Annotated in this window: 54 protein-coding genes and 2 tRNA genes (1 of these 56 running past the window's edge); 28 read left to right on the forward strand and 28 right to left on the reverse strand. The window is 52.7% G+C overall.

What is annotated here, in order from left to right:
• Positions 1–60 precede the first annotated feature (60 nt).
• The 8 genes from F4Z13_04440 to F4Z13_04475 all read right to left on the reverse strand — a co-directional run bounded on the left by F4Z13_04440 (position 61) and on the right by F4Z13_04475 (position 9,197).
• On the reverse strand, positions 61–2,820 hold the full coding sequence (locus tag F4Z13_04440; GenBank protein MXZ48486.1) for an ATP-binding protein: 2,760 nt from the start codon (positions 2,818–2,820) through the stop codon (positions 61–63).
• Positions 2,817–4,028, reverse strand: a complete 1,212-nt coding sequence (locus tag F4Z13_04445) for a hypothetical protein (protein ID MXZ48487.1) — start codon at positions 4,026–4,028, stop codon at positions 2,817–2,819. Before F4Z13_04445 ends, F4Z13_04440 begins: the two co-directional genes overlap by 4 nt.
• Before the next feature lie 379 nt (positions 4,029–4,407).
• Positions 4,408–4,590, reverse strand: a complete 183-nt coding sequence (locus tag F4Z13_04450) for a hypothetical protein (protein MXZ48488.1) — start codon at positions 4,588–4,590, stop codon at positions 4,408–4,410.
• Between the two features lie 165 nt (positions 4,591–4,755).
• Entirely contained in the window at positions 4,756–5,874 is a 1,119-nt protein-coding gene (locus F4Z13_04455) for an MBL fold metallo-hydrolase (GenBank protein ID MXZ48489.1), read from the reverse strand.
• A complete protein-coding gene (locus F4Z13_04460; protein ID MXZ48490.1) occupies positions 5,847–6,452 on the reverse strand; it encodes a hypothetical protein in 606 nt (201 codons plus the stop codon). Before F4Z13_04460 ends, F4Z13_04455 begins: the two co-directional genes overlap by 28 nt.
• Positions 6,449–7,171 carry a hypothetical protein gene (locus F4Z13_04465; protein MXZ48491.1) on the reverse strand — a complete coding sequence of 241 codons (723 nt, stop codon included), beginning with the start codon at positions 7,169–7,171 and terminating at the stop codon, positions 6,449–6,451. The genes F4Z13_04460 and F4Z13_04465 overlap by 4 nt, the downstream gene beginning before the upstream one ends.
• A gap of 323 nt (positions 7,172–7,494) precedes the next feature.
• Entirely contained in the window at positions 7,495–8,376 is an 882-nt protein-coding gene (locus F4Z13_04470) for a hypothetical protein (protein MXZ48492.1), read from the reverse strand.
• 56 nt (positions 8,377–8,432) lie between these two features.
• A complete protein-coding gene (locus tag F4Z13_04475) occupies positions 8,433–9,197 on the reverse strand; it encodes a glucose 1-dehydrogenase (GenBank protein ID MXZ48493.1) in 765 nt (254 codons plus the stop codon).
• Positions 9,198–9,386: 189 nt separating this feature from the next.
• Here F4Z13_04475 and F4Z13_04480 point away from each other — a divergent pair, with 189 nt between their 5' ends.
• The 3 genes from F4Z13_04480 to F4Z13_04490 all read left to right on the forward strand — a co-directional run bounded on the left by F4Z13_04480 (position 9,387) and on the right by F4Z13_04490 (position 11,115).
• Positions 9,387–9,809: a nucleotidyltransferase gene (locus F4Z13_04480; GenBank protein ID MXZ48494.1), complete on the forward strand. Its 423-nt coding sequence runs from the start codon at positions 9,387–9,389 to the stop codon at positions 9,807–9,809.
• Positions 9,797–10,114, forward strand: a complete 318-nt coding sequence (locus F4Z13_04485) for a nucleotidyltransferase domain-containing protein (GenBank protein ID MXZ48495.1) — start codon at positions 9,797–9,799, stop codon at positions 10,112–10,114. Before F4Z13_04480 ends, F4Z13_04485 begins: the two co-directional genes overlap by 13 nt.
• Positions 10,115–10,209: 95 nt before the next feature.
• Complete coding sequence (locus tag F4Z13_04490; GenBank protein ID MXZ48496.1) at positions 10,210–11,115, forward strand: carbon-nitrogen hydrolase family protein; 906 nt, start codon at positions 10,210–10,212, stop codon at positions 11,113–11,115.
• 246 nt (positions 11,116–11,361) lie between these two features.
• Here the strand turns inward: F4Z13_04490 and F4Z13_04495 are convergent, their stop codons facing one another.
• From F4Z13_04495 to F4Z13_04505, 3 genes are all read right to left on the reverse strand, one after another.
• Positions 11,362–11,958, reverse strand: coding sequence for a mobile mystery protein B (locus F4Z13_04495; protein MXZ48497.1), 597 nt, complete (start codon positions 11,956–11,958; stop codon positions 11,362–11,364).
• A gap of 1 nt (position 11,959) precedes the next feature.
• Positions 11,960–12,409: a mobile mystery protein A gene (locus tag F4Z13_04500; GenBank protein ID MXZ48498.1), complete on the reverse strand. Its 450-nt coding sequence runs from the start codon at positions 12,407–12,409 to the stop codon at positions 11,960–11,962.
• Between the two features lie 231 nt (positions 12,410–12,640).
• Positions 12,641–12,714 (reverse strand) — tRNA-Gln (locus F4Z13_04505).
• Between the two features lie 148 nt (positions 12,715–12,862).
• Here F4Z13_04505 and queF point away from each other — a divergent pair.
• The 3 genes from queF to F4Z13_04520 are packed head-to-tail and all read left to right on the forward strand — an operon-like array spanning position 12,863 to position 16,092.
• Positions 12,863–13,222 carry an NADPH-dependent 7-cyano-7-deazaguanine reductase QueF gene (gene queF / locus F4Z13_04510; protein MXZ48499.1) on the forward strand — a complete coding sequence of 120 codons (360 nt, stop codon included), beginning with the start codon at positions 12,863–12,865 and terminating at the stop codon, positions 13,220–13,222.
• A 21-nt stretch (positions 13,223–13,243) separates the two neighbouring features.
• Positions 13,244–14,053 (forward strand): ABC transporter permease, encoded by an 810-nt coding sequence (locus F4Z13_04515; GenBank protein ID MXZ48500.1) that lies wholly within the window; start codon positions 13,244–13,246, stop codon positions 14,051–14,053.
• Positions 14,053–16,092 carry a transglycosylase SLT domain-containing protein gene (locus F4Z13_04520; protein MXZ48501.1) on the forward strand — a complete coding sequence of 680 codons (2,040 nt, stop codon included), beginning with the start codon at positions 14,053–14,055 and terminating at the stop codon, positions 16,090–16,092. Before F4Z13_04515 ends, F4Z13_04520 begins: the two co-directional genes overlap by 1 nt.
• Here F4Z13_04520 and hisH read toward each other — a convergent pair.
• The 4 genes from hisH to F4Z13_04540 form a co-directional block, all read right to left on the reverse strand.
• Complete coding sequence (hisH, locus tag F4Z13_04525) at positions 16,023–16,661, reverse strand: imidazole glycerol phosphate synthase subunit HisH (protein ID MXZ48502.1); 639 nt, start codon at positions 16,659–16,661, stop codon at positions 16,023–16,025. The two genes, F4Z13_04520 and hisH, sit on opposite strands and share 70 nt — an antisense overlap.
• The gene (hisB, locus tag F4Z13_04530; protein ID MXZ48503.1) at positions 16,661–17,248 is read right to left on the reverse strand and encodes an imidazoleglycerol-phosphate dehydratase HisB; all 588 of its coding nucleotides are present in this window, start codon (positions 17,246–17,248) and stop codon (positions 16,661–16,663) included. The genes hisH and hisB overlap by 1 nt, the downstream gene beginning before the upstream one ends.
• Positions 17,249–17,368: 120 nt before the next feature.
• A complete protein-coding gene (locus tag F4Z13_04535; GenBank protein MXZ48504.1) occupies positions 17,369–17,692 on the reverse strand; it encodes a HigA family addiction module antidote protein in 324 nt (107 codons plus the stop codon).
• A gap of 31 nt (positions 17,693–17,723) precedes the next feature.
• Entirely contained in the window at positions 17,724–18,002 is a 279-nt protein-coding gene (locus F4Z13_04540; GenBank protein MXZ48505.1) for a hypothetical protein, read from the reverse strand.
• A 112-nt stretch (positions 18,003–18,114) separates the two neighbouring features.
• On the opposite strand from F4Z13_04540, the gene cofC reads away from it, so the two are divergent.
• Entirely contained in the window at positions 18,115–18,819 is a 705-nt protein-coding gene (gene cofC / locus F4Z13_04545) for a 2-phospho-L-lactate guanylyltransferase (GenBank protein ID MXZ48506.1), read from the forward strand.
• A gap of 112 nt (positions 18,820–18,931) precedes the next feature.
• Positions 18,932–19,003, forward strand: a tRNA-Met gene (locus tag F4Z13_04550).
• An 8-nt stretch (positions 19,004–19,011) separates the two neighbouring features.
• On the opposite strand, the gene msrB is transcribed toward F4Z13_04550, so the two are convergent.
• The 9 genes from msrB to dnaA form a co-directional block, all read right to left on the reverse strand.
• On the reverse strand, positions 19,012–19,407 hold the full coding sequence (msrB, locus tag F4Z13_04555; protein ID MXZ48507.1) for a peptide-methionine (R)-S-oxide reductase MsrB: 396 nt from the start codon (positions 19,405–19,407) through the stop codon (positions 19,012–19,014).
• A gap of 7 nt (positions 19,408–19,414) precedes the next feature.
• On the reverse strand, positions 19,415–20,269 hold the full coding sequence (locus F4Z13_04560) for a prephenate dehydrogenase/arogenate dehydrogenase family protein (protein MXZ48508.1): 855 nt from the start codon (positions 20,267–20,269) through the stop codon (positions 19,415–19,417).
• Complete coding sequence (locus tag F4Z13_04565; protein MXZ48509.1) at positions 20,266–21,351, reverse strand: histidinol-phosphate transaminase; 1,086 nt, start codon at positions 21,349–21,351, stop codon at positions 20,266–20,268. Before F4Z13_04565 ends, F4Z13_04560 begins: the two co-directional genes overlap by 4 nt.
• Positions 21,352–21,377: 26 nt before the next feature.
• A complete protein-coding gene (gene pheA / locus F4Z13_04570; GenBank protein MXZ48510.1) occupies positions 21,378–22,463 on the reverse strand; it encodes a prephenate dehydratase in 1,086 nt (361 codons plus the stop codon).
• A gap of 89 nt (positions 22,464–22,552) precedes the next feature.
• A complete protein-coding gene (gene gspN, locus F4Z13_04575; GenBank protein ID MXZ48511.1) occupies positions 22,553–23,458 on the reverse strand; it encodes a type II secretion system protein GspN in 906 nt (301 codons plus the stop codon).
• Positions 23,459–23,469: 11 nt separating this feature from the next.
• On the reverse strand, positions 23,470–24,102 hold the full coding sequence (locus tag F4Z13_04580; GenBank protein MXZ48512.1) for a hypothetical protein: 633 nt from the start codon (positions 24,100–24,102) through the stop codon (positions 23,470–23,472).
• A gap of 2 nt (positions 24,103–24,104) precedes the next feature.
• Entirely contained in the window at positions 24,105–25,571 is a 1,467-nt protein-coding gene (locus tag F4Z13_04585) for a hypothetical protein (protein ID MXZ48513.1), read from the reverse strand.
• A gap of 16 nt (positions 25,572–25,587) precedes the next feature.
• Positions 25,588–26,751, reverse strand: a complete 1,164-nt coding sequence (gene dnaN / locus F4Z13_04590) for a DNA polymerase III subunit beta (GenBank protein ID MXZ48514.1) — start codon at positions 26,749–26,751, stop codon at positions 25,588–25,590.
• 381 nt (positions 26,752–27,132) lie between these two features.
• The gene (gene dnaA, locus F4Z13_04595) at positions 27,133–28,653 is read right to left on the reverse strand and encodes a chromosomal replication initiator protein DnaA (protein MXZ48515.1); all 1,521 of its coding nucleotides are present in this window, start codon (positions 28,651–28,653) and stop codon (positions 27,133–27,135) included.
• 143 nt (positions 28,654–28,796) lie between these two features.
• Between dnaA and thiL the strand changes: the two genes are divergently transcribed.
• From thiL to F4Z13_04610, 3 genes are read left to right on the forward strand one after another with little or no spacing between them, the layout of a single operon-like run.
• Positions 28,797–29,774 carry a thiamine-phosphate kinase gene (gene thiL, locus F4Z13_04600; protein MXZ48516.1) on the forward strand — a complete coding sequence of 326 codons (978 nt, stop codon included), beginning with the start codon at positions 28,797–28,799 and terminating at the stop codon, positions 29,772–29,774.
• A 23-nt stretch (positions 29,775–29,797) separates the two neighbouring features.
• Positions 29,798–31,138, forward strand: coding sequence for an HlyC/CorC family transporter (locus F4Z13_04605; GenBank protein ID MXZ48517.1), 1,341 nt, complete (start codon positions 29,798–29,800; stop codon positions 31,136–31,138).
• Complete coding sequence (locus F4Z13_04610) at positions 31,128–32,354, forward strand: HlyC/CorC family transporter (GenBank protein MXZ48518.1); 1,227 nt, start codon at positions 31,128–31,130, stop codon at positions 32,352–32,354. The genes F4Z13_04605 and F4Z13_04610 overlap by 11 nt, the downstream gene beginning before the upstream one ends.
• A 33-nt stretch (positions 32,355–32,387) precedes the next feature.
• Here F4Z13_04610 and F4Z13_04615 read toward each other — a convergent pair whose 3' ends face one another.
• Together F4Z13_04615 and F4Z13_04620 are read right to left on the reverse strand one after the other, a co-directional pair.
• The gene (locus F4Z13_04615) at positions 32,388–33,005 is read right to left on the reverse strand and encodes a thioredoxin domain-containing protein (GenBank protein MXZ48519.1); all 618 of its coding nucleotides are present in this window, start codon (positions 33,003–33,005) and stop codon (positions 32,388–32,390) included.
• A gap of 90 nt (positions 33,006–33,095) precedes the next feature.
• Complete coding sequence (locus tag F4Z13_04620; protein ID MXZ48520.1) at positions 33,096–35,624, reverse strand: TonB-dependent receptor; 2,529 nt, start codon at positions 35,622–35,624, stop codon at positions 33,096–33,098.
• Between the two features lie 177 nt (positions 35,625–35,801).
• Here F4Z13_04620 and F4Z13_04625 point away from each other — a divergent pair, with 177 nt between their 5' ends.
• From F4Z13_04625 to tilS, 15 genes are all read left to right on the forward strand, one after another.
• Positions 35,802–37,157, forward strand: a complete 1,356-nt coding sequence (locus tag F4Z13_04625; GenBank protein MXZ48521.1) for a hypothetical protein — start codon at positions 35,802–35,804, stop codon at positions 37,155–37,157.
• Positions 37,158–37,440: 283 nt separating this feature from the next.
• Entirely contained in the window at positions 37,441–39,441 is a 2,001-nt protein-coding gene (locus F4Z13_04630; protein MXZ48522.1) for a (Fe-S)-binding protein, read from the forward strand.
• 49 nt (positions 39,442–39,490) lie between these two features.
• Positions 39,491–40,714, forward strand: a complete 1,224-nt coding sequence (pabB, locus tag F4Z13_04635; protein MXZ48523.1) for an aminodeoxychorismate synthase component I — start codon at positions 39,491–39,493, stop codon at positions 40,712–40,714.
• A 9-nt stretch (positions 40,715–40,723) separates the two neighbouring features.
• Positions 40,724–41,533 (forward strand): hypothetical protein, encoded by an 810-nt coding sequence (locus F4Z13_04640; protein MXZ48524.1) that lies wholly within the window; start codon positions 40,724–40,726, stop codon positions 41,531–41,533.
• A 63-nt stretch (positions 41,534–41,596) separates the two neighbouring features.
• On the forward strand, positions 41,597–41,935 hold the full coding sequence (locus tag F4Z13_04645; GenBank protein MXZ48525.1) for a nucleotide pyrophosphohydrolase: 339 nt from the start codon (positions 41,597–41,599) through the stop codon (positions 41,933–41,935).
• Positions 41,936–42,062: 127 nt separating this feature from the next.
• Positions 42,063–42,893 carry a GTP cyclohydrolase I FolE2 gene (locus F4Z13_04650; GenBank protein MXZ48526.1) on the forward strand — a complete coding sequence of 277 codons (831 nt, stop codon included), beginning with the start codon at positions 42,063–42,065 and terminating at the stop codon, positions 42,891–42,893.
• 420 nt (positions 42,894–43,313) lie between these two features.
• Complete coding sequence (locus F4Z13_04655; GenBank protein ID MXZ48527.1) at positions 43,314–44,471, forward strand: hypothetical protein; 1,158 nt, start codon at positions 43,314–43,316, stop codon at positions 44,469–44,471.
• A 74-nt stretch (positions 44,472–44,545) separates the two neighbouring features.
• The gene (locus F4Z13_04660; protein MXZ48528.1) at positions 44,546–45,175 is read left to right on the forward strand and encodes a TetR/AcrR family transcriptional regulator; all 630 of its coding nucleotides are present in this window, start codon (positions 44,546–44,548) and stop codon (positions 45,173–45,175) included.
• A gap of 170 nt (positions 45,176–45,345) precedes the next feature.
• Positions 45,346–46,029: a hypothetical protein gene (locus F4Z13_04665; protein ID MXZ48529.1), complete on the forward strand. Its 684-nt coding sequence runs from the start codon at positions 45,346–45,348 to the stop codon at positions 46,027–46,029.
• A 123-nt stretch (positions 46,030–46,152) separates the two neighbouring features.
• On the forward strand, positions 46,153–47,547 hold the full coding sequence (gene mnmE, locus F4Z13_04670; protein ID MXZ48530.1) for a tRNA uridine-5-carboxymethylaminomethyl(34) synthesis GTPase MnmE: 1,395 nt from the start codon (positions 46,153–46,155) through the stop codon (positions 47,545–47,547).
• A 216-nt stretch (positions 47,548–47,763) separates the two neighbouring features.
• Positions 47,764–48,834, forward strand: coding sequence for a hypothetical protein (locus F4Z13_04675; protein MXZ48531.1), 1,071 nt, complete (start codon positions 47,764–47,766; stop codon positions 48,832–48,834).
• A gap of 538 nt (positions 48,835–49,372) precedes the next feature.
• A complete protein-coding gene (locus tag F4Z13_04680) occupies positions 49,373–51,787 on the forward strand; it encodes a phenylalanine--tRNA ligase subunit beta (protein MXZ48532.1) in 2,415 nt (804 codons plus the stop codon).
• A 14-nt stretch (positions 51,788–51,801) separates the two neighbouring features.
• Entirely contained in the window at positions 51,802–52,089 is a 288-nt protein-coding gene (locus F4Z13_04685; GenBank protein ID MXZ48533.1) for an integration host factor subunit alpha, read from the forward strand.
• Positions 52,067–52,768, forward strand: coding sequence for a DUF502 domain-containing protein (locus tag F4Z13_04690; GenBank protein ID MXZ48534.1), 702 nt, complete (start codon positions 52,067–52,069; stop codon positions 52,766–52,768). Before F4Z13_04685 ends, F4Z13_04690 begins: the two co-directional genes overlap by 23 nt.
• Positions 52,737–54,149, forward strand: coding sequence for a tRNA lysidine(34) synthetase TilS (gene tilS / locus F4Z13_04695; protein MXZ48535.1), 1,413 nt, complete (start codon positions 52,737–52,739; stop codon positions 54,147–54,149). Before F4Z13_04690 ends, tilS begins: the two co-directional genes overlap by 32 nt.
• On the opposite strand, the gene F4Z13_04700 is transcribed toward tilS, so the two are convergent.
• Positions 54,146–55,090 carry an ROK family protein gene (locus F4Z13_04700; GenBank protein ID MXZ48536.1) on the reverse strand — a complete coding sequence of 315 codons (945 nt, stop codon included), beginning with the start codon at positions 55,088–55,090 and terminating at the stop codon, positions 54,146–54,148. The genes tilS and F4Z13_04700 overlap by 4 nt on opposite strands.
• Positions 55,091–55,306: 216 nt before the next feature.
• Between F4Z13_04700 and F4Z13_04705 the strand changes: the two genes are divergently transcribed.
• On the forward strand, positions 55,307–56,599 hold the full coding sequence (locus F4Z13_04705) for a transglycosylase (protein MXZ48537.1): 1,293 nt from the start codon (positions 55,307–55,309) through the stop codon (positions 56,597–56,599).
• 1 nt (position 56,600) lies between these two features.
• Entirely contained in the window at positions 56,601–57,503 is a 903-nt protein-coding gene (locus tag F4Z13_04710) for a hypothetical protein (protein ID MXZ48538.1), read from the forward strand.
• A 42-nt stretch (positions 57,504–57,545) separates the two neighbouring features.
• Here the strand turns inward: F4Z13_04710 and F4Z13_04715 are convergent, their stop codons facing one another.
• On the reverse strand, positions 57,546–57,671 hold the final stretch of the coding sequence (locus tag F4Z13_04715) for a 2-phospho-L-lactate transferase (protein ID MXZ48539.1). It continues 828 nt past the right edge of the window; the window shows 126 of its 954 coding nt (coding positions 829–954); the start codon falls outside the window, past its right edge; its stop codon occupies positions 57,546–57,548.

The following is a 57,671-nucleotide window of genomic DNA, read 5'->3' on the forward strand; positions in this document are numbered from 1 at the left end:
TGGTGGCGCACATAAGGCAGAACTTCCGCAAGTGCGAGTGCAGGAAGTAGGGAGAATTTGTCAGATTGATAGCGGCGTTGTTTTCGGCAACATCTTTTTTTTCTCCGAGAACCTTTTCCTTATATCAATTACGGCTTGGGTGATCTCTGCGGGCAGGGATTCGAGTTCCTCTCCCGTTTCCGCCCGCACCGCGTGCCAGAGCGGTTCCATGGTTTCAGTCAGGGCAGGATGGCTTTCCATTATCTGCATGACCTGTTGGCTCCAGCCGGCCGCCGTGAGATTGATTAGGGATTCCGTCAGATCATGCGTGTTCCAGTATCGTTGGCCGACGGCGACGGAAAGCGCTCGGTCAAGTTTTTCAAGAGCTGCCATCCAGTTCCCGCAGCGGGCCAGTACATCGGAGACCGTATGAAACGCGGCAGGTTCCTCCGGCATCAGTTCCGCCGCGCGGCAAGCGTAGCGTTTCGCTTCTTCCAGGCGCGCAACGTCGTCACTCCTGAGAATCGCCTCCGCCCTGACGCGCCAGGCCTCGCCACACTCGGGGTCGAGTTCTGCTGCCTTTTTGCAACCTGATTCCGAGTTGTCATAACATCCCAGCAAGTTGGCAATATTGCTCCTAGTGGCCAGCAGCTTAGCGAATTTCTGACGCGTATCTACCGGATCTTTCATATAAATATATTCTGAAAACCGGCCGTGGGAAGTGATCCAGTCTTCAAACCGCCCCAGTTCCAAATATGCGGTGTCCAGAGCAAACAACGCTAGACTGGCACCGTAACGTAATGTTGCCGAGTCATCGGTACGAACATATTGAGTGAAGCTTTCCAAAATGGAGACAACTTCATCATAACGCTTTTGTGCGACAAGGACGTTTCCTTTCTCGGCGAGCGTCTTGATAAGCGCCAGGCGCAACCATTCCGGATCGTCCGGGCGGACATATTGCGAAGCTTGTCGCCAGGTCGCGAGAGCTTCTTCGTGATGATCCTTTTCCGAGAAAAATTCGCCAAGAAGCCGAAGCCATTCAGTGGCTGCATAGCGTAGAGGGTGCGGGTCGTCCTGATTTACAAGCTCCGGAATTTTCCCTATAACGTTTGAGGCATCGCCAGAATTTTCCAGAGTGAAAAGAATTCCGGCCTCTGCAATCAGAGCTCCAAGTGCGTAAATCCGCAACTGTGCGGCATCATCGGGACTGACAGCCTCGGTTACATGCCTGAACGCATCGAGGGCATCCTCAAAATGCTTTCTTCCTCCTAAGGCGAAACCAAGAAGAAACCGAGCAAAAAGATTCTCCGGTTCTTGCCTGATTGTCTCTCTGCACTCGGTTTCCGCCTCCACGAAGCGCTCAGACTGGAGTAGCTCGATGCCGCGACAGACCTTATCCGAAAAACAATCCAAATCTAACTGGTACTGCCGGGAGATATCCCGCACTATTTCGCCAAATGCTGACACGTTCGCGCCGTTCGTGCCGATAGAATTGATTATCAGGTTAAAGGCATTGTTCAGCCAGTCTTCGCGTTCCGTGAAACCACTGTCGTTCGCCGCATAGGGGATCAGGGCTCCAAGCAGTTCAGGCGCCTCTTCATCCTTAGAGACCCCGCTGCTTAACTTCTCAAGAGTCGCCAGATACATCGACCGCATCGGAACCGGGCCGAACAGATCGTTGAGGAAGTCTACCAGCAGCTTCAGGCGTCGATATCCCCGCCGCGAGAAACGCAGCAGGAAGTAGATGTTGTAGAACCGGTCGGCAACCTCGTACCGGATACGCTTTTCCCTCTCTGGCCGCGCTTCCCTGGCGTATCCCTTGTCCACCAGCTGCTTGAGCTGGGCGCTTGTGTGAGATGAGGAAAGCCTGGCCGCGGCGGATACTTCCTTCGCGAGCATGGGACTCCATCCCTCCGCAAGGCAATGAAACACCTTTCGGGACTGTGTCGGCAGCTCCTCAATGCGGGACTTGAAGTACGGAGTCTGTTCGTCGATTAGCTGTTCCAAGTCCTTGAACGCGGAACCGAGCGGCGACTCAACCAGAATTCCGTAGGTCAGCACCAGCAGCCGCGGGTTTCCTCCGGTCAGGCGGCGCATGGTCTCGATTCGCCCGCGTTCGCGGCTCAGTGTCTCGGTGACCTCAGTTTTGCCTTCACGTTCCGCGAGGGCTCGGAAGATCTGAAGATACTCTTCGCACCCAAGACCTTCTAGAAGAAAAACCCGGAAAAACTCGTAAAACGGTTCGCCGCGGTGCCGTATGGCCTCGAAGACGGCGTTTGCGGAACCGATCAGCAGTATCTCCGGATGTTCGATCAACGAAGCCCGCAAAGCGTGGACTTCGCGCTCATCACCCAGTTGTGAGAAAACGATGTCAAGATTTTCGACAAACAGAATCAGCCTCTTTCCGCTTCCTCGGGAGAAATCAATAAGAACCGAGAGCGCGTACGCGGCAAGGCGCTGCGGATCCTTCTCGTCGGCCGAAAGCGCTTCTGCCTTGTCCTCCCATCGGGAATCCCGAGTGGCGCGGGTCAGGTGATGCAGGGCCGTAAGCCAGAAATCCGCCAGGTCGGTCACCTGATAGCTTTCCTCGTGAAACGCCACGGGCTGCCATGCTTCTGCAAGATCGGGCGTTTCGCGTACCGCTTGGAGAAACCGCAGACCGAGGGTGGTTTTGCCCATCCCCCGCGAACCGACAAGCAGCATGTGCTGGCACGGTCGGTCGGTTTTCTGCTCGTCCAGGAGGCGAAGCATCTCAGTGAGGGTCTCCTGACGGGCGACGAAGGAAGCCTTGAGTTCTTCCGGGGAGAGTTGGGCCGGGTTGTAGATACGTCTTTGCTTCATGGCTCCATCCCCCCTGACCGGTTTTTCCGCCACCACTCCCTAAGCAGGTTCGATCTGAAACACACATGGGAGCCGTCCCGCCGCACGTACCCGTCCGATTCCAGATTGCGAAGCGCCGAGAGAAGCTCGCTTTCGCCCTGCCGGGTCAGTTTCTCAATATCCGAGATGCGCGCACCGTCTCTCCGCCGACAGGCGTGATTGAGTATGTCGTGCGCCGCTTCCTGCTCGTCTGCGTCAAGCATGATTTCCAAGCGGGCTGCGTAATGGTCAAGATGAGGCGTGCCGCCAGGTCCCGTAAGCCTTTCCGTGAAGCATCGCTCTATTGCACTTTCGGAAACGCGCGAGGGGTCCCCATTGCAGGATTGGCGAAGGGTCGAAAAAAACAGTTGCAGGTGATAGGGAACCGGATCCGAGAGGAGGTCGAGAATTTGTGAGACGCTACGTTCGTCCATGCGGAAGCCATAACTGTCTCCAAGCTCCTCCAGAAACTTAACTGCGACATCCCGGTCCCATGAATCCAGCTGGAAAGGGGCCAGATCGTTTATTAATCCCGAAAGAGCAAAGCGTCTGAGAACGCCTTCAAGCCCGATGGACCCGCCGATCAGTGTGCACACCTTCCCGCGCATCTGCGGAGACTGGCGCCAGCGCCGGAACCCGGACAGCAGCAACTCGACATCATGTTTTCCTTCGAGGGTTTTCAGCATGCGCGAGACGAGTATCGGAAACTCGTCGAGGATGATCAGGAGGCTGCGACCGGGATCCGGCAGACTCTCAAGACGTTCAAGAAGCTGATCCGCTGTACGTTTCCAGTCCCGGCCGATCGCCCTTTTGAGTTCAATGCGGACTTTTTCGATGCTGACGGAAACTTCGGAAAAGGAAAATGTGCTCTTGAGCGTGTCTACTACGGTCTTTGCGAACGGAATTTTTTCGATGCCTCGGCGGTACTCCGGGTTCACCGCCAGAGCGGCGACAATTGCCGCCAAGCAATCCGCCGAATCTTCGGCACCTTCAACATCCACATAAAAGACATCCCAGTTTTCCCGAGGTTCGCGACGAAGTTCCAACATGAGGCTGGTCTTCCCGACCCGTCGCGGGGCAAGCATCAGAACATGCTCTCCCTGCTCCAGTTTTTCCCATAGCAGTTCCAGTTCGGATTCTCGTCCGTAGAGGTCTTCGCCGATTACCGCCTGTCCTGTAATGTTTTGCATCCGCTCGACTCCCGTTCAGATCAGGATGGAAAACAGAATACATGACAAGGGGTTTTTTGGCAATAAATTTTTTGGCAAAAAGTTTATTGCTATAGGGGAATCCACAGAAGATGCTATCGTCGCACTTCCACGAAATCCAAGGCAATCATTCAGGTCCAGAAAACCCGACAGACGCACAGTCAGTTTTTCAGCACAGCGGAAAACGGCGAAACACTATACACCCAAAGCGTAGTCACCATCACTCATCGCCTTTCGCCCCAGGACATGTCCGCCACGCACTTTCCTAGCTTCGCTCGCTCATCAGAAGCTCCTTCTCCCGCAGCCTCCCAGCCACTTTTTTTTCTTCTCGCGCGCCCTTTTCCTTATTATATATAAGAGCTCAGACTCCCCTTTCCTCAAGGCCCGGGGGAAGTTCTCCGTAATAGGGAGAGTCCTCCTCGTACATCTCAAGGACTTTATCCTTCGGCATGTCGCACATATCTTCCGTGAAACCGAACATCCTGCATATGTGGCGAAGCTCCTCCTCCCTCCCCGGAAGCGGGTCCATGTTATGACGGAACAAGCATTTTTCCTGATTAGGTTGTTTCTAGTTTTATTCACAGCATCGTGCACAGTTGCTAAAGCTGGCAAGAGGGGTGAAACGGACATGAAAGATTTTCTTTGAAGTAAAAGTCATGGGTTGGTGCGTCAGATAAGATTTTTAGACAAAATTAATCTGTCGGACTTATTATCGTCTACTCCAAACACCCTTGAGATGAGTGGCGTTACCGAACAATTCAACTGACCAATCAGGTTCTGAGTTTTTAAGGCAGCGACGCAATCGCACATGACCCTGTTTTGGGTAGGCTTTGCGAATTCCCCATCCATATCGACGAATTGTTTTTTCGACCGAATTATTGCGTTTGGTTGAAGCAGTTGAAGTTAATCGTGCGGAAGAATAGGCCTTAGTTGTTCTTTCCCGTATACGTTTAACATCTTCCTTGCTCGGGAGAGGCTTACGACCTCGACTGAATGGTGTGAGTATGGCAAATGGAGTCGGTATGAGCAAGTTTTCCCAAATATCAGCAAATTCTCCAGTTTTCGAACCGTGATGTGCAACCTTGTACACGGAAGATTTTGTATTTTTTATGGATTGAGAGTCGTTGGCAATAGCTGACCACCCTCCTCCAGGCATCTCCTCAAGATCCGCACCCAGCAATATTGCGTCGTCACCCAAATCAATTAAAAGAGCCACTGAAATATCATTTGGTCGCATGTCTCCCATTCTTGTTCTGGTCGTGCCTAATTCCGGTATTTTCTCAGCCAAGCGTGACAAAAAACTTGCAATGCGTTCATTTGACGGCGAAAGTGCAAATACCTTCACATTCTTCTCGGTTTTTCGAATCAGAGTGTCTGTCAGCAAAAATTTTGGTTTCTTTCCTCGTTGCTCTAAAATCTCCAGAATTTTTATAATTTCTTGCGTTGATCTCGCGCTAGGGGCGGGATCAGTTTCTGCGTAAACCGCGGCAAACCCGAGGAACTCCTCTCCACGAAGAGCCATTGCGCAGCAGAAATCTGCGAACTCGCAACAATCAACCACTTCGGATAGGCCACCGATGTGATCATCATGCCAATGGGTAGCTATAACATGGGAAACTTGTTTAGCGAAATCAACCCCTATTTTGTTCAAGTAGGCGACAGCCGAACTCTGGGATTGACTGTTCTCCTCTAGGCAAGAATCAACGATAATCCATTCACCGTCGCCGATGTGAACAACAATTGACTCTCCGTAGCCGGGACCGATCAATGAAACTTCTATGACATCGGAAGGAGGAGCTTTCAATCTTTTGAATTGAGGAAGCGGGATAGACGCTTCGCTCGTTTTTCAGCACGGTGAAGAGTGGAAGATGTCCAACCTGGTAAACGGCGGAACACAATACGTCCAAAGCGTTGTTGTCGCCCATTGGGACGTATTGAGCGACCCACTGTCAAATAGAACACAGCACCTATTTTGAGCAATTCCTGATCATCGTCTGAAATGTCCTCAATCGGAAGTTCCGCCATCTCGCTTGGGTAGTTTTCCTCGTTTGTCAGGTCGCGTAATCGGGCAGTGAAATTTTCATCTCCCACTGTTTCGACGATACCTTCCCAATCCTGAAGTATCCTGTCTTGAGGTACTTCCGGTGGCGATTTTGGATTTTTAATCTCTGGAAAAGCAAAAGGAGCATATACATTTAACTCCGTATTCTTGTCGATTTTCTGCGGCAAAAGTCCTACCCTGTTTGAGTGCTTGTTGAATGTTGCCAGAAAAGTTTCCTCGACAGCGTCTCTGAAAACATGAATTTCGGTAGGGAACTCACCTATAACATTATCACGTCGAGACATATTATTTGAGTTAAAACCTGGTATATCTGTCCGTATAAAAGCCGCTGTGGCTATAGTCATGTTCGGTATTCCTCCGTCAGCGCCATAATTTGATCCACTATTATTGCTGCCCGCTTCATTGAAATCTCCCAATTGGCTTCTAAAGCTTCAACAGCCAATGATGCATTCTGAACTGATTTTTCATTATCCATCAATTGAAATTGATTACTCACTCCAACGAAAATACCCGTATTACCTTCAATTTTAATAGATGGCTCAACTTGGGCCTGCACGGAACTATCATACTCACCTACCTGCTGCAAATTTTTCTGGAGCATTGTAATCGAAAGCATGCCTCCTCGTTCGTATATGGGTGCGTCGTAAGATTTTTGTATTTCCTTTCCCCACTCACCCCAAGCATCTTTCGGCGCTAATCGACTGCCTACACGATCCCTGACTTCAAAGTCGCCAGTATCAAAATGAATATTTCGGTTGATACCCATAGCTACCACCGGTGTGTGGGGCAGATACTTCCCGAAACATGAAATTACAAGATCTTTAATATGCTCGGGGTGGTCACCAACACCGGTTACTAAAAAATGGTCAAGTCTAACCTTAAGCTCAAATGTATCAACCCCGAAAGCACATTCTTCTTTATTTTGTAACAACATTACCGTTTTCTCGGCTTCTTTTTCTCCTATCATCCCGTGCCGAGCAAACCATGCTGGTTGAAAAATTCTCGGATTGAAAGAACCAAGCAATACAATGCTTGCGTTATCAAATTCTGGCTTGATACGCATAATTCGTATACCTTAGCTGTTTGTAAGTCAACATACCTCGCCCGACAACCACTATAACACCAAATAGGTTTTTTGGACAATCAGAACTTTCCATTCCATTTCTAATTTCATCAACTAATATTGATCTCAACGCTACGCTCTTTCAAACATAGAGTGTTTATCCAAACGCTTCCAGTGCTGTTCTGCTTACGAGCAACTCTGCGAGAGTATCTCAAGTCCACAGAACCGAGGATGAAATCAGAAACCGCTCTATGGCTCCACAAAAACTTACCGTTGAACAATTTTTCCTGAAAGCAGCCGAAAACCGAAATTTTTTCCTTTTTTCAGACTCCCCTTTCCTCAAGACCCGGGGGAAGCTCCCCGTAATAGGGAGAGTCCTCCTCGTACATCTCAAGAACCTTATCCTTCGGCATGTCGCACATATCTTCCGTGAAACCGAACATCCTGCATATGTGGCGAAGCTCCTCCTCCCTCCCCGGAAGCGGGTCCATTGGTTGTATGAGTTTTTCCTCCTCAAGCTCCTTCCGCACGTCCTGGTCCTCGGCAAGCGGAGTTCCGTACTCGTTTGAGTGATAAAGCCTGTCGAACCTCTTCCTCGGCCTCTGGCCGGGATCCTCAGCCGCGTATCCCACTGTCATGAGCCAGATGGGAACTATGTTCTCGGGAGTCCCGAGAACCTTCGGGAACTCGGCCGGCTTTCTCCCCGTGGCGATAAGGCAGCACCCGAGGCCCAGGTCAGTGGCCGCGAGCATGGCGTTCGCTATGGCCTGGCCCGCCTCGACCCTCAGAAGATCCTCCGCCCTGTCCTTGGGAAAGCTCATGAGCCTCGGATAGGTGTTCTCGGTAAGTATCTTGTAGGTCCAGCCGTGAGCGGCGGTTATGGCCCTCGCGGGAAACAGCACCTGGAAGGTCTGTATGAGCTCCTTGTACCAGGCGTCCAGGTTTATCAGCCACGCAACGATAATCGGGGCCTGGCGCAGGTGGATCTCGTTAAACGCGGATCCGCATTCAACTATCTTCTCGAATTTCTCCGGGGGATAGGTCCTTTTGTCTATGACTATCGCCTCGGTCGAGTTGCAGTTGCCCTGGCAGGAGCAGTACCGCGCCGCCTGGAGCATCTTCTGTATCTTCCAGTCCTCAACCTCTTTCCAGGGCTTGTAGAACCTAAAGCTTCTCCTGGTGCCCATTGCTTCAAAAACTTCCATTGTAAATCCCTCCTTTGTCTCTGGTTTGTTCTCTAAAAGTTTCTCCCCCGCCGCACCTAAAGCGTGGTCCAGCCCCCGTCTATAACAAGATCGGAACCCGTAACGTACCGGGCCTCGTCCGAAGCCAGGTAGAGCACCGAGTGGGCCACTTCCTCCGCTTCTGCCCTTCTCACAAGGGGAATCATGTCGGCCGCTATCGCGTCGAGCTGCTCCTCCGCGTCCGGGGGGTTCCCCATGAACTCGGGGTCCATCTTGGTCTTTATGTAGCCGGGACAGACGGAATTTGTCCTTATGTTGTCCTTCGCGTGATCAAGGGCCATGCTTCTCGTTATCTGCCTCACGGCTCCCTTCGAAGCGTTGTACGCCACGCAGCCCTCCATCCCCACGATGCCTAGCACGCTTGAGTTGTTGATTATGGAGCCCCCGCCGTGCTTTGCCATGAGCGGAACCACGTACTTGCTTACGAGAAAGACCCCCTTCACGTTTATGTCGATCGTGCGGTCCCAGACCTCGTTAGAGGTAGTCACCACAGTGCCGCCCTCAAGTATCCCGGCGTTGTTAAACAGTATGTCGACCCTTCCGAAATCTCCGTAGAAGGCCTCTACCACCCTCTTTACGTCCTCTTCTATGGAAACGTCACCCGGATAGGCCCTTATCTCCCCGGGTCCCGGGTTCTCAGAAACCACCTCGTCAAGCCTCTCCGCGGTTCTCGACATTATGCCCACGTTGGCGCCTTCTGCTGAGAACAAAAGCGCCGTAGCTTTTCCTATTCCCTCTCCCCCGCCCGTTATGAGCGCTGTTTTTCCATCAAGTCTTGCCATTTTTACCCCCTCGCTTCGGGTCAGAAACCCTGCTTTTTTTTAACTTCCGTTATATAATAACCCATTATGAGCAACGGGAAATCCTTTATGATAGGTGGAGTCCGGCTTCAGGTTCTTTCCGAAATCCTCCACCGCAGTCACGAGGAGCTTCGCCGGGAAGACAGGACTTGGCAATGAAGGATCGTTTTCATGATTGAATACGACAAATTTCAAAATTCCCTGAAACGCCTTGAGGAACAGTACGGAAATTACCGTGCCATAGAGAACTCTGACCTGGATTCGATAATGCGGGAAGCTGTGGCCGAGTCGGTCATACACAGGTTTGAGGTCTGTTACGACTGCCTATGGAAGGTGCTGAGACGCCACCTCGCAGAGGAGCTCGGCGTTCCAGATGCCCCAAACAGCCCGAAACCTGTTTTCAGACTGGCCTTTGAAAACAACCTTCTCCCCTCACCGATCGAAAAATGGCTTGATTACGCAAACAGCCGCATCAATACAAGCCATGACTATGATGAGGGAAAGGCCAGAAGATGCCTTGGAATCATAAGCGGCTTTATTGACGATGCCACAGGTCTTTACGAAACAATGAGCGGAGAAACATGGAAACAGTAGAAGCTATTGATATCTCTTCTGAGCAGCGCGGCGTTCTTCTTGCGCTGCTTAAAAAGCATCTTCCGAATACCCGCGTCTGGGTATACGGTTCCCGCGCGAGGTTTGCCGCGAAAAAGAGTTCGGATCTCGACATGGTGGTATTTGCCGGAAGCGGACAGAGAAGACAGGTCGGCGATCTTCGGGAAGCTCTTGAACAGAGCGATCTTCCGTTTCGGGTGGACCTGTTCGTGTGGGATGACATGCCGGAGAGATTCCGGGAGAAAATTGAAGGTGACCACGTAACCCTTGTTTCCCCTGACCACTAAACGCAGGCGGGAGGGTCATGCTCTGGTTCCAAAGAGAGACGCAAACTCAAAATGAATCTGCATTTTCCCTGAGTTCCGTTGTATAATAACCCATTATGAGCAACGGAAAATCCTTCACGGCGGCTGCGGTGCAGGCAGCTCCCGTTTTTCTCGACAGAAAGGGCACGGTCGACAAGGTCCTCAGGCTTATAAAGGAAGCAGCGGGAAACGGGGCTGAACTCGTGGTTTTCCCCGAGGCCTTCATACCCACCTATCCCTACTGGCCGAAGGATCTCGGGTTCGGGGCCGAGAAAAAGCTCACCATGGACGCCCACGTCGAGCTACACAGAAACTCGGTCGAGGTTCCCGGGGAGGACACCAAAAGAATCGGCAATGCGGCGAAGCGGGCCAAGACCTGCGTCGTAATAGGGGTTAACGAAAAAGAGGGAGGAACCCTCTACAACACCATACTCTACTTCGGCAAGGACGGCTCCCTTCTCGGAAGGCACAGAAAGCTGATGTCGATTGACAGCGAGAAATGCGTATGGGCGAACGGAACCGCCGAGGACGTGAGGGTGTTTGACACCGAAATCGGGAAAATAGGGGGACTTTTCTGCTACGAGCACCACATGACCCTTGAGAAGTACGCGATGTTCACCAAGGGGGAGCAGGTGCACGTGGGTCTCTGGGGAGGACACTCGTTCGTTAAGGACACGATGGATTTCGCGAGCCGACAGTACGCGTTTGAGGGACAGGTGTTCGTCATAATCTCAGCCGGCTTCATAGAAGAGGATATGATTCCCGACTCCTTTCCCCTGAAGGAGCATACGATCTGGGATTACCCCGGGGGAAGCGGCATAATAAACCCCAGGGGACAGTACATAATCGGCCCCGTATACGGAAAGGAAGAGATTCTCTACGCGGAGATCGAGCTTGACCAGATAATAAGGGCAAAGACCGTAATAGACTCCGTGGGGCATTTCTCAAGGCCGGACATATTCCGATTCGAGATAATGGAGTGATGTTGCTTCGGGCAATCCGCCTTTATTTATTCAGTGATGTCCCATTCCCTGCCGACAGGCAAGGTCAAGTCCACACCCGGTGAGTATAGTTACAGTACCCTTTAACGAACCGGAAATACGTGAGAAAAAACTGGATTCAGCCTCATCTTTAGGCTCGACCCGAGCGGGTTGTTTTTCTCCGTTCTCAGGTGACAGCTTGTGTCCAGACATTTCGGTAACTCCTTTACATGGTTAGTTTCTAATGAATTACGACTTAGCAAACGAAATCAGGGAATCATAGATACCAGAGTCAGCCTCACGCAGTGCCGCAATATAGCGTTCGCGGACATCTTCAGACGCAGTGAGGTCGGCACCACCGCCCCATGTGAGTTTTTCACCACCATATTTGGCAACTATTACATCGGCAAGCAAGCGCGCGTGTCGGCCGTTGCCGTTCGGAAAAAGGTGAATTTTCACTAACCGGTGATGAAAAATAACGGCCAGTTCAGTAACACCGTAGGTATTGTGTTCCAGCCAATAAGCGGCATCGTCCAGCAACTTGCGAAATTCGGTCTGGATGAGGGAATAGTTGACGCCGATGTTTTTGTCGGATTTTCGGTACTGACCTGCCCATTTCCAGACACGACCGAACATGCGCTTATGAAGGTTCAGGATAAATTTCTCCGAAAAAATATTCTGTTTCGATGCCAAAACAGATTTCCGCATTACCCATCTCCGGGCTTCAAGAATATTTTCCCGCTCGAAACGGTCCAGATCTTCACGCATTAATATGGTGGGAACGAGATGTTCCTTCTCTTCCTCGCTAAGCGGGGTCTGGCCCTCTGTATAACGATACTGAACCATTTCAGTCCCACAGACTGATGGCAGGGTTGCGCACCAACTCATCAGCGATTTGGGCGGTTTTCTCCTGCCTGTCGCCTACATCCTGCGCTTCAAGCATCATGCTGTGGTCCACAGGATCAACGATATCACGAGCCTTTCTGAGCGCCTGCTTGCGCACGATGTTCCGCAAGGAGCCATCATTTGGAACAAAAACATAAACGAGCCTGCAATCCAATGCTTCAGCCGCCTTGCGAAGCGACCTAAGTGTAATCGCATCATTGATCTCGTTTTTCTCCAAACGAGCGGCGGATTGCTGTGTGATGCCTATACGTTCCGCCATCTGACGAACGCTCATGCCAAGCGAGGTGCGGACAGCACGAATCCAACCGCCAGAGGGACGGTCGCAAACATTCACTCTGGAAAGGTGGTCATCCAGCGTCTGCAATTGCATATACTTAAATTTGTTTGTCATATCACAGCCTATATTCTGTAAGTAAAACCAATGTTAACAGGATAAAAGCTGTAAGTCAAGGATAAAATTACAGAATATAATCTGTGACTAGATTTAGGCTTGATTTTCCAAAGCCCTTTGACAATAACGCTGAAAAGAATATAGAAGTGGCCAAATTTCTATATTTGCAGATATGTTCTGCTTGCTAAATCCCATTTTTTACAGAAACCAAAATTGTCAAAGACGAAAAGCTGGCTGGGGCACTAGGATTCGAACCTAGACTAGCGGATCCAGAGTCCGCTGTACTGCCGTTATACGATGCCCCAGAATGCGGAGAAAAGATTATTGACTCTAAACTCCGCGGTGTCAAACCAAAGCAAACTCCCGCGGCCGGGGTTGATTACCGGCTGACATCTGATAAATTAAGCGGATACGGAGGTGGCGCCCGCAAAGGCCGCGCGGCGTTTCTGGCCAATGGACGAACCGAGCCCGGAAATCCTCGAGACTTTCGAGAACAAAAACCCGGAGAGGGATTACGAAATCGAGATATCGTGTCCCGAGTTCACCTGCGTTTGCCCGAAAACGGGACAGCCGGACTTTGCGACCATCACAATAAAGTACGTACCCGACAGGCTCTGCGTGGAACTTAAGTCCCTTAAGCTCTACATGTTCTCCTACAGAAACACGGGCGAGTTCCACGAGCACGTGACGAACAGGATCCTTAACGATTTCGTCTCCGCGTGCGATCCGAGGTCGGTCGAGGTGACGGGCGACTTCAACGTCCGCGGCGGAATAAAGACGGTAGTACGGGCCTCACACAGAAAAGACGCCTGAGCGTCCCGGGCCCAAAACAGCATGTACGTAAAAACCCAGATAATAATCACGGGAACGATAATATTCCTTATAATTCTGGTCGCGATTTTCGCGCCCGCCCTCTCCCCCTACGAGTACGACCAGACGAATTTCGCAAACGCGCTTCGCGCCCCCGACTCCGTGCACCTAATGGGAACGGACCAGGAGGGCCGCGATCTCCTGAGCAGGGTAATCCACGGTTCGAGGATATCGATCGCGGTCGCCGTGGGGACCGCCGCGATGGCCCTTGTCATCGGAACGGTCCTCGGAGCGGTCTCGGGATACGCCGGGGGGAAAACGGACGAGCTTATAATGCGCACGGTCGACGTGTTCTACGCCGTCCCGGATCTCCTTCTGATCGTTCTTCTGACGCTCGTTATCGGAACGGGGGTTACGGGCATCGTAATATCTCTCGGGGTGATGTCGTGGATGAGGGTCGCCAGGATAGTGAGGGGAAGCGTGCTTCAGATAAAGTCGTTTGAGTACGTTGAGTCCGCAAGGGCGCTCGGGGCCTCGCCGCGTATCATTCTCGCAAGGCACATACTTCCTAACACGCTAAGTCCCCTCATAGTCACCGTCACGTTTTCGGTCCCTTACGCAATCCTCACGGAATCCACGCTCAGCTTTCTCGGCCTCGGGATATCTCCGCCTGAGGCGAGCTGGGGCACGCTTGCGAGCACCGGGTGGCAGGGAATAAGGACTTTCCCCCACCTTATAGTGTTTCCAAGCATCGCGATTTTCATAACGGCGCTTTCCTTTAATCTCTTCGGGGAAGGCATAAGAGACCTTCTGGCCACGGAGAACTCAAGGTGATGGATCCGAAAAAAGCAGCTCTCAGCGTCTTTCTCCTTGCCCTGCTTCTTCTCGCCGCCGCGGCCGAGGGCGCGCGCGCCAACCACGCCGACTGCGGAAAAGTCCTGCAATCCACCGAGAAAACCCTCGAGGCGCGGTTTCTCAAGGTTCACTGCCACGCCCGTGAGCGGCAGCACGCCGAGGTGCACGGGGCTCTCGCCGAGATAAAGGATAAGCTCATCTTTATAGAGGATTATCTGCTTTACTACGAAGCGGAGGCGGCTTTAGGCCTCGGGCAGAAGGAGAGGGCCGAGGTGCTTTTCCTGAAGATACTGAAACACCATCCGGACTCGGCGATCGGCCATGACGCCCGTGAGCGGCTTGCTGAAATCCACCTCGAGAACGATCGCCACGCGGAGGCGGAAAAAACATACTCGCATCTTGCCGAGCGGACCGACAGCAGGTGGAAAAAAGCCGTTTACCTGAAAAACCTCGGCGAAATAAAGGAGAGACAGGGAGACTTCCCCGCGGCCTCCGAGATATTCGAGAGGATATGGGCAGAGCACCCGGAGGTAAGCTTCTCGGATTACGCATTCGAGCTTCACAAGAAAAACGGAAAAGTCTTTGCCCCTTCGCCGCAGCAGTTTGAAAAAAGAGGGGACGTCATGTTCGAGGCCGGCAACTGGGAGGGGGCGCTTGAGGCCTTCTCCGCAGCGCCGCGAACAAACGCGGTAAGAACGAAAACCGGCATCTGCCTCTACAGGCTTTCCAGGTTTCCGGAAGCCCTGAAGGTATTCTCGGGGATTGATTCCCCGAAGGCCTTTTACTGGAGGGGCGTGACTCTCATGAGCATGGAGAAAGAAGAGGAGGCCATAGGCGTTTTCGAGAGACTCCACAGGCTAAACCCCAAAAGCTCCTGGACGTCCAAGTCGCTGCTTAAGGCCGCGAGGCTCCGCCACCTGCGCAAAGAGCCTGAAGAGGCCCACCGCCTCTACCGCCTCGTTATCGAGAAATACCCCGGAAGGGAAGAGGCCCGGGAAAGCGCGTGGAATATCGGGTGGATGCACTATAGTAAAAAGGAGTACGCAAAGGCCGCCGAGGCTTTCTCCGACCGCGCCTGGGCGAGGGGGAGGGACCGGGAGCGCTTTCTTTACTGGTACGCGAGGGCATCCGAGCGGGCGGGAGACAAGCCCGGGGCTCTATTCGCGCTTGGAGAACTCGCCAAATCCCCGAAAATCACCTACTACTCGGCTCTCGCGAAGATGAGGCTCGGGGAAAACCTGCTTCACACCCCGCCTCCCGCCGCTGCCTGGTCGGGAAACCCTTTCGGGAAAAATCCCGCGCTCGAGAAATTTCTTTTCTTCGTCAAGGCCGGGGTATACGATCTTGCCCTTAGGGAAGCCGAGCTTCTGAGGCCCCATGCGAAAACGCGCGTGCAGCGCCTCTACCTCGCCTCGCTTTACCTGCAGGCGCGGGATTACAAAACCTCAATAACCCTGGCAAACGGCGTCAGGTCCCCCGAGGCGCTCCGCCTCTCCTTCCCGAAGGGCTTTGAGGAGCGGGTGAAGGCTTTTTCGCGCAAATACACGCTTGATGAGTTCCTGGTCTACTCCGTCATAAGAGAGGAAAGCCATTTTGACAAGGAGGCGGTTTCGGTTTCCGACGCCAGGGGGCTCATGCAGCTGCTTCCCTCGACGGCTCTTGAGACAGCACCCAAGGCGGGTCTTAGCAATTTCCAGGCTTCCCAGCTTTTCTCTCCCGACATAAACCTTGAACTGGGATGCTATTACCTGAGCTGGCTGCTTGAGATCTTCGAGGGCAACTTCGCCATAAGCCTCGCCGGCTATAACGGCGGCCCCACAAGCGCCAAGACGTGGTATGAGAAAAACGGGGCACTCGACATTGACGAGTTCATAGAGGAAATCCCCTTTGAGCAGTCAAGGAACTACGTAAAGAAAATCATAAGGAGCTACGCCGCTTACGAGGCGGTCTACGGAAGGGAGAAAGATCGGTTCTCAAGGCAGAGCTTCGAGAAGTTCCTCAAGATCATGAGCCCGTAGTCGGAGCTTTTTTCAGGGTGAAACTGGAAGGCGGAAAGGTTTCCCGATATGACCCCCGCCTCGAACTCGCCCCCGTAATCGGAAAGCAGAACATCCGCGCCGGGCTCATCCGAAACCACGTGGTAGGAGTGAACGAAGTAAAACCAGCTTTGCTGCGGTATCCCCTCGAGTATGCGAGTCTGCTCGGGCGCGCTCACCCTGTTCCAGCCCATATGGGGCACCTTCAGTTTCTTTTCCTCGACACGGAACCGAACGACCTTCCCTTTAAGAATCCCAAGGCCCTCTTCTCCGGGAGCCTCTTCGCTTGATTCGAACAGGACCTGAAAGCCGAGGCATATGCCCAGAAAAGGCCGCCCGCTTTCGATAAAATCCTTTATTGGCCCGGACATGGAGCGCTCGCGAAGGTTCCTTACGCAGTCGCCGAAAGCCCCGACCCCGGGAACCACGAGGCCGCTTGAGTCCTCTATGTCGCCCGGGTCCTCGGTAACGCGGACCTCTATCCCTTGGGAGGTAAAGCTCTTCTCGACGCTTCTCAGGTTCCCCATCCCGTAATCCACTATGGAAATCACTAGAGCGTCCCCTTGGTCGAGGGAATATCATCGCGACGCCCGTCAAGCGCCGAGGCTACATCCATGGATCTTCCCAGGGCCTTGAACATGGCCTCTATTATGTGGTGCAGGTTCGTTCCGTGGCGAAACTCGATGTGCAGGTTGCAGCGAAGCGAGTTCGTGAGGGACTTGAAGAACTCCTCTGCAAGCTCCGAGTCAAAATCCCCGACCTTGCCCCCGGGAATTTCTCCCTTGAAAACAAAACAGGGCCTGTCGCTAAGATCGACTGCCACAACAACAAGCGCGTCGTCAAAAGGGATTACGGCGTGCCCGTACCTAGTGATTCCCCTCTTGTCGCCCAGGGCTTCTGAGAAAGCTTCCCCGAGCGCTATCCCGACATCCTCCACGGTGTGGTGGAAATCAACGTCGATGTCCCCTTCGGCCTTGACCGTGAGGTCGAAGTAGCCGTGCTTTGCGAGCTGGCTCAGCATGTGGTCGAAAAACGGCACCCCCGTCGAGATATCGAATTTCCCGGTTCCGTCGAGATCAAGCTCGACGCTGGCGCTGACTTCGGATGTTTCTCTTTTTAAAACGGCTTTGCGGGTCATTGTTAGACTGGGCTCCTTTCTTCGCGGCGTAGCGGCTAGTTTCCGCTAATCATTCTATATACAGGGGTCTTTTATTGTCAATAAAGCCCAAGATAGCGTGTGCGAACCGGATTCTCTGTTTTACCCCGACTGCGGAGTCGTCCTCGCTTTTGATCCACGCTCTACAGAAACGCGCTTTACCTTGATCTTCTCTTCTAACTCCTGCGAGTGGGCAAGATCAAATGCCAACTGCATGCCAAGCCAAGTTCTCGGAGTCGAACCAAATGCCTTCGACAATCTATAGGCCATTTCAACGGAAACGGATGCTTTTGCATTGACAAGATTGGAAAGCGTCTGGCGTGCAACCCCAAGCACTTTTGCGCACTCGGTAACCGATAGATTCAAGGGTTCCATACAATCCTCGCGTACGATAACGCCCGGATGTACAGGATCTTTCATTGCCATAATTTTTCTCCTTTAATCACATATGGACCATTCAATGATAATCCAAATAATTGACATCCACAGCATCGCCATCTTTGAACCGGAACGTGACCCGCCAGTTGCCCGAAACTGAAACAGCATAATAACCTTTTAACGAACCTTTGAGTCGGTGCAACTGGAAGCCGGGCAGATTCATATCTTCTGGTCCACTGCTTTGATCCAACACAGTCAGTATACGCTTAAGTTTTGCAATGTGCTCAGGCGCGATTTTCGCCGGACGTTCACCTCTATATAAAGCCTTTAGACCACGATGACGAAACGATTTAATCACTCAAGCAGTGTAATGTGTCAAGTGACAAATGTCAATGCCCGAAGCACCACTTCAGAACCCCTGGGCTTTTCTGTTTTTCAAGCGATGGTTTTATTGATACAATAGTGCGTGGTTGGAGACCCGCCACAGCGAGGTAGCAGTTTTGAAATTCATATTGGTTCCCGTAAAAGATCTTTCAAGGGCAAACGAAAGGCTTGCATCGGTGCTCAGCAACAAGCAGAGAACCGAACTTGCCTACGTGATGCTGGAAGACGTGTTCTCCGCGGTCGGCGAATCGAAGCTCGCCGACAACAAGGTCGTCGTTACTCTCGACAGGAAAGCGGAGAAAATGGCCCTTGAGGAAGGGTTTGACGTAATAAGGGAGGAGAGCCAGCTCGGGGAGAGCTCTTCGGTTGATCTTGCGATCCAGGTCTGCAGAAAAATGGGCGCAAAGTCCGTGCTCGTAATCCCGGGCGACGCCCCTTTAATAACCGGTGAGGACCTCGATTCCGTCCTTGAGAAAGAGAAGAAAGGCAAATCCGTGATCCTCGTTCCCTCAGAAGATGAGCTCGGCACAAACGCAATACTGAGAAAGCCTCCCGACAGCATACCCTCGATGTTCGGAAACGACAGTTTCAGGAAACACAGGGAGGAGGCCGAGCGTAGATACGTGCCCTGCGACATCTACAGAAACTTCAATATCAGCATCGACATTGACGAGCCCGGGGACATAGAGACCTTCTCCCACCACGGCTCCCACACCAAGACCTACAGGAAACTTCTGGAACTGGGACTAATAAAGGAAGAAGCGGGAAAAAACGGGGCGACGGCCAGCTGATTTAGGCAGAACCGAGGCTACGTCAATTTCCCCTGAACCCTCGTGTCCGTGCGTTGAATCCTCATGGGGTTCCGGTATAATTTCCTGCTTTTCGAATTACCTTTTTTTAGGGGGCGGCGTAGCTCAGGGGTAGAGCGGGGCTCTCATAAGGCCTGTGTCGGTGGTTCGAACCCACCCGTCGCCACTTCCCTGCTACTCTTCTTCAAAATCCAAAGAGGCAGAATTTATGCAGTATCTAAGCCCGGTAGGCTTGGGGCCGTCGGGGAAAACATGTCCCAGGTGTGCGTCGCACTTTGAGCAGAGAACCTCCGTTCTCGTCATCCCGTGGGAATGATCGGTCTTCTCCTCTATGTTCTCCTGCGAGACGGGCTCCCAGAAGCTCGGCCATCCCGTGCCGGAATCGAACTTCTCTGAGAAACGGAAAAGCTTCTGCCCGCAGCAGACGCACACATACATCCCCTTTTCGTGATGGTCGTGGTACTTTCCGGTAAAGGCCCTCTCGGTGCCCTTCTTCCTCGTAACAAGAAACTCCTCGGGGGAGAGTTCCTCCTGCCACTGCTCGTCCGTCTTCTTTATCTTCTCAGACATTGTCTGCTCACTCCCCGAGATTCCTCTTTGAATCCCGGGCCTCCCTCAAAAGAACTGTCAGATTTTCTACATTACCGGAGGCGACGGCTTTTTCAATTTCCCCGAGCTTTCCCGCGAAGCCGCGGATGGCGCCAAGCAGCGCCTCGCGGTTCTCGATGAAAATACCGGCCCACATCTCAGGGGAACTGCCGGCGATCCTGGTGAAGTCGGCAAGGCCCCCGCCTGAAAAATCAAAAAGGTTTCTGTCTCCTCCCCCAGAAGCCACCGCGCTCACAAGCGAGTAGGCGACCACATGGGGAAGATGGCTTACAAGCGAAAAGATCTCGTCATGGGATTCGGGATTCATCTCGACCACCTCGCTTCCAACTAGCGAAAAAAGCGTTTTCACCATGGAGAGAGCTTCGGGGTTTGTGCTTTCCGTGGGAGTGACAACGCATCTTTTCCCTGAGAAAAGACCGGAGTCAGACTCCATTACGCCGGATGTTTCCCTCCCCGCGATGGGATGGGCTCCGACAAAACGGATATTTTGGGGGCCTTTTTCCATTTCCCTTACCAAAGAAGCCTTTACGCTTCCCACATCGCAAACCACCGTGCCGGGGGAAACGAATCCGGAAACTTCCCTGGCCACCTGCGCTATGACATCGACGTAGGTCGCGACGACAACTATTTCTGACCCCGACATGCCGGGGCCGATTTCAGAAGCGCCCGTGTCCGTGATCCCGTTTTCAAGGGCGAAGCGGAGTGACTCAGTGTCCCGCTCGATCCCGAAGACTTCCCCGACTTCCCCCGATTCGCGAAGGGCCGCCGCGAGGGAACCTCCTATAAGGCCGAGACCTACCACCGCCACTTTTTCAAAAGTCATCTTCTGAGAATTCTCCCAAGCGATTCAATGAATTTTTCGTTTTCGCTGTCGAGGCCGAAACTTACCCTCAGGTGCGTTTTAAGTCCGTAGCCGCCCACCGGCCTCGTTATCACCCCGTCGCGAAGAAGCGCCTCGTAAACCGGCATCGGATCCCTCTCGAGATCCACGAGAAGGAAATTCGTATGAGACTCAGTGTACCTGACCCCAAGTTCGCCCAGCTTCTCGCGCAGATACTCCTTTGCCGTGCGGTTAAGCTTCCTTGAGCGGGCGACGTGTCTATCGTCGTCAAGCGCTGCGCAGGCCGCCGCCTGCGCGGCCGAGTTCACGTTAAACGGCTCCCTTACCCGGTCCATGTAGGAAACCGCCTCTTTTGACGCAACCCCGTAGCCGACCCTGAGCCCCGCAAGACCGTAAATCTTGGAGAAGGTCCTCACCGTCACGAGCGATTCGCGTACCGAGTGGTAGCGAAGCGTGTCCGGATACTCGGGGTCGTCCACGTACTCGAAATAGGCTTCGTCCACGAGTATCAGCACGTTCTCGGGAACCCGCTCGAGGAACCACTCGAACTCATCCCTTCTCACTATCGTCCCGGTGGGGTTGTTCGGATTCGCGATGTAGATGATCTTCGTTTTCTCGGTCACCAGGGAAAGCATGTCCTCGAGGTCGTGCGTGAGATCCGGCATCCGGGAGACGACGTGAGAGCACCCGAGCGACTGGGTGACGATCGGGTAGACGATAAACGCGTGGCGTCCGTAGATGGCCTCGTCCCCGGGCTCGAGAAAGGTCCTTGCGACGATCTCTATCACCTCGTTCGAGCCGTTGCCGATTACTATCGTATCCTCGGGAACCCCGAGCTTCTCGGAAAGTTTCCGGCGGAGCTCAAAGCAGCCCCCGTCGGGATAAAGGTTTACCTTCGAGACATGTTCTGAAAGCGCTTTTTTCGCAAGCGGGGAGGGGCCGAGGGGGTTTTCGTTCGAAGCCATCTTGGCCGCGCCCCGGATTCCGAGTTCCCGCTCGAGCTCCTCGATCGGCTTTCCCGGAATATAGGGAATAAGGTTCTTTACGCTTGCTCTTGGTTCCATGGGGGGTTCGTCCGCCAAGCCCGCCTTCATCCCGGTGTTTCGGCGGGATAGGATCCCAGCACTTTGAGGAAAACGCAGTTGGCTTCCACCCTCTCTAGGGCCTCCTTTACAGCCTCCTCTTCGCGGTGTCCCGAGAAGTCGGCGAAAAACACGTACTCCCACTGCCCGTCGCGCGAGGGTCTGGACTCGATTTTGGTGAGGTTTATGCCGGATTCGGAAAAGGGGAGGAAAAACGTCGCGTGAAGCGCTCCCGGCTCATCCTTGACGGAAAAGGCGATCGAAGTCTTGTCTTCTCCGCTCGGGGGAGGTTTCTCTCTTCCCACCACCACGAACCGGGTCGTGTTGCGCGGGCTGTCCTCTATGTAGCTCTGTATTGTCTTCAGGTTGTATATCGACCCTGAGAACTCGCTTGCGATCGCGGCGACGCTCTCGTCCCTCGCGGCTATTTTCGCCGCCGCCGCCGTGCTCGGGGTCTCAAGAAGCGCGACGCCGTAGAGGTTCGAGGCAATCCATTTCCTGCACTGCCCGAGGGCGTGGGGATGCGAGGCCACCGTCCTTATTTTACTGGCGTCTCCGTCAATGGAGAGCAGGAAGTGTTCAATACGCTCGAAACACTCGGACGAGACGTCAAGGTCCCACCGGACGAGCATGTCAAGCACGTCCCCCACCGAGCCCTCAACCGAGTTCTCGACGGGTACTATGCCGAAATCGGCCCTCTGGCTGTGCACTTCCTCGAACACATCCTCGAGGCTGTTTACGGGAAAAAACTCCGAGGCGGCACCGAACTTCCGAAACGCCGCCTGGTTTGAGAAGCTGCCCGCGGGTCCTAGGTAGGCGACTTTCTCCTGGTGCTGAAGGGACCTGCAGCGCGATATTATCTCCCTGAAAATAAGAAGGACGTCCTCGTCGGAGAGGGGACCGGAGTTGGTTTCCGCTATCTTGCCCTCCACCTCGCTTTCCCTGCTCCGGTCGTAAATTCCCAAAAGATCCTTTTTCTTGAGTGCGCTTACCTCTATCGCAAGCTCGGCCCGCTTGTTTACAAGTTCAAGCAGCTCGGAATCAATGGCGTCTATTTTTTTTCTTACGTCGGAAAGTTCTTTTTTGGAGTCCATTATCCAGTCTTAAGGAGAATATTTTTGAGAAGGATAGCGAGGGGGTAGGGCAAAGTCAAATAGCCCGCAGGGGGGTAAAAACGGGGCTCTTAACTGCCTCCGTTCCCCTTTAAAATCCTGGGCTCCGCAAGCGTTCCCCGGATTCTTCCGGAGAAGCTGCCGTCTCCGCGGGAACCAAGAAAACTGCCGACAAGAGCAAGCTTCACATCCTCGGGAGAAGGCCTGAATGTAACGGAGAGATCAAGGGCAGCCCCCTTTCTTAAGCGAAGCGGCGACGGGGCTTTTCCCTCCGCCTGCAGGGAGAGCTGCGGGTTCGTGAGGGAAAGCTTCTCGACCCGCGATTCAAAGCGGTTTGCGGTGCCGCGAAGCACAACGCTCAGGTTCCTGTACTCCTCCCCCACCTCAAACCCCTGCACCTTGTCTATGGCAACCGAAAGAGAAGTAGAGGACACCAGGTATTCCATCTTCGATATCCCTCCGCTTTCCCCCTCCCCGATAAGCTTTATGGTTCCGTCTATCTTCCCGCTAACGGATATCCCTTCGTCCTCAAGAAAAAGACGTGAAACGGTCGAGGATTCGACGGAATTTATGTCCACCTCCGCGCTTGTGACGCTTTTTTTCTTCATGTTCTGTGAAACCTTGCCGTCTATCTTCCCGCCGTAGGCATCGACGGAGAAGGAAATCCTGGTGTCGTCGGAGAAAATAACGGACAGAAGCCCGGTGCTCACCCTGGCCCTGTCAATCACAAGCGGCTCCCTTTCCCCGAGCATCACGCGGATGTCCCTGAGTTCAATCGAGGAAAGACCCCTCAGGTCCGCACCCCCTATCAGAACCGGAACCGGGGAGTTGCTCTGTATCTCGAAGATGATTCTTCTTTCGACCGAGTCCCTTGGAAACCCCAAAAGAAGAAAAATCAGAAGAAACGCGAAGAAAACCCCGATGTAGAGACGGACGGAGATTTTCTCCGGCATTTTGATTCTGGTCTTTATCTTCATTTTTTCTCCGCTCACGATTCACTGAAGGAAAAAGTGGACAATTGGAACGAGACGTCAGTCAGGTTGGGGTTGTCGAACCTGGTTTTTATCCTAAGGTCCGATACCTTGAGTATGGTCTTGCTTCTCTGAAAGGTATAGAGGACGTTAAGCACCCTTGGGACGGGCACCTTGTTTATCTTGATCAGGACTGCTCTTTCCCGGTTTATCCCCTTTCCCCTGACCGACGGGTTTGTTCCCCTTATGGAAAATGAGCGGGGATCTATGCCGTTTCTTACGAGCGCTTTCTCCGCAACCGAAATAAGCGCATCCCTTTCCTCCTTCATCGAGCCGCTGAACTCGGCCAGGAGATCCCTGGAGTAGCGGTACTCCTCCTTAATGGACCTCATCTCGCTTAGCTGCAGTCTCACCTGGCTTACCTCGCTTTTTACCTCGGAACCCCCAGGGAAAACCGCCCTGTAGGCCGAAAAGAGTATGAAAACGGCAAGAGCCGCGGCGGCTATCTTGAGGGCGCGGATATCCCTCGCGGAGAATTCTCCCCTGTCTATGAGCTCCCTTACCCTTCGCGCCAAGGGTTCGGCTCTTCCCAGAACCGCCGAGAGGAGGGATTTGAGTCCCTGCATAAGTCTTTGCACCAGCTCCTTCATTTTCACCTGACGACCATTGATATTTCGAATTTCAAACCGCTGCTAATGGCCTTTCCGACCTGTCCCATCTTCACTTGGGTGAAGCTGCCGGACTCGGAGAAGGCTTTCTCTATCGACGCTATCTCCTCGTAGGAATCGCTCCTGCCCCATATCTTGGCCCTGCCCCCGTCCTCGATCCTTATTTCGTCAACAGAGAAACTCACATCCCTCGGAATGGCGGCGGAAACCGCCGTCAGCACCTCAAGCGGGCTGTGGGCTCCTCTTACCTGCTTCAGTATGTCAAGCTTGCGGTTGATGACTTCAAGCTTCCCCCTGTAAAAAGCGACCGGGTCCTGCGTCCCCGCAGCTTCTGGAAACTCCCTCCTCAGATCCATCTCCATCTCGGAGCGTACGGAATTCATCTTGCTCCTGGCGGAAACCACTTCCGTCACGCGCCCGAAAACAAACACAAGAAGCAGTGCGGCGCAAAGGGCGACGGGAACCCGAAATTCCTTTAACAAACCCCCCGCCATCCCCCGCGGCCTGTATCCGTCTCTCCTCAGGTTGAGTCTTCCTCCCTTGCCGGAGGAGCCTCCGTAAAGTGCAAGAGCGTACGCCCTTGCGAAAAAAGGAGAGTCCTTGTGGCCGAGCTGCTCTATGAAAATTCTCTTTACTTCCCGACCGAGCTGCTCGGTAAGTTCTTTTGCAACTCCATCTACTTCGCATATCCCTCCGGTGAGAACCAAGTTCTTTACTTCCTCTCCTGTCTCTCCCTCAAAGTAGCGTATGGTGTTTCTTATCTCTTCTGCGATGAAGCGGCAGCTTTCAAGAAACGCCCCTTTCTTCTCCTCATCGCCGTTTATCTGTCCCAAGTCAAGGACATCCGTGGCAAGGGTTTTTTTTATTCTCTCTAGGGCGTCGTCGCAGTTCCTCACCCTGCTGAGCCCGCCTTCGTCAAAAAATGAGAAATTGAGGTAGTCCTGGTCGGCGTCTATAAGGAGAAGCGGTCTCGGCCCTTCAATAAGCTCTCCCAGTGAAGAAAACGCAACAGGCGTGAAAGTCACCTGATCCGGATCCACACCAGACTCCTGCAGGGAGCCCAGATAGTCCTCAAACGCCTCCTTCTCAAAAGCGGGAACTATGACCTCGGTCCCTTCTAGTCTCTTCACCTCGTGGTAGTCGGACAGCACGTCCTCTCCCAGGGTGAACCCGGTTGAGTTCTCAAGCTCGAAGCGGAAAACCCCCCTGAGCTTCTTTGAATCGGAGAAAGGAAATTTGAGGACCCTGAGAAGAAGCGGGGAAGAACAGATTCCGGTAACGGCTCTGGTCCCGAGAGAGATTTCGCCTTTGAGAAAAGCCGCTGTGTCGCCACTCCCAAGCCCCCCGGTGAAGGAGGCCTTGCGGACTTCGGTCCCCTTGAGTCCCCTTCTTACGGTTACGGTACTGACCTTCCCGCCGGAAAAATCGACTCCGATGAATCCACCTAGCATCTTAAAGGTACGAGGATTATCCCCTCGCCTGCCCCTCCGCCGCTCTGGCGTCAAGTTCCATTGGCATTATCACATTCACGTAGCCGTCCTGCTTTTCGCCTTCTGAGCAGGGAACCACGTAAACCGGGTTTTTATGGCCGGAAAAACCGATTATCACTTCTGGAGATCCCACAGCGTCAAGAACATCTTGGAAGTACGTGAAGTTAAAACCGAGCTTCACCTCATCCCCTGAATACTCAACCGGTATGCTTTCTTTCCCCTCGCCGGTGTTAAGATAGGCGCCGAGAAGCAGGCTCCCTCCCCCGAAGGCCATCTCCACAAACCTGCCCCCACCCCTCACGTTGTCCGCGGAGAAAAGGGAAACCCTCCTGAGTGCAACCAGAAGCTTGGAGGCGTCGACCGTGACCGTGTTTTTCGTCGAGACCGGAACCACCTGCATGTAGTCCGGGAATTCAGCGTCAATCACTCTGGAAATAAAAACAAGGTTTTCATCCTTTAGTTCAAAAACAAAGAAGTTTCCGCTGCTCCCGATCCTGACCTCCTTCGAGAGACGAAGGAGTCTTCTTATCTCCATAACCGCTTTTTTGGGAACTAGGATATTATCTTTCGCCAGGTTGAGGTTCTCTATTTTCTCATCGACAAAGCTGAGCCTGTGGCCGTCAGTGGCAACAAGCCTGAGCGTCTGCTCTCCTCTTTTTTCGAAAAACACCCCTGAGAGGCTTCTTCTCATTTCATCATCGGAGACGGAAAAGACCGTCTTGGATATCATTTCCTCAAGCCTCTCGGAAGAAACTTGGAACAGGTTCTCCGACGAAACTTCAGGTATCCTGGGGAAATCATCGGCCGCAAGCCCCGCTATTTTGAAAGAACCCGAGCTGGTGACGACCTCAATCCAGTTGTTCTCGGTAGCGGTAACCGAAATTTCCTCTTCCTCTTTGATCTCCCTCACAAGATCCGAAAGGATTCCTGCGGGGACCGCCATCTTGAACTCTCCCTCCGTTTGAGCATCACAGAAAACCTTGGCCGTGTTTTCAAGATCAGTGGCTTCCAGAAACAGGCCCTTGTCTGTAGAACTCATAAGAACATGGGAGAGAATCGGCATGGTCGTTCTTTTCTCCACGACCCCCTGGATCATTCCCAGCTTTCTTGAAAAATCTCCGCCTTTGATTTTAAACATCATCTTGAGAGAAAAACCTCCGGTTTCGGAAAAAAGCTTCTTTTCTTTATTCCTTTATATGTAAATAGATTCTCCATATGATAATAACCACTTTTCTCTACAAAACCATAAACCACAAGCCCCGATGCTCTTCTACTACTGTTTCTATTCTTTAATGAGTTTTAAACTTTTCTAGTAGCAGTAGTAGTAATTGTTGTGAAAAGGGTGAAATCAGTGAAATCCTCTAAAATATCTAGACTTTTCTGTTAAGGACCGTGTTTATAACTTTTCTTTTTCCCAACAGATATTCACACCTTCCTTTTTTGTTCGTTCCACACCTGTGCGGAAACAAAGATTCTTGCACAGCATTTTCAGTTTTCTCTAACAGGTTGTCTTTTGACTGGTTCAGGACGTGATGAACTTCTCGAGGGTGGTTGAGAGCGCCGTGACGGCGGTTGAGACTGAAGGATCTCTTCCGATTTTTTTCTCAACGTTTTTTACTGCGTGGACAACCGTGGAGTGGTTTTTCCCTCCGAACCTGCTTCCTATTTCCGGGAACGAGGAGGATGTGTATTTTCTCGAAAGGAACATCGCTATCTGCCTGGGCCCAGAGATTTTTTTCTGCTTCTGGTTGGATTTCAGGTCCTTTACAGTGAGTTCAAAAAAGGAACCCACCTCTTTCTGGATAAGGTCTATGGTTATTATTTTTGGGGCCTCTTTTTTTACCAGGTTGCTGAGGAGCTGCTTTGTCAGTTCAAGGGTTATTCTCTCTCTGAACATCTTGGAGTAGGCAAAGAGTTTGTTCACCGAGCCTTCAAGCTCCCTTATGTTGGAGAGAATGTTCTGGGCCACAAACGAAGCCACGTCGGCTGGAATCTCAATTTGTTCCTCCTCGGCTTTTCTTTCTATGATAGCTATCTTGGTTTCTACTTCCGGCGTCTGTATGTCGGCCGTAAGCCCCCACTCGAACCTAGATTTCAGGCGCTCCTCGAAGTTTTTCATCACGCTGGGCGGCTTGTCGCTGGTTATAACTATCTGCTTTTTCGCGGTGTAAAGGGAGTTAAACGTGTGGAAGAACTCCTCCTGCGTGCTGTCCTTGCCGGCGATGAACTGTATGTCGTCTATCAGCAGGACGTCGCAGTTCAGCCTGTATAGGTTCCTGAACTTATCCATCGAACCCGTCTTTATGTTCTGCACCACCCCGTTTGTGAAGTGCTCGGCTGAGATGCAAAAGGTGTTCAGACGGGTTCCGTACTTTTTGAGTATGTGGTTCCCTATAGAGTGGAGGAGGTGGGTTTTCCCGAGGCCCACTCCGCTGTGTATGAAAAGAGGGTTGTAGGCCATTCCTGGGTTCTCCGCTATGGCGTATGAGGCGGCGTGGGCGAACTGGTTGCTGGGCCCGACGACAAAGTTGTCAAACGTGTTGGATGAACTGAAAAAGCTCGCTGTCTGGGGGTCATGCGGTTCTGTGATTCCCCCGTTGTCCAAGACCCTGTCCTTTTTACTTTCACGGGCTACGGAGTTCTCTTCGCCTGCGTCTATGGTTACCTGGAAGCCTTCTTTTCCGTAGAGGTTGCGGGCAGCATCGTTTATCAGTTGCAGGTAATGGTTTTTTACCCAGAGGGCCTGGAAGTGGGTTTTCGCCTCAAGCGTGACCATCTTCCCCTCGATTTTTGCGACTTTTATGGAAAACAGCCATGAGGGGGGGAAGTAAAGGTCTTTCTTGACGCCTTCGAGAACGGCGTCCCAGTCAAACTCTATTTTTTGTTCCGATTTGTAGTTTTCAGCAGCTAGGTTGTCGTGCGCAACTTCTTCTGTCTTTTTCAACAGCTCTTCTCCTGAAAAGCAAAGAACAACCCTAAAACGGATACTCCAGAAAAGATCCCGACCCACCCTTCGGAAAGTGGAATTCAATTCTAATTGCATCGGTTTTTAGTGTCAAGAAAAAACAGATCTCCACCCACCCGAAACCCCGCTTTCGTGCCTGTATACAGGGGAGAAAAAATTTTTTCGGATGCGTCGGCTCAATTGACACGCAACTGCGTTTACAATACAATTTCTAACTGCAAATGGGTGAAGAAGACGCCTTGAGATTTTTGGCTGACAGGTTCAAGGCTACTCAGAAAGAAGTTTTGACGGGGATAGGGGACGATTCCGCTGTTGTAAAAATCAGAGACAAAGCATGCCTTGTCGCCTCGACGGACACCCTTGTCGAGGGCGTTCACTTCCGCTTGGGAACTCAGACCCCGAGGCAGCTCGGCAGGAAGGCGGTCTGCGTCGCCGTGAGCGACATAGGGGCGATGGGAGCGGTGCCGAGGTACCTTCTCTGCTCCCTCGGCTGTCGTAGCGCTGACTCAATGGAGTTCATAGAGGATCTCTCGGAAGGAGTGGGAGAGGGGTGCCGGGAGTTTGATGTCTGCCTTATAGGAGGGAATCTCTCGGAATCCCAAACCGTTTTCATAAATATGACGGCGCTTGGGGAGGTATCAAGCGACGATATCGTCCTGCGCTCGGGGGCTTCTGAGGGAGACGACATATACGTTACCGGAACCTTGGGGGATTCCGCCCTGGGCCTGAGGGCCCTCTCGGGCGATTGCGGGACTGACGGATGCGAGAGCGCTGTTTCAAGGCACATCGAGCCTACGCCGCGTCTTCAGGTTGGCAGGATGGTCGCAAAACACGGGATAGCCTCTTCGATGATAGACGTAAGCGACGGGCTTTTCTGCGACCTTGAGAAGCTGACTTCCGAGCACGGACTGGGGGCCGAAGTAAACCTTGGCAGCCTTCCGCTTTCCCCCGGTTTTCTTTCCCTCTGCGGCAGGTTCTCGGAGGACGGTTACCGCCTCGCGCTCTCCGGCGGGGAGGACTACGAGCTTCTTTTCACCTCCCCTTCGCAGAACCGCGCCTCGATAGAGGAGGTTTCGCGTCTCTGCGGGATTGCCATCTCGAAAATCGGTTCTGTTACCGCCGGGCGGAAAATAAGGTTTTTCGACGAGGGGGGAGAGGAGGTTTTTTACGATACCGCTGGGTTTCAGCACTTCTGCTGATTCATCCACGGGGGTAAGATTTTTTGGGCGAAAATTTCATTCTGATTCTTTTTTTGCTGTGCTGCTCTGCGTTTTTCTGCTTCAGCGAGGGGGCGCTTTTCTCCCTCAGCCGTCCGCAGAGAGAAAGCATATCGAAGCAGGGAGGCAGAGTTTCTGCAGCCATAGGGAAGCTCCTTTCAAATTCCCACAAGCTAATCACTACGGTTCTTCTGGCAGACGAGATATTCAACATAGCCTATTCAAGCGTGATAGCTCTCACGGCGAGAAAATATCTCCAGGACACCCCAGAGCAGACAGTAGCCCTCATATCCCTGGCCATAGCCTCTCCCACGCTCCTTGTGTTCGGGGAAATCGTTCCCAAGACCGCCGGGGTTAAGTTCCCGAGGACGATCTCGAAGGCGGTTGCTCTTCCCCTTTATTCTTTCCACGTCGCGGTCACCCCGATCAGGTGGGCGATCCTGTTCGTCTCCGGCTTTTTCATAAGGGCCTTCGGGGCGGACCTTGGACACCGCGCGCAGGGAAACTACATTTCCTCTGACGAGCTTGAAGTCCTGGTGGGAATGGGGAGGGACGAGGGAGTGCTCAACGAGGTTGAAAAATACCTTGCCGACGGCTTTTTCAGGCTTGAGGACTTGCCTGCCCACGGGATAATGACTCCCTCCATAGACTGCTTCACGCTTCCCCACGATATTGAGGTCAAAGAGGCCGTGGGACGGGTCCGCCAGATGGGCCGCTCCAGGATCCCGGTTTACGAGGAGGAGAAGGACAACATAGTGGGCGTTCTCTACGGCAAGGATCTTCTTAAGTGGAATTTTACCGAGCACAACCTTGCGGCCACCGTGAGCGAGTGCCTGAGGAAGCCGTATTTCATCCCCCGCTCCAAGCCCGCGGGGGCGCTTCTACGGGAGCTCCAGATGCACAGGATTCACATAGCGATAGTGGTCGACGAGTACGGAAGGTTTGACGGGCTGGTGACCATGGAAGACATACTGGAGGAGCTTTTCGGAGAGATAGAGGATGAAAGGTCGGTGCCCGACAGGGTTGCGCCCGCGGTCCGCGGGGGCGCGATCACGATTCCCGGGGGAATGAAGATAGAGGAATTCAACGACGACTACCTTTTCTCGGTCGCGCGTTCGGCGGGGCTTGAGAACCTGGGAGACATACTGGAGGAGGCCGTGATCCCGCTTCGGATGGAAAACGAGACCATGGGCGGCTTCGTATTCGATCTTTTCGGGAGACTGCCCGCCGAGGGGGAGAAAATAGGGTTCGGCGGGCTGGTTTTCACGGTAAAGAGCAGGGAAGGGAAAAGGATTTCCGAGATAAGGGTTGACGTTAATAAGGAGGCGCGCGGCGATGTCCATTGAGTTAGTGGTCATTCTTATTTTGCTGTTTCTGCTTCTGCAGGCGTTTTTCGCCGGTTCGGAAATAGCACTCATCTCCTGCGACAAGATAAAGATGAGGTCCCTTGCCGAGGAAGGCTCCGCCGCCGCGGGGCTGGTTCTTGACGCCCACTCGAAGATCGAAAGCTTCATCGGCACCACCCTCATAGGGGTTAACCTTTCGCTCATAATAAACACCCTGGTGCTCACCTTTTATTTCGAGGAGATTTTCGGGCAGCGAAGCGGTCTCTACACGGTGGCCGTGCTCTCCCCGCTCATCGTCGTTTTCGGCCAGGTGGTTCCCAAGGCGGTATTCGAGAGCAAGCGGAACTCAATAGTGCTCTGGATCATCTATCCGCTCTGGGTTTTCTCCAAGCTTTTCTACCCGGTGCTTTTCTTCGTCAACCTCTTTACCCGAGGGATATTGAACCGTCCGGGCCAGAACATGAGTTCCATAACCCGTGAGGAGCTTGAGGACGTGATGGAAGAAGACGAGGACAAGCCGAGTTCGGACTACAAAAGAAGGGTTCTTCGCAGAATTTTCGGCTACTCCGAGACCACGGTCGGAGAGATAATGATTCCGCTTGTCAGGGTGGACGCGCTTGAGAGAAGGTCCACGCTTCGCGACGTCAAGAGGCTCATAGCCGAAAAAAGCCACTCGAGAATTCCGATTTTCAGCGACCGGGTCGACAACATAACCGGCATACTCAACTCGTTTTACGTTCTCGGCGAGCAGGATCTTGACAAGAGCGTCGAGCAATACGCCCTTCCTCCCTTCTACGTTCCGGAATCAAAGCTTGTGAACGAACTTATGGACGAGATGAAGGGGGGACGTGCCGGAATGGCCGTTGTGGTTGACGAGTACGGGGGGTCGGTGGGAATCATCACCCTCGAGGACATAATCGAAGAGGTGGTGGGGGAGATAGAGGATGAGTACGACACCGGCGAGACCCCGTGGAGAAGGCTCGGCGCCGGGCAGTATCTCATAGACCCCACGGTCGAGATAGGACGGCTTAACGACGGCCTCGGGCTTGCCATTCCGGAGGAAGAAGATTACGAGACGCTGGCAGGATTCCTTCTTTACACACACGGCTCGATTCCCGCCCCTGGAACCGTGATAGTTTTCGAAAGAAAAACTTTCACGGTGGTTTCCTCAACCCCGAGGATGATAAGCGAGGTTCACCTGCGAACGGGGGAATAACCCGCTTTGCCGATATCTCCTAGGGTTTATAGGTCAGTGAAGAGGCTGTTCCCGCAGGAGTTCCCTCGCTATAAGTTTTCTGTATGATTCAAGCGGCTGGATCCCGTGTATCCTGAGTTCACCAAGGTAAAGGGTGGGGACGCCGAGGACCATGTTTTCCCGGGCGCTTTCCATGTTCTTTTCTATTTTCTCTGAAAAGCTTTTTTTCCGAAGAGACCCTGAGAGTTCCTCGGGGCAAAGACCCGCCTTCTCGCCCGCCTCGAGGACGGTTTCGAGAAGACCTATATTCTTTCCCTCCCTGAAATAGGCCGTGTAGCAGGCCTTGTGAAACTCCATGAAGCTGTTTTTCTCCTTCGCAAACTCCGCTCCCTCAAGGCAGAGCCTCGAATTGGTTACGAATCCCGGGAGCTTTATCTCCACTCCGGCCTCGGCGGCCACGTTCTCAAGGGTTTCCGAGATACGGGTGGTCCTCTCCGTTTTTTTCCGTCTTTTTCCCTCGGCCGGGTATTCGGGGTGAATCTCAACGCCGAGCCACTCCGCTTCGAGGCTGAACTCCCTTGCGAGGTCAAGCACCCTCTCGGTGGCCAGAAAGCAGAAAGGGCAGATGTAGTCGTAGTAGAGAAAGATCTTCACGTTCCTGTAAGAATACACGAACGTAGTTTTTTCGAAAAGAAAACGTTTCTATACAGGGTCAGGTCTTTTTACCAACAACAGCTCATTAGAAAAAAGCGGCTGTGCGTATCAGATCTCAAACTTTGCGGTCAGAAACAACGTACGTCCCAGGATCGAATCAATGTACAATATGTGATCCTCATCGGAATCAGGACGGGACTGGCCCTCGTTGCCGATATTCAGAACGCCTCCCGTGAGCTCGAACCAGTTGAAACCAAAAGCGTTTCTCCAGCTAAGCGCGATGTCGTGCCCCGTCCACCTTCTGAAGGTTTTGGTGTCGGTTTCGTTTCGAAAAGACGTAACCGCGTGCATGTTCCACTGCGCTGTCAGGTCGTTTCGGTCTGCGCGGAGCAGAACATGAATACGGTTGCGCGGAATATCTCCGGGCTGCGTCTCCACTCCTACGCGCCTTTCGTAATTCGTTATCCTAATCCAGTTGGCATTGAGCATGAAATTCGCCAGATCGGTTTTCAGGTCGCCGCCGAGCCGGGCCGTAAACCCGTCCATGTCAGTCTCTCCGCTGTTGGTCAGCGGGTTGCGGATTTCTGTTAATCGACCGTCAGAACGCATCACGCTCAGTCCCGGATACTCGCTAAGCCTCCCGCTTCTCTCCAGGCTGACGACGAACTGCGTGCTCAAAGTGGCCGGTGTTTCCTGAAGACGAAGACGAAACCAGTCAAAGTCGGCTGAGAACGGACCCCAGCCCGCGGAGACACCGGCGCCAAGGCTTTCGGCCTCGTCCGGTTCCAGTTCCGGGTTACTGTCTGTGACCACCCGCACTTGGTCTCTGGAACAATCGGGAGTCGGCGTGTCAGCGTCGCATACGTACGGGTAATAGACAAATTCCTCCACATGCAGGGCTGCAAGTCCGGGTGCTCGCGCTCCCCCGCTCCATGATGCGCGCAACGCGATATTGGGTATTACGCGGTAAAGCGTCGCTATCCTGTGCGAAAAGGCTCCCCCGACATCATCAAAATCATCGTGGCGGAGGGCAAACGACACGTCCACCGCATCTCCCAAAGGCACCAAAATATCGCCGAAAGCTGACAGGCGCCGACGATCGGCCATAAGCGACTGCGAAGATCCCCCCAATACATCATCCGCGTTAACCGGCTCACCACGAAGATTAAAATATTTTCTGGAATTGCTTTGCTCCACTTTAGCGACCTGCAGACCGGCGCTCCAGCGAAGCTTGTTGCCCATGAGCTCAAGCAGCGGGCCGTCAAGCGCTACCCCCGCCTCAAGGTGTTCATCTTTGTATTTAGACTCGCTCCGCACGCTGCTTTCCCTGATCGCGGCCCTGTGCTCTTCGGCTTCGGAAAGCGGATTCTGGATGTCGTAATCTCCGCTCTCAATAGCGGCGTTTATTACGGGTTCATTAATGAACGTATGGCCATCTACGCCATAGTCATAGCGATTGTAGTGAACATAGCCGTCATATCTTATGTTGTCCTTAATGTCCCCCCGCAGCCCCAGCGTAATATCATAATCTACAAGGTCCGAAACCCACAGGCGGTTGCCGTGCCCCAGAAAACGGTGGCCTACCGTGATACTTTCGGGGAAATTGCTCTCGTCAAGACCCTCAAAGTTCCCGCTTTCAATGAGGCTGTTTCTCAGCGCCTCGTCCGGCGCAAGGGAGAAAACGTTCGGATCCGGCGCCCACAAGTTCCTTAGTTCTTCCCTGGTTACGCGTCCCTCAATGTATATATCGGCTGCGTCGCCTACCGGATGACTGAAATTCATAAACGCGTGGTCATCTTGCCTGCGATCCAGATGCCACGCGATGTCCGCATAGGCAAACCCGCAGACGGTGCCGAAAAATCCGCCCGGAGGATCCGTGAGTTCCCCCGTATACAAGCTTTCATCACAGTCGCCCAGCGCTCCCGAGACCCGTCCTCCGTCATCTTTTACCAGGAAAACCGTATTGCCGAGAGACGACACTCCTTCGGTGTCGGCGAAGGAACCTCCGGCCTGATATCTGGCACGGCTGTAATCTCGGTCGATGTCGCGTACCTCGTCCCGCCGGAAGATGTCCGCCCCGACAGTAAGATTTCCCTCTCCGACGCTTGTGCCCCAGAGAACGCTTAGGTGTTCGGAATCGGCGCCCTCACCGCGGGGACGCCCGGCGTTTAACTGGATATCAAGGCCTTCATAGTTTTTCTTGAGAACGATATTTATGGTGCCGCCGATCGCTCCCCCGCCATGCAGAGCGCTTGTGCTGTCACCAAAGATTTCAATGCGTTCGACAGCCGCGATCGGAATGGTGTCTGTGTCAACCCCGGCGTCTGAGACCCGCCGCCCGTTAATCAGGGTCAGAGTGCGCAACGGCCTTGCAATGCCGAAATTGTTAAAACTCGCCCGACCCAACAGATGCTTTATCCTTTTTACCCCCGAGAGCTCAATGTCCCTGCGGGTGATAACTTTCACGGGGTGCAGACTGCCGGATATCGCTTCTGAATACGGCCGGTTACCGACAAGGTTCCCTTCTCTTGCGGATGCATCCTGAGCCATGGAGTGGCCCGTTGCCAGGACAAGCAGTGCGAGAATAATATTCCGGGGCGCAACGTGGTTAACTGCCTCATAAAATTTACGAATCATTTTTTCTTACTCCTTTTTATCGCTTGAGTTTTCGGCACTCGTCTGCAACGTTATCAAGGGTATGTTTTGTTTAAATTCCATTTCAAAACTAACCGGTTATTATCAACTGGCAAAGAATAAAAGCCTGAAGCTTACAGGAGTTTGTATCTTAATTAGCAAAAAGAGGGGTTTTAAATCATGAAAAAAGTCGCGGCACTCACCCTGTTTTTCCTCTGTGTGTTCATATTAGTTTTTTCCGTCGCCCCGCCTGCTTCTGCACACCATGGCGTAACTGCCAAAGAGGCGAGCGCGGGAGACATGGACGATATGAGAAACTTCTTACTGCACATGAAAGAGCACCGGGAGCCGCGGGTCACAAGTGATGAGGGTCGAGTAGAATTCCGAAACGCCTTGAGAAACAATAACGGAGTATGGCGCCACGGCGACACGTACGTAATTACCGTTAACAAGTCCACTGGCGGGGAAGCGACCGACGCTCCTTTTCAGTCAGGCGACATCATACTTTTTCATGGGAGACATCCCGGGGCCCTGAGCGGATCCTTGAGAGGCATCCCGGTTTTCCGGAGACTGATGGACATGGCGGAAGGAGCGGGTGACAAGGTGGTCTGCGTTCAGGACGACAGGACCGGGAAAGGCGGCAGGCATATCTGCGCCGTTGGGGATTCCGATACGGGCGAAGCAGGGGATTCCCTTATACACGTTGGCGGATTTGATCATGAGCTGAGGGAAGCGGATCATTCCAAGTCGCTTGACGCATGTCCCGATCTCTCCGGAAAGGGCTGGCTTAGCGCCGACATGGTGAATGACGAGCCAAGCCTAGTGCGTTACCTGGAGGGGGTTGAGGCGCACATTACCGAGGAGTTTGCCGAGGTTAGTAACTCCCGGGGAAGGCTTCCGCTGGTGAGAATGATTCAGCTTATGCCGTGCTGGAGGGAACCGCCTTGGCAGTCGGGTTCCATATATTTCTATATAGTTACCGGTACGGATAAGATGTACGGGATTTTTAACGGAAACTCCCCGCAGCTTCAAGACAGGTCGTTGCGTCTTGTGGATGATAACGGAGTTGAAGTTGCCAAACGCATTTTAGAAGAGGTAGACAGGCAAGACGATACCCCGGGAGAGGGTTTCCTCACTTACCTTTGGGAAGATCCGACTGTTATTGGTGACGAGGTGCTCTGTGAAGAGACAGCACCTGCTTCCGGGCCGTCCCCGGAAGATGAAGATGTGTTTTGTGAGGCGGGGAACCCCATCCCCGGCCGCTCCCCCGGCACATCGGTCAAGATCGGGTATTTCATACGTACAGATTTCGGCATAGAAGGGGGTACGAAGTATGTTCTCGGTTCCGGTATTTACCCGGGGTCGGAACAGGGTGGTAGCGGTGGCAGCGACGGCAGCGGCGGCGGAGGATGCGCGATTGCTTCCGGGAGCGGAAACGAGCTTGATGCCGGGACTTTTAATCTGTTTCTGATCGCAGCGGTTCTGTTTCTTGCGGCTTCGGTGGGAAGGCGCCTTGGCGCAACGCAAGGCTCCTGACCTGGGATCTGCGCGCGCGGCGGAGGGAGAGGCGCCGGAGAGGTTAAACCTGGCCCAGGAGAGCATGTCGCGGGCAGCGAAGCAGTGAATCTGCTTTTCGCCGAACAGAGTTGAGTGTTGCTTCTTCTGTGCTGTGAAAAAGACGGTTTCTATTCCCGGTGGGTGTGCCTCGACGCCTAGATAGCGCTAGGGTCGCCACCCTCCACCCGGCTTGATTAAACCCCTCGGATTCAATATAATTTAAACCGCCTTTTTTTTTCATGTCTTGCTCAGGAGAGACTAGATGAACCCCAAATCCGCAATAATGCTTCTGCTGCTTATAGCGGCCTTCGGTTTTTTCGCCTACAACATCCGCCTCCTCCTAAGACTCGTCACTCTCGGCAAAAAGGAAGACAACAGGTTTGACAACATTCCCGAGAGGATAAGGAAGGTAATCGTCTACGTGTTCGGCCAAAGGAGGCTTTTCAAGTACCGTTTCGCCGGCATAGAACACGCCATGATCTTCTGGGGCTTCGTCATAATAACGGTGGGGACTGTGGAGATGCTCGTAAGCGGTGTCGTTCCCGGATTTCACTTTTTCCCGGGAACCCTGGGAGGAATCTACGAGCTGGTTCTTGACATAGTGCAGGCCCTAGTTCTGGTGGCCATAGGTATGGGCATAATAAACAGGCTCACCATAGGGAGAAGAAGGGAGGTTAACGGGCCCGACGCGGTCGTGATACTGGGTCTCATATTCGGCCTCATGATCACCGCCTTTCTCACCACGGGGGCGAGGATAGCGCTTGCCGAGACGAGTCCCGCTATGCTGCCGGTGTCCGGGGCCTTTTCCGGGCTCTACGAAGGCATGAGCACCGGGAGCACCTTTTTCTGGAAGGAGTTTTTCTGGTGGTTCCACATTCTCATAGTGCTTTCCTTTCTCAACTACCTTCCCTACTCCAAGCACAGCCATGTCCTGACGGCCGTTTTCAATGTTTTTTTCCAGAGCCTGAAGCCCCGCGGGCAGCTCTCGAAGCTCGATTTCGAGGAAATCCCCGAAGACCTTGATCACTTCGGCTCCTCGAAAATAGCCGATTTCAGCTGGAAGGACATACTTGACGCCTATACCTGCACCGAGTGCGGAAGATGCACGGACAACTGCCCGGCGTGGAACACCGAAAAGGTGCTCTCTCCTAGGGACATCGTTGTTAAGCTTCGCCACTACGTCTCAAGCGAGGGGAAAGACATACTCGCCGGAAAACCCCAGGAAGAGCAGCCCGATCTTCCCGACACCGAGTGGGTGACGCCCGAAGAGCTCTGGGCGTGCACTACGTGCAACGCATGCGTTGAGCAGTGCCCGCTTTTCATTGACCAGATGGGCAAGATAATGGACATGAGAAGGTTCCTTACCCTCGAGGGCCGCATGAGCGGAACCGCCACGAGGACCCTTCAGAAACTTCAGAACAACGGAAACCCCTGGGGATTCCCTGAGGCCGACCGTGGCGCCTGGCTTTCCGAGATGGAAGTTCCCATCCTCGGAGTCTCGGCCGAGAACGCAAGCGAATTTGACGTGATTTACTGGACTGGATGCTTCGGGGGCTACGACCCGAGGGGTCAGGAAGTCTCAAAGGCGATAGTGACCCTGCTTAAGATTGCGGGGGTTAATTTCGCCGTCATGGGTCCCGCGGAGACCTGCACGGGCGATCCCGCGAGAAGGCTCGGAGAGGAGGCTCTCTACCAGATGCTCGCCGTCCAGAACATCGAGACTCTGAATGAATTGAAGGTGAAGAAGATTCTCGCGAACTGTCCCCACTGCTTCAACACCATGAAGAACGAGTACCCGCAGTTCGGCGGGCACTACGAGGTCGTCCACCACACCGATTTTCTCCTGCAGCTGATCCAGGAGGGCAGGCTTAACCCCGACGCTCCGATCGAGGAGAAGATAACATACCACGATTCCTGCTACATCGGCCGCTACAACAACGTTTACGATTCTCCAAGGGAGATACTGAAAAGCATTCCGGGGATCGATCTGGTGGAGATGAAGAGGAACAGGACAAAGAGTTTCTGCTGCGGAGCCGGAGGCGGAAAGATATGGATGGAGGAAGAGGCTCCCAGGGTTAACTGGAACCGCTTCGACGAGGCCGCGGACATTAACCCCGACACCCTGGCGACGGCGTGCTACTTCTGCAACACGATGTTTGACGACGCCGCACGATTCAAGGGCAAGGAGGAGGAGATCGGCATCCAGGACATAGCCGAAATCCTTAACCGCTCGGTTAAAGCCGACGCGCCTCCCCCGTCGTAAGCGCGTTCCCAAGTGCTCGACGGGCTTTGAGTCTCAAAGAGAGGAGGCGATGAAGCTTCACAGACCAAAGTCCCTTTTGATAGACTCGGGCGCGGGATGGTTCGATTCGGGTTCCTCTGCCACGGCCGGGATTTTCGGCGACCCTGCCCTCACCCTCTGCTTCTCAAGCGACGGGACCAAAGTGTTTTCCCGCTCCGGGGAGGAGACTTTCTCGGAAGACCCTCTCGGTTTGGTTGAGAAACTGGCTGCCGAGGGATACACGGCTCTCGGCTACATAAGCTACGATTACCTAAGCTACACGACTCCCGGGGTCGCGACCTCGGACGCAAAGCAGAGGGAGAAACTCCCTTTCCTTTTTTTCCATTTCTACGAAGAAGACAGCTTTTACACGGCCCCTTGGGAAGAAGTTCTCTCTGCCTTCCCGCGGGAGAGGGCAGGTCCCGGGCCCCTTCCCCGCTCGAACATTGAAAGGGAAGAATACGCCCGGAAGATTTCGGCGATAAAGGAGCATATAGCGGCGGGAGATGTTTATCAGGTGAACCTTTCGCGAAAGTTCCGCTTCAAGCCTTTGGGTGAGCCGCTTTCGTGGTTTCTGGATTTTTACCGCGCCCAGCCCGTTCCCTTCGCCGCCTTTATCGGTTTTCCGGGTTTTGAGCTTGTAAGCGGCTCCATGGAGCTTTTTCTTAGGAGAAGGGGCGACAACATTACCACGAGACCCATAAAGGGGACCGTCCGCAGGGACCCCGACCCACGACGAGACAGGGAACTTGCCGAGGCACTCGGGAAAAAGCCCAAGGAGCGGGCCGAGAACCTCATGATAGTTGATCTCATGAGAAACGACCTCGGGAGGATATGCGGGTACGGTTCCATAGGGGTAAGGGAGCTTTTTGCCGTCCGCAGCTACAGTACGCTTTTCCAGATGGAGTCCGAAATCGAGGGGCGCCTTCGCCCGGGAGTCGGACTCTCTCAAATAATTGCCAGCACTTTTCCTCCCGGATCCGTTACCGGGGCCCCGAAAAGGGAAGCTATCCGCATAATAGACAGCCTTGAGCCCCATGAAAGAGGCCCTTATTGCGGAGCGATCTGCCTGTTCTCTCCGAGCGGGGACTTCACCATGAGCGTCGCGATCCGCACCGGGGTGAACAGTTCCGAGGGGGCGGATTTCTGGTTCGGAGGCGGAATTGTGTGGGATTCGAAAGCGGACGACGAATACGGGGAGACGGAGCTCAAGGCAAAGGCTCTCACATCAATTGCGTCCCGACAGGTGCTATAATCATTGGATATGGAGGAACTTTTCTTTCTCGACGAGAAAAAGCTTGAGGATGCGCCTGCGCTCCGCGCTCTTTTTTACGGAGAAGGGGTTTTCGAGAGCTTCAGGTGGAAGGGATCCCCGCCCGTTTTTCTCTCCATGCATCTTGAGAGAATGAGAAAGGGAGCCTCTTTTCTCGGCATCCCGTTTCCCCCGGAATCCCGGGTAAGGCTCAGAATCGAGCATGCCGTGGGAGCGTCCCCCGGGGGCGATCTGCACGTAAAAGCCTGTCTTCTCGCCCAAGGGGACACGGTTTATCACTCACAGCCCCGGGCGGCCTCGCTTCTTGTGTCCGTAAGACCCCGCGCGCAGAGTCCGGATGCACTGTCTCTTTGGGTCTGCAGCGAGAGAAGAGCCCCGCAGAACAGCCTTTTTTCGCACAAGACGCTTAACTATCTGGGAAATATCGTGGCGAAGAGAGGGGCTGTCGAGAGGGGTTTTGGCGAAGCCCTTTTTCTCGATACCGACGGCAGGGTGGCCGAGACCTCGTGCCACAATGTTTTCTGGGCCAGAGGGAAAAGGCTTTTCACTCCGTCTTCTGAGTGCCCTGTTTTGCCTGGGGTGACCAGGGAAATCGTTTTGCGTTCAGCCGGGCGGCTTGGCTATGAGCCCGTCTGCGGGAAATTTCCCCTTGAGGAGCTTCTGTCAAGTGATTACGCTTTTCTTACCAACGCTGTTGCGGGTATTGTTTATGTAAGCGGGGTGGGCGGCGACGCGATGCCTTCTGTTTCTCGTAGTTACGAGGTTATGAGGGAATCGCTTCTTTCAGAGTTCGGGTGGTAGAATTAAGGGAACGGAAAAAACTTTAGGATTTGCTGTGGGCACTAAGAAGCCGAGGGTGGTTTTATGTCTGGCGAGATAACGGTCAGGGAGTATCAGCGGGAAGTCGACGAGTGGATAAGGGAAGTGGGAGTGCGGTACTTCTCCGAGCTTACCAACCTCGCGCAGCTTGTCGAGGAAGTGGGGGAGGTGGCGAGAATCATGTCCAGGACATACGGGGAGCAGAGTTTCAAGGGGAATGAAAATCGCCGGGAACTCGGGGACGAGCTTGCAGACGTCTTCTTCGTTTTAACATGTATAGCGAACCAGACGGGAGTTGATCTTACGGAGGTTTTGAGAAAGAATTTTGAGAAGAAAACACAGAGAGACGGGAAGCGGCACTCGGACAATCCCAAACTTCGCTGAAGACCCCGTTGAGGGCTCTGGTTGTTGCAAAGGGTTTTCATTGTGGTATTATTCCCCGTCCTGAGAAGAACCCGTCTTTGATTTGCGGCAGTTACTCTATTGAACAAAGAGGAAAAATGTTTTGAAAATGAAACTTGAAGAAAAGCCTATTGAAGACATACAGGCGAGAAAGGACTACAGGAATATCTCCATAGACAGAGTCGGCGTCTGTGACCTCAAGATTCCGCTTAAGATAAAAGGCTGCGAGATCGATTCTGAGAAGGACCAGAATATTCAGGCTTCCCTGAGTCTGAGCGTTAACCTCGGCCCCGACCAGAAGGGAATTCACATGAGCCGCCTGCTTGAGACTGCTCTTGATTTCAACGGATCTTTCTCCTTGGGAAATATGGCTTCTTTCCTGATCGCTCTCTGCGACAGGCAGAACTCGGCAGATTCCGACGTCAAAATAGAGTTTGATTACTTTTTCAACCGGCATGCCCCGGTAAGCGGCAAGATATCCCCGCAGCCTTACAAGTGCACGTACCACGGCGAAATGCACCCGGAGGGGATACGCCTTACCCAGAGCGTAGTGGTTCCGGTCAAGACCCTTTGTCCCTGCAGCAAGGAGATAAGCGATTACGGGGCTCACAACCAGCGTTCCAAGGTTTTCATAACCATCACGCACGAAGGAAAGAAGGAAAACGATCCGATAGGGATATGCCTTGAGGAAATAATAGAGATTGCGGAAAGAGGGGCCTCTTCCCCGCTTTACCCGCTTTTAAAAAGGGAAGATGAGCGCCACGTTACCATGAGCGCTTACAACAAGCCGTGCTTTGTTGAGGATGTCGTGAGAAATATAGCTTCGGAACTCCACGGCAACCCCAGTTTCGACTCTTACGAACTCAGGGTTCTTAACTACGAAAGCATTCACAGCCATAACGCCTTTGCCAGCATCGGCAAAAGATTCTCAGGCAAGTAAACCTCCGTAAAACCTCGGACTGGTGGCTGTTTCGGTTGTTTTTCGGGCACAATCAGCCCCTATCCCCTAGTTGATAGTGAATGCAAGATCCCGCTCTCGTGCCTTTTTGAAGATTGCACAGTGCCGGGAACCTTGAGGGACCCCAGATTTTCGTAATTGCTTGATATTAAACAATTTTTTTCTGTTGATAGATTGTGGAATTTTTTAGGACTCGGCGTCTTAACAAGTTTAACTATCTGAAATTACTTGATAATTTTTTCCGGCCCTCGAAGGTCTCTTTTAGCCCTGTGTGAAATTGCTACTAGCCGGTACCAGATCTTTTTTATCCGCCGTAATGTGTTCTTTTGCCTTGTTTTTCGGGCAACAAGGAAGGATTTCAGCTTATTTTTAAAGCATGGAAAACTTGTGTAATTTTATCTCCTGACTGTTATTTTCTGTGGCGGAGGAAAAGTGCATACCCTTTTGGAAATTATAAAAGAGGAGATACGGGAATCCGGCCCGATTTCTTTCCGCAGATTTGTCGAACTGTCCCTTTTTCACCCGGGGCACGGCTATTACTCATCGGGGAAGGCGAGGATCGGGAAAAAGGGTGATTTTTACACCGCTCCATCGGTTCACCGCTCTTTCGGGGAGACTATCTCGCGGTTCCTTGCCGAGGCGTCGCTTCTGCTGGAAGGGGAGAGTTTCACCGTTGTGGAATTTGGGGCCTCTGGCGGGCAGCTTGCCCTTGATATACTCGAGGACCTTAGCCGGAACCACCCCGGGCTTTACTCAAAGACCGACTACGTGATGAGCGAGGCGAGCCCGGCAGCGGTTCTGGCGGCTAGGAAAAAGCTCGAGGGGCACAGCGGAAAGGTTCGGTGGATAGACGATCTTCAGGAGATCGGAAAAAACGGATTCCGCGGAGTGGTGATCGCCAACGAATTTCTGGATTCTCTGCCCTTTCACAGACTTAGGTCGGATGGAGAGGAAATCCGGGAGATTTTTCTCTCCATTCGCAACGGGGAAATCGAGGAAGTTCTGCGGAATCCCGAAGCGGAAGGAATTTATGACTTTTCAAAACGATATCTGGAAGGATACGCCCAAGGCGAAGAGGCGGAAGCCTGTCTGCTGGCGGGGAAATGGCTTGCCGAGGTTGGAGAGGCGCTTCAAAAAGGGTTTGTTCTATGCATTGACTATGGATCTCTCGCTCCCGAGCTTTACTCCCCCGGAAGGCGAAAAGGCACCTTCAGGTGCTTTTATCGCCATGAACTGAGTTCCGACCCCTACACGAGGGTTGGAGAGCAGGATATAACAGCTGACGTTAATTTTTCCGAACTTATGAGGGTCGGGGATACCTTGGGTTTTGGCACCGTCAAGTATACAACCCAGGGACAGTTTCTTGTTGACTGGGGAATTCTCGAAATTTTCAAGACATACGACAAACCCCAGAACCAGGGAGACCGTCTTGCGGCCAAGACGCTTTTTATGCCTGAATTCATGGGGAGAAAATTCAAGGTTCTGCTCCAGTCAAAGGACCTTTCACCCGAAGAACTGGCCGAACTCGATAAGAACCGACCGTTCCGTATCACATTGTAATTTGTTCAAAGAGCACTTGACAACGGATTCTTTTAAAGGTTTAGTACCTTTAGTACTAGTAGCAACTAAGCGTTATGAGCAATAAAGATAAAATTATGGAGGCCGCCACCGAGCTTTTCCATTTCTATGGGTATGACGGGACTTCTATAGACATGCTCATAAAGAAAGCAGGCGTTTCAAAGAGCAATTTCTACTACTACTTCGAAGGCAAAGAAGAGCTGGGATTGAGTGTTCTCACGAAACTTGCCGAGAAGCAGGTCCGTGAAATCTCGGAAATTATGCAAGCCGATCTTAACCCTGTTGAGCAGTTTCTGACCTGTTACAAGAAGACGTTTGCTTCTCATCATCATCTTTTCGAGCAGCCCATATACCCGGGCTCTTTTTTCGGAAACATTACCTTGGAACAGAGTTCCATCAACGAGAAATTCCGCTCCATTCTGGATGAGTATTACCAGGAATGCGAAGCTCTGGTTGAGAAATGTTTAAGAAAAGGAGTGGAACAGGGGTTTTTTCACGAAGATCTTGAACCGAAGGAGTTGGCCAGATACTTGGTGTCTCAGTTCGAAGGAGCTATACTTATGACTAAAACCAAGAAATCTCTTTCTCCTATAAAAGATGTAATCATACAGGGAAAAAAGCTTATTCTTAAAGACGAGTGGGAGCATTTAGCCGACGAGTGGATGAGCTTAATCGACCAAATGTAGCCTACATCCTCCCGTCTGGGCAAAACCTGTCTCCATGGGTGCCCGGCTAGTTGATTTTCCGGTCTGAGGCAGTTACCTTATGCCCTGAGGATTTGGAGTTTCTGTGCTTTGGTCAAGCGCAGTTCTTTAAAAAACGGGGAAACAATAACCTAAGGAGAGGTATAACCGGTATGTCTGATACTATAATGAAGGCCCAGATCGGTGGGGATATAGCTCATCTCAGAAAACTGAACCCGGATCTTTACGATTCTTGGATGGCTTATCATGATTCGGTTTTTACCGACGGAGCTCTCACCGCAAAGGAAAAACAGCTTATTGCAGTAGCCGTAGCACATATTACGGCTTGCCCTTACTGCATAAGGTCAAGGGTTCGAGCCAGCAAAAAAGAGGGAGCGAGCGACCAGGAGATAATCGAATCGATATACGTGGGACTTAGGCTCAACATGGGGGGGCCTTTCGCGTTTTCAAGCCTAGCTTTTGAAGCCTGGGACACCCTCGAAAGCGGCATCCCGCTTACCGAGGGACATTTCTTCAAAAAGGATATAGCGAAGGAGATTGCCAGTTTCAGGGAATGCAGCGGCGATATTTCTCCCCACTTCATGGAGCTTCACAAGAAAATTTTTGCCGACGGAGCCCTCAGCAAGAAAATGAAGAGGGGAATAATAGGTCTTGCATGTGCTCATGCGACCAAATGCCCTTATTGTATAAGGGGAACCGTGAAGGACGCGCACACCGACGGAGTAACTGCGGAGCAGATGGCTGAGGCTATAAACGTTGCCATGGTCATGACCGCCGGTTCCTGTTACGCGCACACCAGCATTGCCATGGACACGCTTAAGAGTCTCGAGGAATAGAGTTTTAACGATTTTTTTGAAAATCCTCCTCAATTTGCCCTGAATGTTTCACGTGAAACATTCGGGGTTTTTTTTAGCTTTTTTCTCTGACTGAATGCGGCTTTATATGGTAGATTCTCTTTCATGTCGTCACTTGTGCCCGAGCGCGAAAGCACCATAGCCGCCATTTCCACCCCGCCTGGAGAGGGAGGAGTGGCCGTAATCCGTATAAGCGGCGGTGAATCCCACTCGATCGCGAGAAAAATCTTCGTTCCCGCGAGAAACTCGGGTTTTTCCGAGAGAAAACTCTGTTTCGGGAAGATAATTGACCCCGAAACAGGTGGAATGGTGGATGAAGCCCTGTGTGTGATTATGAGTTCTCCCGATACCTATACGGGGGAAGACGTAGCCGAGATACATTCTCACGGGGGATATGTAGTTCCCCGGAAGATACTTGAAATCCTGATCGGCCTCGGGGCGACCCTCGCTGCCCCGGGCGAATTTACCCAGAGGGCGTTTCTTAACGGGAAAATGGACTTGGCACAGGCCGAGGCGGTTTCTGACATTATAAGCGCCCAGACCGAACAGAGCCTCAGGTACGCCGAGGCTCAGCTTGAAGGGACCCTTTCGGGCAAGGTTAACGAACTTAAGGATCAAATTCTTGACGTTCTGGCGGAAATAGAGGCGAATCTCGATTTTCCCGAGGAAGATATAGATCCCATTGCGAAAAACCGCCTCAAGGAAGCGTCTGGATCCGTGGAAAAGGAACTTTCGGCGCTCATCGACAGCTACGACACGGGCAGAATGTTCAGAGACGGGGTAACGATGGTAATACTGGGCAAGCCTAACGTCGGAAAATCGAGCATACTTAACTGCCTGCTCGAGACTCAGAGGGCTATAGTGAGCCCTATAGCAGGAACCACGAGGGATTTTATCGAAGAGAGAATAAATATCGGGGGAATTCCCCTCGTTATAACTGATACGGCCGGCATAAGGGACACGGAAGACCGGATAGAAAGGCTCGGGGTGGAGCTTTCCTTGAAAAAAGCTGAAGAATGCGAGTTCGTGCTCGTCGTTTTGGACCAGAACACGGAACTTGATGCTCTGGACAGAAAAATCCTCAAGACCGCCGACAAAAAGAAGCATCTTGTCGTAATCAACAAGATGGATCTTGAGGAAAAACTGGAAAGATCAAAGCTGCGGAGGATTCTTGGGCAAAAAAAGCCGGTTGAAACCTCGGCACTTGCAAAAGAGGGGATAGGGCGGCTCAGGCAGGCCATGTTCGAGACCCTTGCGGGCTCGCCTCATGCCTCGGATGCCTCGGAACTGGTACTTACAAACCTTCGGCACAAGAAATCCATGGAGAAAGCTCGCAGCCAGCTGCGTATGTTTCTTGAGCTTCTTGAGCGGAACGAATATCCAGAGATTCTCTCGATAGAACTCCGAAACTCAATGAATTCGCTCGGCGAGATTACGGGAGAAGTCACCACGGAAGATCTTCTGGGCAGAATTTTCTCCAGATTCTGCATTGGAAAGTAAAAGCGGGACTGAATGTTTGGGAATTATCAAGTTAAGTTGACAGTTAATCCGTATCCAAAAAGGGAATTATATACTTAGATTGACAGGAAGTGATTAAGAGGTCGGTGCAGGTTCCGATCCCGATGGTTTCTGACCGCAAACAGGGTAATCTATATGCTGTTAGGATGTCGCAATGCCAGACGAAAAAGAGACCGAACCGCAGATTCCCGACATGTTGTGAGATCGGCTGAGGGTCCTGCTGGGGATCTTTCTGTAAGAGGGGAAAGAAGAAACCAAGGAGAAAGAGAAGTGATAAGAATTCTGTTTGCGGCATTGCTGTTTGTTGCTGGCTGCGGAGAGAGCACTCACTTGAACACCAGCGAGAGCCTTCTTGCTTCCGTGCTCGAGGACCACGGGCTTCCAAGGGACTCCATATCTGAACTGCCCCCATGTGGCACCTGGAAACAATATCTCTTCGGGGATCCCAGCACTTATCATCACATAGAGACTCTTTGCCGCGAGGGAGAACTGATTTCCGAAGCTGGGTCTACGGTATTCTGCGGAACACAAGACAGCATTGAGTCCGCCACGCCGGCCGCCCCTTACGCGGACATGTGCGCCTATCTGCACGATCCCATCTCAGCTCTGCCCCCGACATGCGATCCGACTGAAGTAAACAAAATGCCCGATGAGCGGATAGAGGCTTTTGTGAAGTCGGTTGACGGCGGAAGCTACGGGGTGACCACGCGGTGGGATGTGCCGCCAGTAGTGCGCATTGCCAGCAACGTCCCGGAAAGGCAGCGGATCCTGATAGTGGAGGCGGTCGCGAGAATAAACGCCATGTTGCCTAAGAGGTTCCAGATAACTGTCGGAAGCGACGTGACGCCCGGACAGGCCCACGTTCCTCAAGGAGAGATATATTTTGACTTCGCGGAGATCTTGGACTGGAAATGGTTTAACGGGGACAGCGTCTACGCTCCGCTAGCCGGAGCGATCTCGCTGGTCGACATCCCATACGGCGGGGAAATCACGAGGGCCCATATATGGATCTCGCCGTCGACGCACAACAGAAGACATTCCTGCGAATACGTTACCGACTCCTATACCATGTGGCTCACCACGCACGAGCTTCTGCATGCCGTAGCCTTTCCCGGGCATATCGGTCAGGATTCCCGTGCATCCTCCGTAATGACCGCAGAGTTCTGGTGCAGAGACAGGAGCAAGACCATCCCCGGGCGTTATGACTGCGCGGCGCTTCGGAGGATCTACGAGCTTGAGTCTGGAACGTCACTGGAGAATATTGACTAATTCCGAATCCATGCCAATAAGCCTTTAAGCTACCTAATTCGATAAAATTTACCTCTAACCTCAAACCGACTGGCAGCTCTACTGAGTTGCCCCCCGTCAACCCAAACATTTCACAGGGCACTCGGTGAAAAGAGTGAGAGGAATCGGCCTGCCTAGAGAATTATTTAATTATTTAAGGAAGTTAGAATACAGCCTGTAGAGTTCGGAGAATTTCATTCACAATCTATCGACAAGAAAAAGTGTTTCATATCAGTGAATTAAGAAACTCCAAACGAAATTTTAATAATTTGTTAACAGTTAAGGAGTTCACTGAGAATTTTACGCGGGGACGCGCTTCTTTGCCCGTCTCGGGAAGCGTGTTTTTTCTCTTCAGCCGGTTAAAATGCCCGCCTGTTCGCGGGAGCGGTTGCGCGGCCCCCCGGGATTGGCCATGATTGTTTGGGGGTTATTTTTAATTTCTTAAATAATCTTTTGTTTTCAGCAGGTTAACTGTTGACCAGTTTTTTATACCGTGTAACCTAACTCGCCGGGTGAATTTATGATTTTTCCTCTTGGATGGCTTACCGACTACCTCAAAATCGACGTTTCTCCGGAAGAACTGGGAGAAATGCTCACCATGGCGGGCCTGGAGCTTGAAGCGCTTGAAGACAAGGGCAAGGCTCTTGTCGATGTCTGCGTCGCCCAGATAAGCAGCATCGAAAAGCATCCGAACGCCGACAGGCTGAGCGTCTGCGAGGTTACGGACGGAGAAACCCGCTACACGGTTGTCTGCGGTGCGGACAACATGAAAAAAGGAGACAAGGTCGCTTTTGCCAAGGCCGGAACCCTTCTTCCCCCTACCTTGAAGTTTCCGGAGGGCCTCAAGATAGAACGTTCCGAGATCCGCGGGGAGAATTCCGAGGGAATGCTGTGTTCCGCGGATGAAATAGGCCTCTCGGGCGACGAAGACGGCATAATGATTCTTTCACCCAAGGCTGAGCTTGGAACCAGCATGAACGAGCAGATCGGTTACGACGGCGTTATCTTCGAGGTGGGAATTACCCCTAACCGTCCTGACTGCATGAGTATTTTCGGGATCGCAAGAGAAGTCTCTGCAATACTGGGCGAGAATCTTCAGAAACCGGTTTTTTCCTTAAAAGAGCAGGGGGAGAGTATTTCGGAAAAGGCCGCTGTAGTTGTTGAGGATGCGGAGGCATGCCCCAGATACTGCTGCCGGCTCATTGAAGGAGTCAGAATCGGTCCTTCTCCCGCGTGGCTTCAGGAGAGGCTTGAGTACTGCGGAATCCGCTCCGTTAACAATGTCGTTGACGTTACGAACTTCGTTTTGCTTGAGCAGGGACAGCCCCTTCACGCTTTTGATTACGACAAGCTTGATGAGGGTCGGATTTCCGTCAGAAAAGCTGGTGACGGAGAAACGATAGAAACGCTGGACGGGGTCGAAAGAAAGCTGCTCGCCGAGGATCTGGTTATCTGCAGCGGGGACCATCCCGTCGCGCTTGCAGGGGTCATGGGCGGATCCGGCACCGAAATAGAGGATGCGACGAGCAATGTCCTGCTTGAATCCGCTTACTTTTCTCCCGTAGGGATAAGAAAAACGTCCAAGCGAACCGGTCTCAAGAGCGAATCTTCGAGCAGGTTTGAAAAAGGCATAGATATAAACAACGTTTCGTTTGCGCTTGACCGCGCCGCCAAGCTTATAAGCCGCTTGTCCGGAGGAACAGTTGCCAAGGGGATTATCGACGTGTATCCCGAACCGGTTAGCCCAAAGGAGATCTCCATGTCGGTTGACAAGGTCTGCAATCTGGTCGGCATATCCACCGATTCCCAGGAGATAGCGGAACTTCTCGAGAGTCTCGGGTTTGAGGTCCTGAGCATCTCTGCCGGGGAGCTTTTGCTTCGGGTTCCGACTTTCAGGGTGGATATAGAACGTGAGGTGGACATAGTCGAGGAAGTCGCCCGTCTTCTGGGTTATGACAACATTCCCTCCGTCCTGCCGGAGGTTCCCATGGTAGCCAGAAAACCCAACGTGATAACTGTCATGGAGAAAAGGCTCAGGGACATTTTCGTCTCCTACGGTTTTCTTGAGGCTATAAACTACAGTTTCGAGTCTCCCGAACTTCTAAGGACGTTCGGTTTTGAGGAGTCAATCCGCATTATGAACCCGATATCGCGGGAGCTTTCGGAGATGAGGATGAGCCTTCTTCCCTCCTTGGTGAAAAACGTGAGACTCAACCTCTCAAGGCAGAATCAAGACGTAAGACTTTTCGAGTCCGGCAAGGTTTTTTACCCCAAGGACATGGACCAATTGCCGAACGAAGTGAAGAAGTTCGCGGCGATTGCCACCGGAAAGAGGGCACCCGAGATATGGGACGGGGAGAAATTCGACTTCTTTGACATAAAAAGCGTGCTTGAAAGGAGCCTGGAGGTCCTTTCGGTGGATTCAAGGATAGAGTTTGAGTCCGTTTCCCCCGATCATGGATTCCTTTGGCCCGGAAAATCTTCAGCCGTGCTGGTTGACGGAAACGTTCTGGGGATGGTAGGGGAGCTGCATCCCCATCTTCTGGAAAAACTCGAGATAAGCGAAAGCGTGTACGTGCTTGAACTCGACCTGTCACTTCTCTCGATTGTTTACACGAGTTTCGAGAGGAAATTCTCCCCCCTTCCCAAATTCCCCTCTCTTCGTCGCGACATAGCGCTTGTGGTCGATGATACGGTTCCGGTACGGGAAATTCTTTCGGTTATAAAAAAGGCGGATTCCGGTATAATAGAAAACGCTTGGGTGTTTGATGTTTACAAGGGAGATTCCCTTGAGGAAGGAAAAAAGAGTGTTGCGCTTTCCTTGATTCTTCGAAACAGGGAAAGGACCCTTACCGACGAGGATGCTAACAGGGTTCAGCAGGATGTTCTTAAGAGTTTGGAAAAAACAATAGGGGCCGAATTGCGTTCGATTTAAAAAGGGGGCTTTTCATGACAAAGAAGGATCTGGCAGGCGTTTTATACGAGGAAGTAGGGTTTTCGAGAAGGGAATCCGCTGAGATAGTAAATTTTTTTTTCGACTTGATGAGAGAGAAGCTTATAGCCGGTGAAGAGGTGAAACTCCCTGGGTTCGGAACCTTCAGGGTCACGAGAAGGAAATCCCGGATAGGAAGAAACCCTTCCACTGGAGAGGAAGTAGACATACCTTCCCGCCTCACGGTCGTTTTCAAGCCGAGCAGGTTTCTCAGGAAAGAGATTGACCAGAAACGGGAGGATTAAAATACCGGACTCAAAACCCCCTCAATCTTCTTTTTTCAAGCAGAGTTTTATTGCCGGCATCCTGATTATCGTCCCTTTCGGGGTGACCATTTTCATCCTCTACAAGCTGATAAAGTGGATGCTTTTCTTTTTCAGCACTGGCCCTGCCGGGATACTACGCCACTTCATAGACGTCCCGCCCTACGTGTTTCAGGGACTCTCTTTTCTCATAGGAATCGTCGCCACACTGCTGCTGATCATTTTCCTAGGGGCTGTGACCAGGAACTTCGTTGGCAGGAGGATCATTCTGTTCGGCGAGTCTCTTATCTCGAAGATTCCGCTTGCGAGAGCTTTCTACGTGAGCGTGAAGCAGGTCGTGCAGACGCTTTTTTTCACCTCCCAGATGCAGAGCATGAGTAGGGTCGTGCTGGTCGAGTACCCGAGAAAAGGGATTCATGCCATAGCTTTCGTAACGGGAGTTACGCAGGCCGGGAGGAGCCATAACGTGACGGACCATAATCTTGTCAGCCTGTTTGTCCCCACGACGCCGAATCCGACAAGCGGCATTTACATTATGGTTCCGGAAGAGGACCTGCAGGAACTGGATATTTCCGTGGAAGACGCGTTTCGGCTTATAGTTTCCGCCGGGATCTCTCAAAGCGACTCCGATGTTTCTGGCCAAGATAAGAAAAACGGTTGATTCCTTCGGGATGATCGCTCCCGGGGACGTGATCGTCGCGGGAGTGTCCGGGGGACCAGACTCCATGGCCCTTCTCTTTGCCCTTTGGGACCTGCGGGAGTTTTATCCGGGCACAGATGTGATCGTTTCCCACGTCAATCACGGGCTAAGGGGCGCCGAATCGGATGAGGACGCCGAGTTCGTCAGGGAAGCGGCCCAGCGACTCAGCTTTCCGTTTGAGTGCGTGCGGGTAGACACAGAGGGCTTCAGAAAAAAACGCGGACTTTCACTTGAGGACGCCGCCAGGGAGCTTCGCTACGGCTTTTTCAACGATGTTCTGACGAAGCATTCTGCCCAGAAGATCGCCACGGCGCACACGCTTAACGACCAGGCTGAGACGGTCATAATGAGGCTCATAAGGGGAAGCGGTTCCCAAGGGCTTGCCGGGATAAGACCCTTAGTCGGTAACATAATACGTCCGCTCATAAACGTCACCAAGTATGAAGCCATGGAGTACCTCCAGTCAAAAGGAGAGCCCTGGAGGGAGGATTCTACCAACAGTTCGGACGAATTTTTGAGAAACAGGGTAAGAAACGAACTTATTCCCCTGCTTGAGAGCTATAATCCTGCCGTCGAGCAGGTTCTCTCCCGTGTGGCGGCGGTCTGCGCCGCGGAAGCGGATTTCATTTCGGCCGAAGCCGAGAAAAGATTTCGGGGAATTGCTCGCGTTGTGGCAGGAGGCGTGCTCGGAGACACGGAAAAACTTCTTCGCGAGCCCCCGGCGATCAGGTTCTCGGTAATGAGAAAATCGATTCTGGCCGTAAAGGGGGACCTGAACTCGGTTTCCGCAAAGCATCTTTTCTCGATTGACGAGGTGCTGCGTTCCAGTGAGCCCTCTGCTGAGATAAACCTTCCCGGCGGAGTCGTTTTTCACGCGGGGCACGGGGTTTTCTTTTTCACGCGCGAGGAGAGATTCCGCGAGTTCCCGCAAACCGAGATAAAAAACCACGGTACCCACAGGATCTCCCGGGATCTTGAGGTCGCTATTGAGCTTACGGATGACGCCTCTCTCTGGGGCGCGGCCGACGTCGGGCACTTCGCGCCCGAGAAAGTCGGTTTTCCCGTAACGCTCAGGAGCTTTTCCGAAGGAGACAGGTTCGTTCCGCTCGGAATGAAGGGGGTCAAGAAGCTCAAGGATTTCTTCATTGACGAGAAAATACCTAGATTTCTTAGAAAAAAAGTGCCGGTTTTCGAAACCCGCGATGGAATAATCTGGCTGGGCGGTTTAAGAATGGATAACAGGTTCAAGGCGGATGAAACGAAGGGTCCGTGGCTCAGGATAAGAATTCGCGGTTCTTCGCAGAAGCTGCTTGACCTTGCGAAGAGTCTCCGGGCCTCCTAGGATCTCTCCCCGAGCCCGGTTTCGGCCACGTAACACGCTCCCAGCACCCCCGCATCGTCTCCCAGGGCCGCTCTTTTTACTTGAAATCCCCTTTGCGCTCCCCCAAGACACCTTCTTTCGGCTTCCTCAATGGCTTTCCCGATAAAAAGTTCCCAGGCCCCCGAAAGCCCCCCGCCCACTACCACCGTCTTTACGTCGAGGATGTTTACGAGAATTGATATTCCCACCCCTAGGTTCGTCCCTAAGTCGTTCCATACCGAGATGGCCGCTTGGTCTTTTTCGCGCGCAAGCTCCGCTAGGCGCTCGGGGAGGGCCGATTCTTCGGTACCGGCGAGCCTTTTGCGGAGTTCCGGGTGCTCGCGGACGATTCTCTTTATCGCCACCTGGGAAACGTAGGTTTCAATGCAGCCCCTAGCGCCGCAGCCGCAAATGGGTCCCGACGGGTTAATCGTCATATGTCCCACCTCTCCGGCGAAGCCGTCTTCCCCCGGCCAGAGCTTTCCGTCGAGGATTATTCCTCCCCCGAACCCTGTTCCCAGGGTTATCATTATCATCGAGTCTGATCCTCTGCCCGCCCCTGCCCGGTATTCTCCGAGAGCCGCGCAGGAAGCGTCGTTTTGTATAAAAACAGGGGTTGCGGTTCCGATTTTCTCCGAAAGGACTTCCGTAAACGGGAAATCTCTGGTGTTTGCTATGTTCGGGGCCTGGACGAGAATGCCGCTTGCGCGGTCAACGGTCCCCGGTACTCCTATCCCGATTGCGGATACCCCTTCCCCGGCAAATCCTTCTATGAAGCCGGCCAGGTTCTCCATGAGCCGGGAGATGCCCATGTGGGCGTCCGAGAGGGTTTTTCTCTCGCCGAGCGTGCTTCCCTCCTCGGAGATGATTTTTCCCCTGATGTTGGTTCCCCCTATATCTATGCCAAGGAATTTCCGTTTCATTTTTCCGTTTTCTGACTGCAAAAAAACTGCGGGCCGCTGCGGCCAAACTAACCCGAAATTTTTATTTTACCCTGTCTTTTCAGAAAAATACCCGTCCCGGCAGAGACCGGAGACACAGAATTTTTGCGCAAGCAGCATGTAACAAGGTATAAATTTATCCTGATTAGCGGGCGTTTCGCGTCGCATATTTTTCCTTTAGAGAACCAACAGGTTTAGATGAAACAAAGAACCGCAGCTGTCCTGTCAGCCGTTTTCCTGCTCTTTCTCTACCTTTCCTGTGAAAGACCCCCGGAGATTCCGAGCCCCGAGTCCATGCGGGCGGTTCCCGCGTTCCCCGAGATGGACGACGACCTTTTCCCCGAGGGACTGAAGGAATCCATCGGTGCAAGCGTCGAGAAACTTTCGCAGAAAAAGGACTCCCAGCTCGTTTTCGGACAAAAAACCGTCTCCGCCGGAGACTACGCCCTTGCGCTCGGTTATCTTCTCGCCAAGCTTGAAGCGGGCGTTACCAAGGATGATTTCATAAAGGACGTAAGGGAAAATTTCGATTTCTACGGCTTTCCGGGAAAACCCTGGGGGAAGGTTTTTATAACCTCTTACTTTTCTCCGGTGCTCTCCGCTTCCCGAACCAGGACACCCCAGCACACCCAGCCGCTCTATGGGGTTCCCGACGACTTGGTACGTTTGAGGATAGACAGGTTCGTCGAGCGGTTCGAGAGATTTTCGTTTCTTGAGGAGGACAAAATCACCCGGGGAAAGCTTCAGTCCCTTTATGGCAGGGTCGCCCCTGGAGGCCCCGGCAGGACGTCCGAACTGGTTCCCTATTACTCACGAAGCGAAATAGACTCTGGGGGGAGGCTCAGGGGGAAAAGGCTCGAGATCGCGTGGGTAGACCCTGTTGACGCGTTTTTTCTTCAGATTCAGGGCTCGGGTAAAATAAGGTTCGCAGACGGAGAGGAGCGGGTCGTGGGCTACGCCGCCCAGAACGGACACGATTACGTGGCAATAGGGAAATTTCTCTTCGAGTGGATTCCGAGGGAAAAAATGAGCCTCTGGGCCATAGAAAGCCACCTGAGATCCCTCTCCTACGCAGAGAGGATGAATATCCTTTACAAAAACCCCAGTTACATTTTCTTCCGCGGACTTCCGGGCAAACCCGAGACCTCTTTCGGAACGGAAGTTGTCGACGGCAGAACCATAGCGACCGACAAGGCTTTTTTCCCCAGGGGAGCTCTGGCGTTCATGGAGCTTGAGAGACCGGTCTTCGAAACTTCCTCTTCGGTCGAGCCGTCACAGTGGGAGCCGGTTTCCCGCTTTGTCATTAACCACGACAGCGGGGGGGCTATAAAAGGGGCCCGCCGCGTCGACCTTTTCTGGGGGGAGGGAAAAGATGCCTCCCGGCACGCGGGTGTGATGAAAAACTGGGGAAAGTTCTTCTATCTGGTGCCGAAAGGGGAATTCCTGACGGTGCTTAGGGAAAAAAACGGCGGGCAGGGCCAAGGAGGATGAGATGACCGACGAAAAAACACTTACATGTTCCCAGGGGTCTTCCCAAAGCGGAGAACATCTCTACGGAACCGCTCTTGAGGTGAAGGACTGGTTTTTGCTTGAGTACTCCAAGGTATGGAAAAGGGACGCTTTTCCGGAAAGCGCGCTGCCGGAGGAGGTAAAGGAGCATCTCGGAGGTTTTCTTTCGTCTTTTGAGGAATCCAGGATTCAGCTGATAGGAGGGCCGGGACCGAGCAAGGGGAATCTCGCTTTTTACTACGCCCATTCTTCTGAGGTTTCCCCGAAACTCTACAGATTCGAAATAGAAACATACGAAGACCTCCTCTCGATAGATCTCCCCGAGCTTGTCCGCACCGAAGAGATAGAGAAATTTTCCTGCGAAGAAACGCTCGTTCTGGTCTGCACCCACGGAGCCCACGACGGATGCTGTGCGGTCGCAGGGGCTGAAGTTTACAGGGAGCTTCTAAAAAAAGAGGGGATTTCTGCGTGGAGAACCAGCCATGTGGGGGGCCACCGCTTCGCCGCCAACATGATCATGCTTCCCGAGGGGATATATTACGGGAGGGTGAACGGCGGAAATCTCGATGATGTGGTTTCCTCTCACCTTCGCGGCGAGATATTTCTTGACTGCTTCAGGGGAAGGTCGTGTTATTCTCAGACTTCGCAGGTTTCTGACTATTTTCTGAGAAGGGAGATAGAAAAACTCGGCATTTACGACATAAGATGGGAATTCGAGAAAGACAACGAGGATTATACCGCGGTTGAGTTCGGAGTGGAGGGGGAAACTACGGTTTACAGCATAAACACAGTGGTCCTGAACAGTGGCGTAAAGATCCCGACGAGCTGCGATTCATCGGAAGTAAAGGGCATACCTCAGTTCTTTTTTTACAGCATCGTGCCCTAAGAGCCAAAGAAAAAGAAAGAAGAGGATTCATGATCGCCCTGCCTAGGGCGAAGCGCGCCGCTGTCCCAGAGATTTTGTAAAATCAAGAATTTCCTGCGAAAGGCGTATCGAGCTTTGCTCGTCGGGGATCAGAGTGTCCGTGACGAAAACACTTACTCCGAGTGCTTC

It is taken from the genome of Candidatus Dadabacteria bacterium (genome assembly GCA_009837205.1).
In the GTDB taxonomy this organism is placed as follows: Bacteria; Desulfobacterota_D; UBA1144; order Nemesobacterales; family Nemesobacteraceae; genus Nemesobacter.

Coding starts and splice junctions, on each gene's coding strand:
- F4Z13_04440 (MXZ48486.1), bottom strand. CDS start 2,820: ATGAAGCAAAGACGTATCTACAACCCGGCCCAACTCTCCCCGGAAGAA.
- F4Z13_04445 (MXZ48487.1), bottom strand. CDS start 4,028: ATGCAAAACATTACAGGACAGGCGGTAATCGGCGAAGACCTCTACGGA.
- F4Z13_04460 (MXZ48490.1), bottom strand. CDS start 6,452: ATGACTATAGCCACAGCGGCTTTTATACGGACAGATATACCAGGTTTT.
- F4Z13_04465 (MXZ48491.1), bottom strand. CDS start 7,171: ATGCGTATCAAGCCAGAATTTGATAACGCAAGCATTGTATTGCTTGGT.
- F4Z13_04470 (MXZ48492.1), bottom strand. CDS start 8,376: ATGGAAGTTTTTGAAGCAATGGGCACCAGGAGAAGCTTTAGGTTCTAC.
- F4Z13_04475 (MXZ48493.1), bottom strand. CDS start 9,197: ATGGCAAGACTTGATGGAAAAACAGCGCTCATAACGGGCGGGGGAGAG.
- F4Z13_04480 (MXZ48494.1), top strand. CDS start 9,387: ATGATTGAATACGACAAATTTCAAAATTCCCTGAAACGCCTTGAGGAA.
- F4Z13_04485 (MXZ48495.1), top strand. CDS start 9,797: ATGGAAACAGTAGAAGCTATTGATATCTCTTCTGAGCAGCGCGGCGTT.
- F4Z13_04490 (MXZ48496.1), top strand. CDS start 10,210: ATGAGCAACGGAAAATCCTTCACGGCGGCTGCGGTGCAGGCAGCTCCC.
- F4Z13_04495 (MXZ48497.1), bottom strand. CDS start 11,958: ATGGTTCAGTATCGTTATACAGAGGGCCAGACCCCGCTTAGCGAGGAA.
- F4Z13_04500 (MXZ48498.1), bottom strand. CDS start 12,409: ATGACAAACAAATTTAAGTATATGCAATTGCAGACGCTGGATGACCAC.
- queF (MXZ48499.1), top strand. CDS start 12,863: ATGGACGAACCGAGCCCGGAAATCCTCGAGACTTTCGAGAACAAAAAC.
- F4Z13_04515 (MXZ48500.1), top strand. CDS start 13,244: ATGTACGTAAAAACCCAGATAATAATCACGGGAACGATAATATTCCTT.
- F4Z13_04520 (MXZ48501.1), top strand. CDS start 14,053: ATGGATCCGAAAAAAGCAGCTCTCAGCGTCTTTCTCCTTGCCCTGCTT.
- hisB (MXZ48503.1), bottom strand. CDS start 17,248: ATGACCCGCAAAGCCGTTTTAAAAAGAGAAACATCCGAAGTCAGCGCC.
- F4Z13_04535 (MXZ48504.1), bottom strand. CDS start 17,692: ATGGCAATGAAAGATCCTGTACATCCGGGCGTTATCGTACGCGAGGAT.
- msrB (MXZ48507.1), bottom strand. CDS start 19,407: ATGTCTGAGAAGATAAAGAAGACGGACGAGCAGTGGCAGGAGGAACTC.
- F4Z13_04560 (MXZ48508.1), bottom strand. CDS start 20,269: ATGACTTTTGAAAAAGTGGCGGTGGTAGGTCTCGGCCTTATAGGAGGT.
- F4Z13_04565 (MXZ48509.1), bottom strand. CDS start 21,351: ATGGAACCAAGAGCAAGCGTAAAGAACCTTATTCCCTATATTCCGGGA.
- pheA (MXZ48510.1), bottom strand. CDS start 22,463: ATGGACTCCAAAAAAGAACTTTCCGACGTAAGAAAAAAAATAGACGCC.
- gspN (MXZ48511.1), bottom strand. CDS start 23,458: ATGAAGATAAAGACCAGAATCAAAATGCCGGAGAAAATCTCCGTCCGT.
- F4Z13_04580 (MXZ48512.1), bottom strand. CDS start 24,102: ATGAAGGAGCTGGTGCAAAGACTTATGCAGGGACTCAAATCCCTCCTC.
- F4Z13_04585 (MXZ48513.1), bottom strand. CDS start 25,571: ATGCTAGGTGGATTCATCGGAGTCGATTTTTCCGGCGGGAAGGTCAGT.
- dnaN (MXZ48514.1), bottom strand. CDS start 26,751: ATGATGTTTAAAATCAAAGGCGGAGATTTTTCAAGAAAGCTGGGAATG.
- dnaA (MXZ48515.1), bottom strand. CDS start 28,653: ATGCAATTAGAATTGAATTCCACTTTCCGAAGGGTGGGTCGGGATCTT.
- thiL (MXZ48516.1), top strand. CDS start 28,797: ATGGGTGAAGAAGACGCCTTGAGATTTTTGGCTGACAGGTTCAAGGCT.
- F4Z13_04610 (MXZ48518.1), top strand. CDS start 31,128: ATGTCCATTGAGTTAGTGGTCATTCTTATTTTGCTGTTTCTGCTTCTG.
- F4Z13_04620 (MXZ48520.1), bottom strand. CDS start 35,624: ATGATTCGTAAATTTTATGAGGCAGTTAACCACGTTGCGCCCCGGAAT.
- F4Z13_04625 (MXZ48521.1), top strand. CDS start 35,802: ATGAAAAAAGTCGCGGCACTCACCCTGTTTTTCCTCTGTGTGTTCATA.
- F4Z13_04630 (MXZ48522.1), top strand. CDS start 37,441: ATGAACCCCAAATCCGCAATAATGCTTCTGCTGCTTATAGCGGCCTTC.
- pabB (MXZ48523.1), top strand. CDS start 39,491: ATGAAGCTTCACAGACCAAAGTCCCTTTTGATAGACTCGGGCGCGGGA.
- F4Z13_04640 (MXZ48524.1), top strand. CDS start 40,724: ATGGAGGAACTTTTCTTTCTCGACGAGAAAAAGCTTGAGGATGCGCCT.
- F4Z13_04645 (MXZ48525.1), top strand. CDS start 41,597: ATGTCTGGCGAGATAACGGTCAGGGAGTATCAGCGGGAAGTCGACGAG.
- F4Z13_04650 (MXZ48526.1), top strand. CDS start 42,063: ATGAAACTTGAAGAAAAGCCTATTGAAGACATACAGGCGAGAAAGGAC.
- F4Z13_04660 (MXZ48528.1), top strand. CDS start 44,546: ATGAGCAATAAAGATAAAATTATGGAGGCCGCCACCGAGCTTTTCCAT.
- F4Z13_04665 (MXZ48529.1), top strand. CDS start 45,346: ATGTCTGATACTATAATGAAGGCCCAGATCGGTGGGGATATAGCTCAT.
- mnmE (MXZ48530.1), top strand. CDS start 46,153: ATGTCGTCACTTGTGCCCGAGCGCGAAAGCACCATAGCCGCCATTTCC.
- F4Z13_04680 (MXZ48532.1), top strand. CDS start 49,373: ATGATTTTTCCTCTTGGATGGCTTACCGACTACCTCAAAATCGACGTT.
- F4Z13_04685 (MXZ48533.1), top strand. CDS start 51,802: ATGACAAAGAAGGATCTGGCAGGCGTTTTATACGAGGAAGTAGGGTTT.
- tilS (MXZ48535.1), top strand. CDS start 52,737: ATGTTTCTGGCCAAGATAAGAAAAACGGTTGATTCCTTCGGGATGATC.
- F4Z13_04700 (MXZ48536.1), bottom strand. CDS start 55,090: ATGAAACGGAAATTCCTTGGCATAGATATAGGGGGAACCAACATCAGG.
- F4Z13_04705 (MXZ48537.1), top strand. CDS start 55,307: ATGAAACAAAGAACCGCAGCTGTCCTGTCAGCCGTTTTCCTGCTCTTT.
- F4Z13_04710 (MXZ48538.1), top strand. CDS start 56,601: ATGACCGACGAAAAAACACTTACATGTTCCCAGGGGTCTTCCCAAAGC.